61 protein-coding genes (2 of these 61 running past the window's edge) are annotated in these 54,610 nt (G+C 71.2%); 37 read left to right on the top strand and 24 right to left on the bottom strand.

The features are described 5' to 3' along the window. From dmpG to FB382_RS09680, 19 genes are all read left to right on the top strand, one after another. Positions 1–403, top strand: partial view of a 4-hydroxy-2-oxovalerate aldolase gene (gene dmpG, locus FB382_RS09770; RefSeq protein ID WP_182538750.1) — the 3' end only. It extends 656 nt beyond the left edge of the window; 403 of the gene's 1,059 nt are visible here — the last part of the coding sequence; its start codon lies beyond the left edge, outside the window; the stop codon is at positions 401–403. A 20-nt stretch (positions 404–423) separates the two neighbouring features. Then, positions 424–993, top strand: coding sequence for a DinB family protein (locus FB382_RS09765; protein WP_182538749.1), 570 nt, complete (start codon positions 424–426; stop codon positions 991–993). Between the two features lie 383 nt (positions 994–1,376). Beyond that, complete coding sequence (locus FB382_RS09760) at positions 1,377–4,079, top strand: bifunctional YncE family protein/alkaline phosphatase family protein (protein ID WP_182538747.1); 2,703 nt, start codon at positions 1,377–1,379, stop codon at positions 4,077–4,079. Between the two features lie 77 nt (positions 4,080–4,156). Beyond that, complete coding sequence (gene hsaA / locus FB382_RS09755; RefSeq protein ID WP_182538745.1) at positions 4,157–5,323, top strand: 3-hydroxy-9,10-secoandrosta-1,3,5(10)-triene-9,17-dione monooxygenase oxygenase subunit; 1,167 nt, start codon at positions 4,157–4,159, stop codon at positions 5,321–5,323. 2 nt (positions 5,324–5,325) lie between these two features. Beyond that, positions 5,326–6,210, top strand: a complete 885-nt coding sequence (hsaD, locus tag FB382_RS09750) for a 4,5:9,10-diseco-3-hydroxy-5,9,17-trioxoandrosta-1(10),2-diene-4-oate hydrolase (RefSeq protein ID WP_343055545.1) — start codon at positions 5,326–5,328, stop codon at positions 6,208–6,210. Then, positions 6,207–7,106, top strand: coding sequence for an iron-dependent extradiol dioxygenase HsaC (gene hsaC / locus FB382_RS09745; protein ID WP_220481311.1), 900 nt, complete (start codon positions 6,207–6,209; stop codon positions 7,104–7,106). The genes hsaD and hsaC overlap by 4 nt, the downstream gene beginning before the upstream one ends. A 14-nt stretch (positions 7,107–7,120) precedes the next feature. Continuing rightward, a complete protein-coding gene (locus FB382_RS09740) occupies positions 7,121–7,762 on the top strand; it encodes a flavin reductase family protein (RefSeq protein ID WP_281379853.1) in 642 nt (213 codons plus the stop codon). Further along, the gene (locus tag FB382_RS09735) at positions 7,759–8,121 is read left to right on the top strand and encodes a TetR/AcrR family transcriptional regulator (RefSeq protein WP_182538743.1); all 363 of its coding nucleotides are present in this window, start codon (positions 7,759–7,761) and stop codon (positions 8,119–8,121) included. Before FB382_RS09740 ends, FB382_RS09735 begins: the two co-directional genes overlap by 4 nt. A gap of 122 nt (positions 8,122–8,243) precedes the next feature. After that, the gene (locus tag FB382_RS09730; RefSeq protein ID WP_182538741.1) at positions 8,244–9,038 is read left to right on the top strand and encodes a histone protein; all 795 of its coding nucleotides are present in this window, start codon (positions 8,244–8,246) and stop codon (positions 9,036–9,038) included. Positions 9,039–9,052: 14 nt separating this feature from the next. Next, a complete protein-coding gene (locus FB382_RS09725; RefSeq protein WP_220481310.1) occupies positions 9,053–10,303 on the top strand; it encodes an SRPBCC family protein in 1,251 nt (416 codons plus the stop codon). Between the two features lie 4 nt (positions 10,304–10,307). Beyond that, positions 10,308–10,763, top strand: a complete 456-nt coding sequence (gene gvpJ, locus FB382_RS09720; protein WP_182538739.1) for a gas vesicle protein GvpJ — start codon at positions 10,308–10,310, stop codon at positions 10,761–10,763. Positions 10,764–10,791: 28 nt separating this feature from the next. Beyond that, a complete protein-coding gene (locus tag FB382_RS09715; protein WP_182538737.1) occupies positions 10,792–11,538 on the top strand; it encodes a GvpL/GvpF family gas vesicle protein in 747 nt (248 codons plus the stop codon). A 7-nt stretch (positions 11,539–11,545) separates the two neighbouring features. Then, entirely contained in the window at positions 11,546–11,800 is a 255-nt protein-coding gene (locus FB382_RS09710; RefSeq protein ID WP_182538734.1) for a gas vesicle protein GvpG, read from the top strand. Between the two features lie 3 nt (positions 11,801–11,803). Then, positions 11,804–12,181: a gas vesicle protein GvpO gene (locus FB382_RS09705; RefSeq protein ID WP_182538732.1), complete on the top strand. Its 378-nt coding sequence runs from the start codon at positions 11,804–11,806 to the stop codon at positions 12,179–12,181. Next, positions 12,178–12,510 (top strand): gas vesicle protein, encoded by a 333-nt coding sequence (locus FB382_RS09700; RefSeq protein ID WP_343055544.1) that lies wholly within the window; start codon positions 12,178–12,180, stop codon positions 12,508–12,510. The genes FB382_RS09705 and FB382_RS09700 overlap by 4 nt, the downstream gene beginning before the upstream one ends. Then, on the top strand, positions 12,507–13,277 hold the full coding sequence (locus FB382_RS09695; RefSeq protein ID WP_182538730.1) for a GvpL/GvpF family gas vesicle protein: 771 nt from the start codon (positions 12,507–12,509) through the stop codon (positions 13,275–13,277). Before FB382_RS09700 ends, FB382_RS09695 begins: the two co-directional genes overlap by 4 nt. Beyond that, positions 13,274–13,495, top strand: a complete 222-nt coding sequence (locus FB382_RS22855) for a gas vesicle protein (RefSeq protein ID WP_220481309.1) — start codon at positions 13,274–13,276, stop codon at positions 13,493–13,495. Before FB382_RS09695 ends, FB382_RS22855 begins: the two co-directional genes overlap by 4 nt. Further along, positions 13,492–13,779, top strand: coding sequence for a gas vesicle protein K (locus tag FB382_RS09685; RefSeq protein ID WP_182538728.1), 288 nt, complete (start codon positions 13,492–13,494; stop codon positions 13,777–13,779). The genes FB382_RS22855 and FB382_RS09685 overlap by 4 nt, the downstream gene beginning before the upstream one ends. 25 nt (positions 13,780–13,804) lie before the next feature. Continuing rightward, a complete protein-coding gene (locus FB382_RS09680) occupies positions 13,805–14,026 on the top strand; it encodes a hypothetical protein (protein ID WP_182538726.1) in 222 nt (73 codons plus the stop codon). A 336-nt stretch (positions 14,027–14,362) separates the two neighbouring features. Here FB382_RS09680 and FB382_RS09675 read toward each other — a convergent pair whose 3' ends face one another. Next, complete coding sequence (locus tag FB382_RS09675) at positions 14,363–14,725, bottom strand: cupin domain-containing protein (RefSeq protein WP_182538724.1); 363 nt, start codon at positions 14,723–14,725, stop codon at positions 14,363–14,365. Positions 14,726–14,790: 65 nt separating this feature from the next. Here FB382_RS09675 and FB382_RS09670 point away from each other — a divergent pair, with 65 nt between their 5' ends. Next, complete coding sequence (locus tag FB382_RS09670; protein WP_182538722.1) at positions 14,791–15,189, top strand: VOC family protein; 399 nt, start codon at positions 14,791–14,793, stop codon at positions 15,187–15,189. 12 nt (positions 15,190–15,201) lie between these two features. Here the strand turns inward: FB382_RS09670 and FB382_RS09665 are convergent, their stop codons facing one another. Continuing rightward, positions 15,202–16,536: a 13E12 repeat family protein gene (locus tag FB382_RS09665; protein WP_182538720.1), complete on the bottom strand. Its 1,335-nt coding sequence runs from the start codon at positions 16,534–16,536 to the stop codon at positions 15,202–15,204. Between the two features lie 135 nt (positions 16,537–16,671). Between FB382_RS09665 and FB382_RS09660 the strand changes: the two genes are divergently transcribed. Then, positions 16,672–17,046, top strand: coding sequence for a VOC family protein (locus tag FB382_RS09660; protein WP_182538718.1), 375 nt, complete (start codon positions 16,672–16,674; stop codon positions 17,044–17,046). Between the two features lie 22 nt (positions 17,047–17,068). On the opposite strand, the gene FB382_RS09655 is transcribed toward FB382_RS09660, so the two are convergent. From FB382_RS09655 to FB382_RS09635, 5 genes are all read right to left on the bottom strand, one after another. Further along, positions 17,069–18,289, bottom strand: coding sequence for a hypothetical protein (locus FB382_RS09655; protein WP_182538716.1), 1,221 nt, complete (start codon positions 18,287–18,289; stop codon positions 17,069–17,071). A 263-nt stretch (positions 18,290–18,552) separates the two neighbouring features. Continuing rightward, complete coding sequence (locus tag FB382_RS09650) at positions 18,553–19,524, bottom strand: acyl-CoA dehydrogenase family protein (RefSeq protein WP_182538714.1); 972 nt, start codon at positions 19,522–19,524, stop codon at positions 18,553–18,555. Beyond that, on the bottom strand, positions 19,524–20,396 hold the full coding sequence (locus tag FB382_RS09645; protein WP_182538712.1) for an acyl-CoA dehydrogenase family protein: 873 nt from the start codon (positions 20,394–20,396) through the stop codon (positions 19,524–19,526). The genes FB382_RS09650 and FB382_RS09645 overlap by 1 nt, the downstream gene beginning before the upstream one ends. Beyond that, positions 20,393–21,559, bottom strand: a complete 1,167-nt coding sequence (locus FB382_RS09640) for an acyl-CoA dehydrogenase family protein (RefSeq protein ID WP_182538710.1) — start codon at positions 21,557–21,559, stop codon at positions 20,393–20,395. Before FB382_RS09640 ends, FB382_RS09645 begins: the two co-directional genes overlap by 4 nt. Beyond that, a complete protein-coding gene (locus FB382_RS09635) occupies positions 21,550–23,034 on the bottom strand; it encodes a FadD3 family acyl-CoA ligase (protein WP_182538708.1) in 1,485 nt (494 codons plus the stop codon). Before FB382_RS09635 ends, FB382_RS09640 begins: the two co-directional genes overlap by 10 nt. 21 nt (positions 23,035–23,055) lie before the next feature. Between FB382_RS09635 and FB382_RS09630 the strand changes: the two genes are divergently transcribed. The 6 genes from FB382_RS09630 (at position 23,056) to FB382_RS09605 (ending at position 29,231) form a co-directional block, all read left to right on the top strand. Next, positions 23,056–24,252: an acyl-CoA dehydrogenase family protein gene (locus FB382_RS09630; RefSeq protein ID WP_182538706.1), complete on the top strand. Its 1,197-nt coding sequence runs from the start codon at positions 23,056–23,058 to the stop codon at positions 24,250–24,252. Continuing rightward, positions 24,249–25,055, top strand: a complete 807-nt coding sequence (locus FB382_RS09625; protein ID WP_182538704.1) for an SDR family oxidoreductase — start codon at positions 24,249–24,251, stop codon at positions 25,053–25,055. Before FB382_RS09630 ends, FB382_RS09625 begins: the two co-directional genes overlap by 4 nt. Continuing rightward, positions 25,048–25,647: a TetR/AcrR family transcriptional regulator gene (locus FB382_RS09620; protein ID WP_182538702.1), complete on the top strand. Its 600-nt coding sequence runs from the start codon at positions 25,048–25,050 to the stop codon at positions 25,645–25,647. Before FB382_RS09625 ends, FB382_RS09620 begins: the two co-directional genes overlap by 8 nt. Further along, positions 25,640–26,803 (top strand): acetyl-CoA C-acetyltransferase, encoded by a 1,164-nt coding sequence (locus tag FB382_RS09615; protein ID WP_182538700.1) that lies wholly within the window; start codon positions 25,640–25,642, stop codon positions 26,801–26,803. Before FB382_RS09620 ends, FB382_RS09615 begins: the two co-directional genes overlap by 8 nt. 110 nt (positions 26,804–26,913) lie before the next feature. Continuing rightward, positions 26,914–28,788, top strand: coding sequence for a glycoside hydrolase (locus FB382_RS09610; protein ID WP_182538698.1), 1,875 nt, complete (start codon positions 26,914–26,916; stop codon positions 28,786–28,788). Further along, positions 28,785–29,231: a hypothetical protein gene (locus FB382_RS09605; RefSeq protein WP_182538696.1), complete on the top strand. Its 447-nt coding sequence runs from the start codon at positions 28,785–28,787 to the stop codon at positions 29,229–29,231. The genes FB382_RS09610 and FB382_RS09605 overlap by 4 nt, the downstream gene beginning before the upstream one ends. Before the next feature lie 3 nt (positions 29,232–29,234). Here FB382_RS09605 and FB382_RS09600 read toward each other — a convergent pair whose 3' ends face one another. Continuing rightward, the gene (locus tag FB382_RS09600) at positions 29,235–30,350 is read right to left on the bottom strand and encodes a hypothetical protein (RefSeq protein WP_182538695.1); all 1,116 of its coding nucleotides are present in this window, start codon (positions 30,348–30,350) and stop codon (positions 29,235–29,237) included. Next, entirely contained in the window at positions 30,347–30,877 is a 531-nt protein-coding gene (locus FB382_RS09595) for a SigE family RNA polymerase sigma factor (RefSeq protein WP_182538693.1), read from the bottom strand. Before FB382_RS09595 ends, FB382_RS09600 begins: the two co-directional genes overlap by 4 nt. A gap of 252 nt (positions 30,878–31,129) precedes the next feature. Between FB382_RS09595 and FB382_RS09590 the strand changes: the two genes are divergently transcribed. Next, entirely contained in the window at positions 31,130–33,133 is a 2,004-nt protein-coding gene (locus FB382_RS09590; RefSeq protein ID WP_343055543.1) for a M4 family metallopeptidase, read from the top strand. 32 nt (positions 33,134–33,165) lie between these two features. Here FB382_RS09590 and FB382_RS09585 read toward each other — a convergent pair whose 3' ends face one another. Beyond that, positions 33,166–33,627, bottom strand: coding sequence for a hypothetical protein (locus tag FB382_RS09585; protein WP_182538691.1), 462 nt, complete (start codon positions 33,625–33,627; stop codon positions 33,166–33,168). Positions 33,628–33,663: 36 nt separating this feature from the next. On the opposite strand from FB382_RS09585, the gene FB382_RS09580 reads away from it, so the two are divergent. From FB382_RS09580 to FB382_RS09570, 3 genes are read left to right on the top strand one after another with little or no spacing between them, the layout of a single operon-like run. Then, positions 33,664–34,653: a GNAT family N-acetyltransferase gene (locus FB382_RS09580; RefSeq protein WP_182538689.1), complete on the top strand. Its 990-nt coding sequence runs from the start codon at positions 33,664–33,666 to the stop codon at positions 34,651–34,653. Further along, positions 34,650–35,051, top strand: coding sequence for a Rid family hydrolase (locus FB382_RS09575; protein ID WP_182538687.1), 402 nt, complete (start codon positions 34,650–34,652; stop codon positions 35,049–35,051). The genes FB382_RS09580 and FB382_RS09575 overlap by 4 nt, the downstream gene beginning before the upstream one ends. A 59-nt stretch (positions 35,052–35,110) precedes the next feature. After that, the gene (locus FB382_RS09570) at positions 35,111–35,563 is read left to right on the top strand and encodes a hypothetical protein (RefSeq protein WP_182538685.1); all 453 of its coding nucleotides are present in this window, start codon (positions 35,111–35,113) and stop codon (positions 35,561–35,563) included. A gap of 22 nt (positions 35,564–35,585) precedes the next feature. Here the strand turns inward: FB382_RS09570 and FB382_RS09565 are convergent, their stop codons facing one another. Genes FB382_RS09565 through FB382_RS09550 form a run of 4 tightly spaced genes read right to left on the bottom strand, consistent with a single transcriptional unit; the run spans position 35,586 to position 39,023 of the window. Continuing rightward, entirely contained in the window at positions 35,586–36,653 is a 1,068-nt protein-coding gene (locus FB382_RS09565) for a nitronate monooxygenase (RefSeq protein WP_182538683.1), read from the bottom strand. After that, positions 36,650–37,405: a CoA-transferase subunit beta gene (locus FB382_RS09560; RefSeq protein WP_182538681.1), complete on the bottom strand. Its 756-nt coding sequence runs from the start codon at positions 37,403–37,405 to the stop codon at positions 36,650–36,652. Before FB382_RS09560 ends, FB382_RS09565 begins: the two co-directional genes overlap by 4 nt. Then, the gene (locus FB382_RS09555) at positions 37,402–38,283 is read right to left on the bottom strand and encodes a CoA transferase subunit A (protein WP_343055542.1); all 882 of its coding nucleotides are present in this window, start codon (positions 38,281–38,283) and stop codon (positions 37,402–37,404) included. The genes FB382_RS09560 and FB382_RS09555 overlap by 4 nt, the downstream gene beginning before the upstream one ends. Further along, positions 38,280–39,023 carry an enoyl-CoA hydratase family protein gene (locus FB382_RS09550; RefSeq protein WP_182538679.1) on the bottom strand — a complete coding sequence of 248 codons (744 nt, stop codon included), beginning with the start codon at positions 39,021–39,023 and terminating at the stop codon, positions 38,280–38,282. The genes FB382_RS09555 and FB382_RS09550 overlap by 4 nt, the downstream gene beginning before the upstream one ends. Positions 39,024–39,061: 38 nt before the next feature. Between FB382_RS09550 and FB382_RS09545 the strand changes: the two genes are divergently transcribed. Both FB382_RS09545 and FB382_RS09540 read left to right on the top strand, forming a co-directional pair. Beyond that, positions 39,062–39,823: an SDR family oxidoreductase gene (locus FB382_RS09545; RefSeq protein WP_182538678.1), complete on the top strand. Its 762-nt coding sequence runs from the start codon at positions 39,062–39,064 to the stop codon at positions 39,821–39,823. After that, the gene (locus FB382_RS09540) at positions 39,820–40,701 is read left to right on the top strand and encodes an SDR family oxidoreductase (RefSeq protein ID WP_182538677.1); all 882 of its coding nucleotides are present in this window, start codon (positions 39,820–39,822) and stop codon (positions 40,699–40,701) included. The genes FB382_RS09545 and FB382_RS09540 overlap by 4 nt, the downstream gene beginning before the upstream one ends. Here FB382_RS09540 and FB382_RS09535 read toward each other — a convergent pair. Continuing rightward, positions 40,689–41,537, bottom strand: a complete 849-nt coding sequence (locus FB382_RS09535; protein ID WP_182538676.1) for a hypothetical protein — start codon at positions 41,535–41,537, stop codon at positions 40,689–40,691. The two genes, FB382_RS09540 and FB382_RS09535, sit on opposite strands and share 13 nt — an antisense overlap. A gap of 287 nt (positions 41,538–41,824) precedes the next feature. Here FB382_RS09535 and FB382_RS09530 point away from each other — a divergent pair, with 287 nt between their 5' ends. Continuing rightward, positions 41,825–43,060 carry an HNH endonuclease signature motif containing protein gene (locus FB382_RS09530; RefSeq protein WP_182538675.1) on the top strand — a complete coding sequence of 412 codons (1,236 nt, stop codon included), beginning with the start codon at positions 41,825–41,827 and terminating at the stop codon, positions 43,058–43,060. An 11-nt stretch (positions 43,061–43,071) separates the two neighbouring features. Here the strand turns inward: FB382_RS09530 and FB382_RS09525 are convergent, their stop codons facing one another. Both FB382_RS09525 and FB382_RS09520 read right to left on the bottom strand, forming a co-directional pair. After that, positions 43,072–43,509, bottom strand: coding sequence for a hypothetical protein (locus FB382_RS09525; protein ID WP_182538674.1), 438 nt, complete (start codon positions 43,507–43,509; stop codon positions 43,072–43,074). A gap of 31 nt (positions 43,510–43,540) precedes the next feature. Further along, positions 43,541–44,704 carry a steroid 3-ketoacyl-CoA thiolase gene (locus tag FB382_RS09520; protein ID WP_182538673.1) on the bottom strand — a complete coding sequence of 388 codons (1,164 nt, stop codon included), beginning with the start codon at positions 44,702–44,704 and terminating at the stop codon, positions 43,541–43,543. A 106-nt stretch (positions 44,705–44,810) separates the two neighbouring features. On the opposite strand from FB382_RS09520, the gene FB382_RS22850 reads away from it, so the two are divergent. Next, positions 44,811–46,052: a cytochrome P450 gene (locus FB382_RS22850; RefSeq protein ID WP_182538672.1), complete on the top strand. Its 1,242-nt coding sequence runs from the start codon at positions 44,811–44,813 to the stop codon at positions 46,050–46,052. A gap of 11 nt (positions 46,053–46,063) precedes the next feature. On the opposite strand, the gene map is transcribed toward FB382_RS22850, so the two are convergent. The 4 genes from map to FB382_RS09495 are packed head-to-tail and all read right to left on the bottom strand — an operon-like array spanning position 46,064 to position 50,062. Then, positions 46,064–46,831 (bottom strand): type I methionyl aminopeptidase, encoded by a 768-nt coding sequence (gene map / locus FB382_RS09510; protein ID WP_182538670.1) that lies wholly within the window; start codon positions 46,829–46,831, stop codon positions 46,064–46,066. A 33-nt stretch (positions 46,832–46,864) separates the two neighbouring features. Beyond that, on the bottom strand, positions 46,865–48,028 hold the full coding sequence (locus tag FB382_RS09505) for a thiolase domain-containing protein (protein WP_182538668.1): 1,164 nt from the start codon (positions 48,026–48,028) through the stop codon (positions 46,865–46,867). Further along, a complete protein-coding gene (locus FB382_RS09500) occupies positions 48,028–49,089 on the bottom strand; it encodes a thiolase domain-containing protein (protein WP_182538666.1) in 1,062 nt (353 codons plus the stop codon). The genes FB382_RS09505 and FB382_RS09500 overlap by 1 nt, the downstream gene beginning before the upstream one ends. A gap of 7 nt (positions 49,090–49,096) precedes the next feature. Continuing rightward, on the bottom strand, positions 49,097–50,062 hold the full coding sequence (locus FB382_RS09495) for a Zn-ribbon domain-containing OB-fold protein (protein WP_182538665.1): 966 nt from the start codon (positions 50,060–50,062) through the stop codon (positions 49,097–49,099). 58 nt (positions 50,063–50,120) lie between these two features. On the opposite strand from FB382_RS09495, the gene FB382_RS09490 reads away from it, so the two are divergent. Further along, the gene (locus tag FB382_RS09490) at positions 50,121–51,164 is read left to right on the top strand and encodes an LLM class F420-dependent oxidoreductase (RefSeq protein WP_182538663.1); all 1,044 of its coding nucleotides are present in this window, start codon (positions 50,121–50,123) and stop codon (positions 51,162–51,164) included. Then, entirely contained in the window at positions 51,161–52,762 is a 1,602-nt protein-coding gene (gene fadD8 / locus FB382_RS09485) for a fatty-acid--CoA ligase FadD8 (RefSeq protein WP_182538661.1), read from the top strand. Before FB382_RS09490 ends, fadD8 begins: the two co-directional genes overlap by 4 nt. A gap of 201 nt (positions 52,763–52,963) precedes the next feature. Here fadD8 and FB382_RS09480 read toward each other — a convergent pair whose 3' ends face one another. The 3 genes in view from FB382_RS09480 to FB382_RS09470 are tightly spaced (at most 25 nt apart) and all read right to left on the bottom strand, a layout consistent with a single transcriptional unit that may run on beyond the window. Continuing rightward, a complete protein-coding gene (locus FB382_RS09480) occupies positions 52,964–53,527 on the bottom strand; it encodes a LemA family protein (protein WP_182538658.1) in 564 nt (187 codons plus the stop codon). 14 nt (positions 53,528–53,541) lie between these two features. After that, complete coding sequence (locus tag FB382_RS09475) at positions 53,542–54,240, bottom strand: DUF3137 domain-containing protein (RefSeq protein ID WP_182538656.1); 699 nt, start codon at positions 54,238–54,240, stop codon at positions 53,542–53,544. A 25-nt stretch (positions 54,241–54,265) separates the two neighbouring features. Beyond that, positions 54,266–54,610: the 3' end of a crotonase/enoyl-CoA hydratase family protein gene (locus tag FB382_RS09470; RefSeq protein WP_220481307.1), read on the bottom strand. Its footprint extends 471 nt past the window's final position; 345 of the gene's 816 nt are visible here — the last part of the coding sequence; the start codon falls outside the window, past its right edge; the stop codon is at positions 54,266–54,268.

Raw genomic sequence — 54,610 nt, 5'->3', positions numbered from 1 at the left:
CGCCGCGCGTGCCGGCGCGACCCAGATCGACGGCTCCGTGCGGCGCTTCGGCGCCGGCGCGGGCAACACGCCCCTCGAGGCGTTCGTCGGGGTCTGCGACAAGCTCGGCTGGCGGACCGGCATCGACTTCCTGACCATCGTCGACGCGTCGGAGGACGTGATCCGCCCGGCGATGCCGGAGGAGTGCCAGCTGGACCGGATGACGCTGATGATGGGCTACGCCGGCGTCTACAGCTCCTTCCTCAAGCACGCCGGCAACGCCGCCGACCGCTACGGCGTCAGCGGCGCCAAGATCCTGCTCGAGGCCGGACGACGCAAGCTGATCGGCGGCCAGGAGGACCAGCTCATCGACATCGCCCTGATGCTGAAGGCCGAGCAGGACAAGGCGGCCGCCAACGCCTGAGCCGTGGCTAGGGTGACGCCATGACGGACGCGAAGGAGACCCTCGGCCACTACCTCCAGGGCGCGCGCGACGCGCTCGTGTGGAAGCTCGAGGGGCTGAGCGAGTACGACGTACGCCGCCCGCTCACCCCGACCGGCACCAACCTGCTCGGTCTCGTGAAGCACTCGGCCGGTGTGGAGCTCATCTACTTCGGCGAGACCTTCGGGCGACCCAGCGGGATCGACCTGCCGTGGTACACCCCGGGAGCCGACCGCAACGCCGACATGTTCGCGACTCCCGAGGAGGGCCGCGACTGGGTCGTGGACCTCTACCGCCGGGCCTGGAAGCACGCGGACGAGACCTTCGCCGCCTGCGACCTCGAGACCGTCGGGAACGTGCGCCACTGGGGCGGCGAGGCCGTGACGCTCCACCGGATGCTGGTCCACGTCGCGACCGAGACCCACCACCACGCCGGCCACGCCGACATCCTGCGCGAGACCGTCGACGGCGCGGCCGGGTTCCTGCGGACCAGCAGCAACCTGCCCGGCGACGACTACGACTGGGCGGCCCACGTCGCGCAGGTGCAGGCCTCCGCGGACGCCTTCCGCTGACCGTCGGCTCGGGGCAACTGCCGGTGGCTGGCTGGGGCGCCCGCGCGCGTGGCCGACCGTCTCCCGGCGCGCTTGTCGGCGCGGGCTTCGCCCGCGCCGCCCGCATGCGCGGGCGCGCTGGTCAACGGGAGCGGTGAGCTGTGAACCGTTTCCCTGTCCGGGTCGGTTCACGGCTCACCGCCGGGTCGGCCGGGCGGTGGGTGGTGAACCGTATCCAGGTCGGGTTCGGTTGCTGGCTCACCGCTGGAGCCGGTCGGCTACGCGGCGTACCCACCAACGCGCGACCAGGACCCGTCCCGTGGCGCCGGTCACGCGGTGGCTGAACAGTCGGTGAACACGCCCGCACACCCGTGACCTCGGGTGCGCAGGCCGGTTGGAGGGCCATGCGCACCCTCCCCACCACCGCCGCCGGCCTCGCCGCCGGCCTCGTCGCCGGCCTGCTCGTCTGGCAGGTCGCCGGCGCCGACGGCACCGAGCACGTGACCCCCTACAGCACCACGGGCCAGTACGCCGAGGGCGTCAGCCTCGTCTCCGGCCGGCTCATCACGCCGGTGGGGGAGCGCACCGAGCTGGGCGACTTCCCGGTCGCCATCGCGCTCTCGCCCGACGGCACCGTCGCCGCGATCGCCAACAGCGGTCAGGGCGAGGGGGCCCCGTCCCAGACGGACGAGGGGATCCAGATCGTCGACGTCGCGAGCGGCCGGGTGCTGCAGACGGTCCACGACCACGAGACCGACCAGCCGACGTTCTACGAGTCCGGGCTGGCGTGGAGCGCCGACGGCACGCACCTCTACGCCACCGGTGGCGGCAACGACCAGGTCTACGACTACGCCTGGGACGGCCACCAGATCATGATGGTCCAGCGCTGGAAGAGCTCCCTGCGGGCCGGTGCGCCGACGGTGGACGGCAGCCAGAACGGCGGCATCCCCGGCACGGCCCCGCTCGTCGGCGACGCCGCCGCCTACAGCCGCGGCCTCGACGTCCTGCCCGATGGCAGCGCGGTCCTGGTCACCAACGAGCAGGGCTCCACGGTCGCCGCCCTCTCCACCGAGAACGGCACCCTGCTCTGGGAGACGCCGCTCGGTGGCCCGGGCCAGCCCGGCGGCGCCTACCCCGAGGCCGTCACCGTGTCGAAGGACGGCGCCACGGCGTACGTCGCCGCCCAGGGCCTCAACGCCGTCGTCGGCCTCGACACGGCCACCGGCGCGGTCACCTCGACGACCCCCGTCGGCGACCACCCGGTCTCGATGGCGCTCGACGGCCCGGGGAAGAGCCTCTACGTCGCGAACGCCAACGACGACTCGCTCACCGTCCTCGACGTCACCGGCCCCGCTCCCAGCGAGGTCACCCAGGTCTCGACGCACCTCATCAAGGGCGAGGCCAACGGCTCCACCCCGGACGCGGTGGCCGTCGACGACGCGACCCACACCGTCTACGTCGGCAACGCCGGCGACAACGCGGTGATGGTGCTGCGCGGCGCCGGGAAGGACCTGCACACCGTCGGCGCGATCCCCACCGGCTGGTACCCCTCGGCCCTGGCGACCGCCACCCACGGCAAGCTCCTCGTCGCCTCGGCCAAGGGCCTCGGTGGGGCGCCGATCCGCAGCCACGCGCAGTACATCGCCAACCACCGGCACGGCCTGCTGACCTCCGTCGAGCGTCCCTCTGCGGCCACCCTCGCCGCGTGGACCGCGAAGGCGCAGCACAACCTGCGCTACCCGTCGACGACCTCGCGCCTGCGGCCCGCCGGCTCGCCGATCCCGACGCTGAGGAACGCGGGGCGCAGCCCGATCAAGCACGTCGTGATGATCGTGCGGGAGAACCGGACCTTCGACCAGGTCTTCGGCGACCTCACGCGGCGCGACGCGGACGTGGAGCCGTCGTACACGGAGTTCGGTCGGGTCGACGACCACGCCAGGACGGTCACGCCCAACATCCACGCGCTGGCGAAGCGGTTCGCGCTGTCGCAGAACTTCTACAGCGACGGCGAGGCGAGCATCCAGGGCCACCACTGGACCGCCGAGGGCGTCTCGAGCGACTACACCGAGATGAGCTACCTGCACTACTACTCCTCGCGCAACCACCCCTACGACCCGACCGCGCCGATCGTCTACCCCCGCTGTGGCGCGGTGTTCCAGCAGCTCGCCCGGCAGGGCAAGACCTTCCGCAACTTCGGCGAGCTGGTGGGCCTCTCGACCGCCCAGGTGCCGACGACCAAGGTCGCGCCGGGATCGCGGTGCGGCACCCCCGGAGGCGCCTACGACGAGCAGTCGGCCGCGAGCTTCGACCCCAACCTCGGCGCCAACCTCTCCCTGACGTCGGTCTCCGACGTCGACAAGGAGCAGGAGATCGAGGCGGCCCTGGACCCGCTGGTGCAGACCGACCAGCTGCCGCAGTTCATGTACGCCGTCCTCGGCAATGACCACACCGACGGGACGTCGGCGGGCAAGAAGACGCCGGCGGCGCACGTGGCCACCAACGACCTCGCGGTCGGGCGGTTCGTGGACTACCTGTCGCACACGCCGCAGTGGAAGAGCACCGCGGTGTTCATCGTGGAGGACGACAGCCAGGACGGCCTCGACCACCGCGACGGCCACCGCAACATCCTCGCCGTGGCGTCGCCGTACGCGAAGCGGGGCGCGCTCTCCTCGCTGCACATCAGCCAGGCATCGGTGCTGCACACGATCGAGCTGATCCTCGGCCTGGACCCGCTGTCGTCGTACACGCAGTACTCCGCGGTGCCCTACGACCTGTTCACCTCGAAGCCGGACTTCGCGCCCTACACCTTCCACACCCCGACCTACCCGATGGACAAGAAGAACCCGGACGCGAAGCCGGGCTCGGCCGCGTCGGTCCCCATCGACCTGAGCTCCATCGACGTCGCCGGGCCGATGCTCGAGGCGCAGATCTGGGAGTCGGTGCACCCGGGCGTCCCGATGCCCCCGGCGCTCATCGCGGAGCTGCGGGCGGCCGGCGGCCTCAAGGAGGAGGCCTTGCGGGCCTGGGCGCGTGGCGAGCCGTGCTCGTGCCGGCCGCTGCTGCCGGGTCTCGTGGTCGCCCCGGGCATGGGGGACCTCGACGACTGAGCGGTGCGTCGGGGGTTACCCAAAACAAGAACGTGTTCTAGTATTGCTGCTGTCCGACCACGACAGGAGCAACACACATGTCCCAGGCTGTGCTCGACGGCGTCCGCGACCTGCTGCCCGGCATCCGGGAGCGGGCCGACGAGGCGGAGCGTCTGCGCGTCGTGCCCGAGGCCTCGGTCAAGGAGCTCGAGGAGGTCGGCTTCTTCCGGCTGCTCCAGCCGCGGCGCTTCGACGGCCTCGAGGCGGACCCGGTCGACTTCTACACCGCGGTCCGGGACATCGCGTCGGCATGCGGCTCGACGGGGTGGGTCTCCAGCGTGGTGGGCGTGCACCCCTGGCAGGTCGCGCTCTTCGCCGACGAGGCCCAGCAGGCGGTCTGGGGCGAGGACACGTCCACCCGGCTGAGCTCGTCGTACGCCCCCACGGGCAAGGCGGTCCTCACCGACGGCGGCTACACGCTGTCGGGCAAGTGGAGCTTCTCGTCGGGCTGCGACCACTGCCAGTGGGTGCTGCTCGGTGGGCTGGTCTTCAACGCCGACGGGCAGGTCGTGGACTTCCGGACCTTCATGGTGCCGCGCGAGAAGTACCAGATCGTCGACGTGTGGCACATGGTCGGCCTCAAGGGGACCGGCTCCAACGACATCGTGGTCGACGAGGTGTTCGTGCCCGAGGCGTTCACGCTCTCGATGGGGGAGACCGGGCGGTGCAAGGGCCCGGGCCAGGCGCTGAACACCTCCGACCTCTACAAGCTGCCGTTCCACTCGATCTTCACCGGCACCATCACCACCCCGATCATCGGGATGGCGCGCGGCGCCTACGCCGAGCACGTCGAGATGCAGCAGAAGCGCACCCGCGCGGCCTACCTCGGCGAGAAGGCGTCGCTCGACCCGTTCGCCGCGGTGCGGATCGCCCGTGCCTCCTCGGAGATCGACGCCGCCTGGGCGCTGCTGGTCAGCAACATCCGCGAGGAGCAGGCGCACGTCGACAAGGGGGAGAAGATCCCGCTCGGGCTGCGGCTCAAGGTGCGGCGCGACCAGGTCATCGGCACCCAGCGCGCGATCGACGCGATCGACGACCTCTTCGAGGCGTCAGGGGGTCGTGCGCTCGCCGAGGGCACCTACCTCCAACGGGCGTGGCGCGACGCGCACGCCGGCCGGGTGCACGCCGCCAACGACCCCGAGCGGGCGTTGCAGATGTACGGCGCCCACGAGTTCGGCCACAAGGTCGACCCGGGGATGTACTGACCGTGGCCGACCTGACCCGCGAGTCCACACGCCGCTCGGCCAAGGCCGGCGACATCACGCTGAGCTACCACGAGGCCGGGGTCTCCACCGATGCCGGTGGCGGGCTGCCGCTCGTGATGCTGCACGGCGGCGGGCCGGGCGCGTCCGCCTGGTCCAACTTCGGGCCGGCGCTGTCGCGGTTCGCCGCGTCGTACCGCACCCTGCTCGTCGACCAGCCCGGCTTCGGGGCGTCCGACAAGCCGCCGGTGGTCGGCAACTACTACCGCTTCGCGGCCGACCACGTCGTCGCCCTGCTCGACGAGATCGGCGTGGATCGCGTGCACCTGCTGGGCAACAGCCTCGGCGGCGGCACCGCGATGCGACTCGCGCTGACCCACCCCGACCGGGTCGGACGGCTGGTGCTGATGGGCCCGGGCGGGCTGTCGCTCAACCTCTTCCACGCCGACCCGACCGAGGGCGTCCAGCGGCTGATGGACTTCGGCGCCAACCCGACCCGTGAGGCGCTGCGCGCCTTCATCTCGACGATGGTCGTCGACCAGTCGCTGGTGACCGATGAGTTGGTCGAGGAGCGGTTCGCCGACGCCACCGCTCCCGGGGCGCAGGATGCGATGCGCTCGATGGGGATGTCGTTCTGGAACCCCGAGACCGCCGAGGACGGCATGCTCTGGCGCGAGGCGCACCGGCTGCGCAAGCACACGCTGCTCACCTGGGGGCGTGAGGACCGGGTCAACCCGATCGACGGGGCCTTCGCGGCACTGAAGCTGATCCCGAGGGCGACCCTGCACGTGTTCCCGCACTGCGGCCACTGGGCGCAGATCGAGGCGGCGGAGGAGTTCGCCGAGGTCACGACGGCGTTCCTGGCCCGGCACACCGAGAGGGCGCGATGATCGACATCAAGAGCCTCGGCTACGTCCGCGTCGAGAGCACCGACGTCGAGCAGTGGCGCCACTTCGCCGGCAAGGTCCTGGGGCTGGCCGAGGGGCGTGGGCCGACGGAGGGGCACCTCTACTTCCGGATGGACGAGCTGTCGGCACGCATTGTCGTGGTCCCCTCCGAGCACGACCGGATGGGCTGCATGGGCTGGGAGGTGGCCGACCGGCGGGCGCTCGCGCAGGCCGTGGACCACCTCAAGGACCACGGGGTCGAGATCCACGAGGCGACGGCCGAGGAGCTCGCCGAGCGGCGGGTCGAGGGGATGATCCGGTTCGAGGACCCCTTCGAGAACGTCTTCGAGCTCTTCCACGGCGCGACGTACGAGGCGCGGCCGCTGGTCACGCCGTACGCCAACCGCTTCGTCACCGGCGAGCAGGGGCTCGGGCACATCGTGGTGCCCGTCGGCGACGACGAGGAGGCGCTGCGGTTCTACGCCGACGTGCTCGGCTTCCGGCTGCGCGACTCGATGCGGATGCCGGGGGAGTTCGTCGGCAAGGAGCCCGGTTCGACCGCCTGGCTGCGGTTCCTCGGCTGCAACCCGCGGCACCACTCGCTGGCGTTCCTGCCGATGCCCAACCCCTCGAAGTGCGTGCACATCATGGTCGAGGTCGAGAAGCTCGACGACGTCGGCCGCGCGCTGGAGCGGGTCCGCAAGCACGGCGTGCCGTTGTCCGCGACGCTCGGCCGGCACATGAACGACCAGATGGTGTCGTTCTACGTCCGCTCACCGGGCGGCTTCGACGTCGAGTACGGCACCGAGGGCCTGACCGTCGACGACCACACGTGGGTGGCTCGCGAGAGCACCGCCGTCTCGTACTGGGGGCACGACTTCTCCGTCGGTCACCAGTGACTACGGTTGAGCGCATGAGCTCGGAGGCCGGCCGCGAGATCCCGGAGGGGATGACCTCCGACGCGCGCGAGACCTGGCCGAGTCCCGAGCTGATCAGCTCCTGGCTGGGCGACGTCGACGTCGACTTCGAGTTCCGCCCCGGGGAGTACGGCGGTGTCCACGCCGACGACCCGGCCGCGATCGCCGCGGCCCGGCAGTTCCGCGACGTGCTCGGGCGGTTCGCCTCGGGTGTCACGGTGGTGACCTCGACGTCGTCGGGGGAGCCGGTCGGGCTGACCTGCCAGTCGTTCTCGAGCGTCTCGCTGGACCCGCCGCTGGTGCTGTTCGTGCCGGCGAAGACCTCGCGGGCCTGGCCACTGATCCAGCGATCGGGGAAGTTCTGCGTGAACTTCCTGGCCGCCGACCAGGCCGAGCTGTCCAACCGGATGGCCAGCCGCGGGATCGACAAGTTCGCCGAGGTGCCGTGGACGCCGTCGGCCGCCACCGGCTCCCCGCTCCTCGCCGGGGTGCTCGGCCACGTCGACTGCACGATCCACGCCGTCCACGAGGCGGGCGACCACTTCGTCGTCATCGGACGGGTCCTCGACATGGCCGTGTCCGGGGTCGAGGAGCCGCTGCTGTTCTACCGGGGTGACTACTCCACGACCGAGTCGTGACGCTGGTCCCCGTCGACCCGGTCGAGCGGGACTTCGCCGTGCGACTGCTCACCCGCTTCCTCCGGCTCTGCGAGAGCCCCCGCACGCGGGCCCGGATGGTCAAGCTGATCCAGGGCTCGACGGGCAGCGCCCGGGCGGGGCGGATGCTCTACCGGATGATCAACCGGTCGGTCCTCAACCCCGTCGCGCGCGCCACCGGTGTCCAGTCGTCCGCCATGCGAACGGAGCTGCTCGCCTCGCAGCTCATCGGGCTGGCGATGCTGCGCTACGTCATCAAGGTCGAGCCGATGGCGTCCGCGTCCGTCGACGAGGTGATCGCGCTGGCGGCACCCTCGATCCGCGCCACGTTGCGGGGCTGAGCCCTCCCGGCCCTCGTCGGCTTTGCCCACCCCGGGGTTTACATCGGGCCTCGAGGGGCACGGACCAAGGGGGAGAACGTCGCACAGACGGATGAACGTCATCCATTCGACGAGAGGGAGCTATGAGCAACGAGGCACGTGTTGCGCTGGCCGTGGCAGGCGGATACCTGCTCGGACGCAACAAGAAGATGAAGCTCGCGATATCGCTGGGCAGCATGCTGGTCGGGCAACGAGTAGCGACCAATCCGAGGGCCCTGATGAAGCAGGGACGCGAGCTGGTCGACAAGAACCCCAACCTCGCCGAGATCGAGGATCAGATCCGCGGCAAGTTCCTCGAGGCCGCGAGGGCGGCCGCGTTGGCGACGCTCAGCTCGCGCATGGAGCTGGTGAGCGACTCGCTGCGCGATCGCACCGACGCACTCCGCGGTCTGGCCGGCGAGCTCGAGGAGGCGGCCGACGAGGCCGAGGACGACGACGAGGACCAGGACGAGGCGGAGGAGCCCGAGGCCGAGGACGAGCCCGAGGGTGACGACGAGCCCGAGGCGGAGGACGAGCCCGAGGCGGAGGACGAGCCCGAGGAGGAAGCTCCGGAGCGCCCCCGTCAGCGGCGGCGCCGTCCCGCGAGGTCTGCCCGGGAGGCCACGAAGGCCCCGGCGAAGAAGACGGCCACGAGGGCTGCGAAGCAGACGCCGACCAAGAAGCCGTCCGCCGCCAGGGCACCGGCGAAGAAGGCCGCCACCAAGGCTCCGGCGAAGAAGGCTGCGGCCACCAAGGCTCCGGCCAAGAAGGCGGCCGCCAAGAAGGCCCCCGCCACGAAGGCCACCGCCGCCAAGAAGACGGCCGCCAAGAAGGCCCCCGCCAAGAGGGCCACCGCCAAGAAGTCGAGCAGCTCCGGCCGCTCGCGCAGCAACGGCTGAGGAGGGCGACCACGATGACTGAGGACAAGGGCAGCACCTCGGGGCTGAAGTCCCTGATGGGTGAGCTTCCGCTGGACCGGCTCAAGGACGAGCTCCAGGACGCCGCGAAGGCGCTCGGGGAGAAGGCCGTCGGCACCGTCACGCAGCGGCTCGGCGACGCGACCGGCTCGCTGACCGATATCGCCGCCAACGGCGGCGTGATGGGCAAGGCTGCCAAGGAGGGTTCCAAGGCTGCAGCCCAGGGGGACAACCCCGTCGGCGGCGCCCTCAAGGGTGGGCTCGGCGAGATCAAGGACAAGGTCAAGTCGGCGTTCGGGGGCGGCGGTGGCGACAAGGCCACCAAGTCCACGAACATCATCGAGTCGATCGACGTCGGTGTGCCGATCGACGTTGCCTACAACCAGTGGACCCAGTTCCAGGACTTCTCCGGGTTCATGAAGAAGGTCGAGAGCGTCGACCAGCAGGACGACGTCAAGGTCACCTTCAAGGCCCAGGTCTTCTGGTCGCACCGGACCTGGGAGGCGACGATCATCGACCAGGTGCCCAACGACCGGATCATCTGGAAGTCGAAGGGCGAGAAGGGTCACGTCGACGGCGCGGTCACCTTCCACGAGCTGGCTCCCAACTTGACCCGCGTCCTCGTGGTGCTCGAGTACTACCCGCAGGGCCTGTTCGAGAAGACCGGCAACATCTGGCGAGCCCAGGGTCGCCGCGCCCGCGCAGAGCTCCGGCACTTCCGGCGCCACGTCATGACGCGTTCGATCCTCGAGGAGGACGAGCTCGAGGGCTGGCGCGGCGAGATCCACGACGGCGAGGTCGTCCGCGACCACGACGAGGTGGTCGAGGAGGAAGAGCAGCAGCGCGAGGACGAGTACGCCGACGAGGAGTACGACGAGCCGGAGGACGAGGCCGACGAGGAGTACGACGAGGACGAGCCCGAGGACGAGGCCGACGAGGAGTACGACGACGAGCCCGAGGACGAGCCCGAGGACGAGGCCGACGAGGAGTACGAGGGCGAGACCGAGGACGAGGCCGAGGACGAGGCCGACGAGGAGTACGACGACGAGCCCGAGGACGAGGCCGACGAGGAGTACGAGGACGACGCCGAGGACGGGGTCGACGCCGAGGAACCCGAAGAGGAGTATGACGAGCCTGAGGACGAGGCCGACCTCGAGGACGAGGAGGACGTAGAAGAGGAAGAACCGGAGGAGCAGCCGCGGAAGCGGTCCTCCAGCAGACGGACCACTTCGCGGAAGAGAAGGTGAACGAATGACTGTTGCCACACAACGCCAGGGCGGCTACCTCGATCGACCCGCACCCAGCGGCCTCGCCGACGTCGTCGAGGTCATTCTCGACAAGGGTCTCGTGATCGACGCCTACGTCCGGGTCTCGCTGGTCGGCATCGAGCTGTTGACCATCGACGCCCGCATCGTGATCGCGAGCGTGGACACCTACCTCCGCTTCGCGGAGGCCACCAACCGGCTCAACCTCTATGAGTCGGGCAAGGGCGGCAAGGACCTGCCCGACATGGTCGAGGGGATGGCCGAGGGCGGCGCCAAGGGCAAGACCTCGGGCGTGCTCGGCGCGGCCAAGGACGCCCTGCTCGGCTCGTCGGACGACGAGGACGACGATGACGACGAGGACGACAAGCAGGGGAGCCGGCGACGCCAGCCCGCCAAGAAGTCGACCTCGTCCCGGCCTCGTCGCCGGACACAGGAGTCGTGACTGACGCATGACGGCATCTGCTCCAGGGGTGACCGCCGGCACGACCGAGGCGTACTACGTCTACGGCATCGTGTCGGCGGGCGCCCCCGCCGACGTGGTCCGCGAGGCCGGCATGGGACAAGCCGTCGAGGTGGTCACCGACGGCCCCGTCGCCGCCCTGGTGGAGCTCGTCGACCCGGACCGGCCGCTCGGACGCCGCCGGGACCTGGTCGCGCACAGCACGGTCCTCAACACCATGGCCCTGCACGGTCCCGTCCTTCCCATGCGGTTCGGCTCCGTGGTGCAGGACCGGCCCACCCTGGTCGACGAGCTCCTCATCCCGCAGCGCGAGCACTTCGTCGACCTGCTGGAGCAGGTGCAGGGCAAGGTGCAGTTCACGCTCCGGGCGCGCTACGTCCTGGACACGGTGCTCGCCGAGGTGGTCACGGCCGAGCCCGAGATCGCCGAGCTGCGCCGGCGTACTGCCGACCTCCCCGAGGACGCCACTCACTACGAGCGGATCCGGCTCGGGGAGCTCGTCTCCCGTGCCGTCGACCGACGCCGCAGGGACGACGCGCACGAGATCCTCGTCCGCCTGCAGCCCCAGGTGCTGGACCACGTGGTCCGCGAGGTCTCGGGCATGGACAGCCTGGCAGAGCTCGCATTCCTCGTGGATGTGGAGCGCCAGGAGGCGCTCGAGCAGGAGGCCGAGGTGCTCGCCGCCGAGCTCGACGGACGGGCCAGGCTGAGCCTGGTGGGTCCGATGGCGCTCTACGACTTCGTCCCGGAACAGTGAGGCCACGATGGGACTGATCACCGGGCTGCTGACGCTCCCGCTCGCGCCCGTCCGTGGCACCGTCTGGGTCGCCGAGCAGGTGCGCCGGGAGGCCGAGCGCCAGTACTACGACCCGGCGCGCATTCGCCGAGAGCTCGAGGACGTGGACGAGCTTCGCCGTTCGGGTGACCTCACCGAGGAAGAGGCCGAAGTGCTCGAGGACGAGCTGGTCGAACGGCTCATGGAGAGCCGCCGCCGCGACACCGCCCCGAAGGGACCATGATCGATGGCAGAGACGCAGAAGACCACCGCCACCAAGGCTCCGGCCAAGAAGGCCGCGGCGCGCAAGTCCGCGCCCAGGAAGACGGCCGCACGGCCCGCGGCACGCAAGCAGTCGGCCATGGACGTGGCGCGCGCCGCGGCCCGGCAGCTCTCGGAGCTCACCGGTCGCGAGCCCGAGTGCGTCACCGGGGTCCAGCGCACCGAGGACGGCTGGGAGGTCGAGATCGAGGTCGTCGAGAGCCGGCGGATCCCCGACTCGACCGACATCCTCGCGACGTACCGGGTGCAGGTGGACGCCGACGGCGACCTCACCGGCTACCACCGGGCCCGACGCTACGTCCGGGGCAAGGGCGGCGACGGCGACGGGGGCGGTGGCCGGTGACCGAGCAGCCGCGCTCCGTGGCCAGGATGCAGGGTCCCTACGACCGGACTCCCGAGCGGCATCAGCCTGCCGACCTGGCCGACATCCTCGAGCGGGTGCTGGACAAGGGCATCGTGATCGCCGGCGACATCAAGGTGAACCTGCTCGACATCGAGCTGCTCACCATCAAGATCAGGTTGCTCGTCGCTTCGGTCGACAAGGCCAAGGAGATGGGGATCGACTGGTGGGAGAACGATCCGATGCTCAGCAGCCGCAGCAAGGATCGCGAGCTCGAGAGCGAGAACCAGCAGCTCCGCGAGCGGCTCAAGGAGCTGGAGCAGGGCTCGTGACCACCGGTCTCTACGCCTACGCGCTGTCGCGCGGCCTGACCGACGCCGACGTCTCCGGGCAGCCGGGCATCGGCGGTGCTCCGCTGCGGCTGGTCCAGCTGGAGGGCCTCGTGGCGGTGGTCAGCGAGGTCGACCTCGAGGAGTTCGGCGAGGAGGGGCTGCGTCGCAACCTCGAGGACCTGCGCTGGCTCGAGTCGGTCGCGATCGCCCACGACGATGTCGCCCGGCACGCCGCCGGCCGCGCACCGACCGCCCCGCTGCGACTCGCGACGGTCTTCCTCGGCGAGGAGTCGCTGGCCGCGCAGCTGGCCGAGTGGCACGACAGCGCGGAGCGGGCGCTGGACCGGATCGAGGGACGCAGCGAGTGGAGCGTCAAGGCGTACGCCGACCCCGCCGTCCGTGCCGAGCCGGAGGCGCAGCAACCGCCGGCCGAGGGGGTCGGGGCCGGGCGGGCCTACCTGCTGCAGCGGCGCGCCGCGACCCAGCGACGGGCGGCCTCGGCGCAGGAGGACGCCGACCTGGCGCAGGAGCTCCACGAGGTCCTGGCCGACCACGCGACCCTGAGTCGCCGGCTCGCCCCCCAGGACCGGCAGCTCACGGGACACACGGGCGAGATGATCCTCAACGGCACGTACCTCCTCGATGACACGCAGGTCGACGACTTCCGGCAGCTCGTCGCCGAGCTGGACGGCCGGCACGGGCACGTCCGGGTCGAGCTGGGCGGCCCCTGGCCGCCGTACTCCTTCTCCTCCCTGGACGCACCGTGACCGACACCTTCACCGGCGGACTGGTCTCGCGGCCGTCGGACAACCCGGCCAACAGGGCGCTGCAGCCCGTGGCGCTGGTCGACCTGCTCGATCGGCTCCTCGGTGCCGGCGTCGTCATCTCCGGTGACCTGGTGATCTCGCTGGCCGGCGTCGACCTCGTGCAGGTGCGCCTGCACGCACTGATTGCCTCGGTGCGGGCGGAGATGATCCCGCGATGACCGAGGGCTACTCCCTGCCGCGTCGTCTCGAGACCGACTCGGAGTCGGTGCAGCGGGACCTGATGAAGCTCGTGCTGACCATCATCGAGCTGGTCCGCCAGCTCATGGAACGCCAGGCGATCCGTCGGGTCGACGAGGGGGACCTCGACGACGGCCAGGTCGAGGAGCTCGGCCTGGGCCTGATGCGCCTCGAGGAGGCGATGACCCAGCTGAAGGAACAGTTCGACCTGACCGCCGACGACCTCAACCTCGACCTGGGGCCCCTCGGGACCCTGCTCGACTGACGCACGACCGACCCTGGAGGAACCCATGCCGAACAACAACGACTACGACGTGCGCGCCGAGATGCTCGAGGCGCTCCTCGCCAAGGTCGGCGAGGAGCGTTTCCCGTCGTCCACCATGCTCAACTGGATCGAGGAGCTACTCACGCCGGAGGACGTACCCGTGTATGTCGAGCTGTTGCTCGAGCGGGTTCGATCGGAGAACTTTCCGAGCATCCCCATGATGGCGAGGATCAAGCGCCTGGCGTGACACAGGGTCGGCCCGGACATGCCGAACGCCCGGTGTCGGTCGGACATGCACGGGGGTCATGTCCGGGCCGAACACCGGGCGCTCGGGGTCTGGGTGGGCGATCAGCCCTGGGTGTTGCGGGGTTGCCCGGACCAGGTCACGCGACGTGGATTCGCGACGGAGTGCATGTCGGTTGCGGTCTTCATGGTGCTCACTTCCTGGTCCGGGCTCCAGAACCGGTGTTCCGGCCCCCACGAGAGAAGACTTGCAAGCGGGTCCCACCTCAACAAGGGACTAGGGCGAACCTTGGGGGAGGCCTGCGGGACCCTTGAGGAGAACCAGAGACAAGGGACCGAATCAGCGGTCGACGTTGACCGTGGGGATCCCGCCGCCGACGCGTGCGATCACGGCGAGCGACGGCAGGTCGGTCGGGTTGCTCTCGCGGTGGACCGTGAACGCCGGGACGTGGACGAAGTCGCCGGCGTGGGCGTCGAGGTGACCCTCGTACCCCTCGAACTCGAGCCGCAGGATGCCCGAGACGACGTAGAGGCTGGACTCGTTGACGTCGTGGTGGTGCCAGCCGGAGACCGCGCCGGGGGCGGTGACGACCTGGCCGGCCCAGAGCATCGGGAGCTCGAACGCGAGCTTGCGCTCCATCCCCGGCGTCGGGTCGGCGGCGACGAGGTCGTCGAGTCGGAACACCTGCACCGGCTGCGTCATGCGGCCAGTCTGCCCCAGTCTCGGCTGGCTAGGGTGGACAGCTCCGACTCGATGGGAGCATCCGCATGACCGCCTCCGGCCAGCACATCCCCGGTGTGGGCACCGTCTATCTCGCGGTGACGGATCAGGATCGCGCACTCGCGTTCTACCGCGACAAGCTGGGCTTCGAGGTGCGCACGGACACGGAGTTCGGCGAGGGCTTCCGGTGGGTCGAGGTGGCTCCAGCGGGCGCCTACACCGTGATAGCCCTCGTCCCGCCGATGGGCGAGGACGACCCGCAGCCCGGTGGCAGGTCGCCGTTCGGCTTCGACACGCCCGACCTCGAGGCGGCGATGGCGGAGCTGGGCTCGCGCGGGGTCGAGTTCGAGGACGTGATGGGTGGTGAAGGCCCGGTGCCGCCGATGGCGTACTTCCGCGACCCCGACGGCAACCGGATCCTCCTGGTCGAGGAGAGCGCGCGCTGACCCGTGGCGTGATCAGAGCGCGTCGAGGACGAGCAGCGCGAGTCCCTGCGTGATGTCGTCGCCGTCGAAGAGACAGTCGCCGATGTGGGTCGAGATCGTGCGGGTGCCGCGGTGGTCGGTCACGCGGTAGCGGCGGTGAGGTGTGCGCCAGACGTAGAGGCCGGGCCAGGGTTGCCGCACGCTCATCCGGCCATGGGTCTTGATGCGGTGGTGATGTCGGGTCAACGGGCCGCCGTTGCCGGTGTTGGTCTGTCCGGGAGGGCCGTGCGGGTCGAAGGGGACGGAGTGGTCGACGTCGCGGCGGCCGGTGGTGGCCACGGCGTAGGGGAAGCAGTCGGCCGGCGTGCGCAGCAGCACCGCCTCACGCAGGGAGCCGGTGAACTCGTAGGCGTCGGACGAGAGCTCCTGGGTGAGGTCGATGACCGGCTTGATGGTGACGTGCCGGTGACCCAGGATGTGGCGCGCGTGGGCCAGCGTGATCGGGCCGTCCTGCTCGAAGCGGGCGACCCCGTCCGCGTCGCGGGTGAAGTCGGTCTCGGTCAGGTGGAGGTAGAGGACGGCCGGGGCACCGTGTGGTGTCGACGGGCGGCGACCCGCGAGCAGCTCGGACGCGTGCTCGGGGTTGGCAAGGATGCCCAGCGCTCTGGAGCGACGTACGTCGATCGCCGCCTCGTCGCCCTCGGCGGCCAGCAGCTCGGCGACGCGGGAGATCGTCGCGTCGAGGGCCAGCGCGTCGGTGTCCTCGAGCCGGGCGTAGAGGTGACGGTTGCCGGCCTTCGGCTCGCGGTCGAGGGTGGCGAAGCGGGTGTCAGTGGCTCCCTCGCGCTCGCGGTCGGCCGTCTCGTTGTCGGCGGCCAGCACCATCGCCTCGACGGTGCGGAGCAGCCGTGACGGCGGCAGGGTGGCGGCGACGTCGGCCAGGGCGCGGTCGACCTCGGCGACTTGCAGCGACGTCAGGCCACGCGTGAGGGACGCGACCTTGCGGGCCACCCAGTCGGGCATCGCGAGGTGGTGGACGACGGCGGTCCAGAAGCTGGGTAGCCGATGCCGAAGGTCGAGCGCGTCCGCGATCAGGTGGCGCGCGGCGATGGGATGGATCTCCAGGCTCAGGCCGAGCTCGGCGGGGCAGAGGTCGGCGACCTCGGGCGTGCCCTCACCACCCATCCGGACCGCCTGCTCGCCGCCGCGCGGCGTGTAACCGAACTGTCCGATGGTCTCGCCCGGGTGCTGGTCGGCCCAGGCGACGGCCAGACACAGGATCTCGGCCTCGGCGGCGCGCTTGGCCCGGAGCGCGCGCTCGGCCGCAGTGAGGATGTCACCGGGAGCGTCGACGGGTCCGAGAGCCATGACTCATTGTATCGAACAGACGTTCGAACGACAAGCACTCTCGTGCGTCGAACTTCCCTGCCGGGAGTCGACTGCCGAGCGAGGCGTTGATGCGACACACTCGATTGCCAGCCTGTGCCGACGGAGGGGTCCACCGTGTTAGCAGCCAGCGACGTGATTGCTTTCGCTTCGACGACGGACCTGGCTAGGGCCCGTTCCTTCTACGAGGCCACGCTGGGGCTCCCCGTTGTCGATGAGAGCGCGTACGCATGCGTGTTCGATGCCCATGGCACGATGCTGCGCGTCACGGCCGTCGCCGAGGTCGCCCACCCGGGCTACACCGTGCTCGGCTGGCGGGTGATGGACATCAGTGAGATCGTCGCGCGACTGGAATCCCGCGGGGTCGCATTCGCTCGCTACGACGGCATGGGGCAGGACGCCCACGGCGTGTGGACAACCCCGAACGGCGATCGTGTCGCGTGGTTCGCCGATCCCGACGGGAACGTCCTGTCCCTCACCCAGTTCCGGTGAAACCCCCTGCTCGCGCGCTCATTCAGATGGGGCTGTGGAGGAGGTCGAGGAGCTCGGGCGCGAGGTCGGCGGCCGAACGCGCGAACACCTCGACCTCGTCGGGCGAGAGCCGCATCCGGTGCGTGAGCGCCGAGGTCAGGCAAGACGACCACCAACGCGACGTGCCTGAGATGACCGGTGCGCAGGCAGCGGACGTCACGGCCCAACCCATGAGCATGTCCACGACGCGCGCGTACTCAGGGTCCTCCTCGTAGGAGATGGCGTGGCGGGCTGCCACTGCGATCCTCTGGAGCGGCGCCAATCCGTCGACAAGGCGTTCGGCCGCCGCGATCACCTCACCGCTCGCCAGCCACTCGGTGCCCGGCGGTGTGCCCTCGGGCAAGGTCGCGGACAACCACGGTCCGAGGCCCGCGAGCCGCACCCTCGTCCCGGCGTCCTCGCCCAGCACTTCAGCTGCCAGGGCCGACAGGAAGGCATCGGCGAACAGCCGGGTCAGGGCATCGCTGAAGCGGTCGCGCTCCAGCTGATCTGCGGCGTCGTCGCCGAGCAACAGGTCCACGGTGCGGGCCCAGGTGTCGGTCGTGCGCCCGGGGTGCGACGCCCCGACCGTGCGGATCACGTCCTGACGAAGCTCCTCGACCGCGTCGTCGAGGCCAAGGGGGCGTCCGGCGGAGGCGGCCACGACCGCTGGCCAGATCGCCTTGCCGCCCATCTCGACGTCGAACGCGAGGGTGAGGAAGCCCGCCAGCGTCTCTTCGTCCGCGGACCAGATCTGGCCAGCTCGCGCGAGCACGAGGGGCGTGCGGGGGCCGTAGCGCTGGGAGGGGTCGAAGGATGCGCGTCCGGTCGATCGCCACACCCCGGGGATCCTTGCGGACCTCGAGCCGTCACGCAGAGGCTTGAGCTGGATTCGGAGGCGTGCCCGCTCCTCAGTCGTCAGAGCCGTGCGCGGGCCGCGCGGTGTGCGCTCGAGCGACCAGCGCACGGGCAGAACGGTCGCCCCGGCGTCCGTTCCGAACGCCTCGAGGTCTTCACGATCCTCCGGCGGGTCGAGCTGGAAGGTGACCCGGGCCAGGCCGTCGTCGTACTCATGGGTCCATGAGTCACCCACGGCAACACGACCCTCGAGCAGTCGGAAGGCGATCTCGTTGAGGATGCGACACATGTCCTGGGCGCTGAACCGCCAGTCGGGAGCGGGGTCGTCGCCCAGGCTGGGTTGGCAGCGGAGGTGCAGCTCGGCCACGCCGCGGTCGGCGAGCCCGATCGTGTAGGCGAAGTCGGTCCACGGGCGTTCGTTGCAGAACACGCTCTGGACGATCCAGGTGGGGCGCTCGTGCGGGTTGTGCTCGTGCCGGGTTGTTGCGGTCATGGTGGCTCCTGTCGGCTGGGAGCTTCGAGCACAACAGGGGGCGTCGAGAGCGCTGGCTTGATCTCCACAGGCCGGCGGCGAGGGCTTGTCCGGGGGATGCCTGTGGACGTTGCGTGGCCCTCGATGACTGCCGGAGGTCAGAGCTCCACGAGGGCCCGGTGCGAGGCCGCCGACCCGAACAGCTGCCCGAGCGCGTGCGCCCGCTTGAAGACCAGCTGGGCGTCGTGCTCCCACGTGATCGCGATCCCGCCGTGCATCTGGACCGTCTCGGCGGCGACCCGGGCGAGCGCGTCCGAGCAGTAGGCCTTGGCGACGTGGGCCAGCCGCTCGGCGTCGGGAGCATGCGTGGCCACGGCGTACGACGCGGCCCACGACGCCGACCGCGACATCTCCACGAGCACGAGCAGGTCGGCCATCCGGTGCTTGAGCGCCTGGAACGACCCGATCGGGCGCCCGAACTGCACCCGTTCCTTGCTGTAGGCCACCGTCATGTCGAGGGCGCGCGCGGCCAGTCCGGTCTGGAGGGCCGCGACCCCCACGGCGCCGACCAGGGCAGCACGCGACCGCGCGGCGCCACCGTCACCGATCGGGTTGGCGGTGGCAGGGTCGCAGTGCACCGTCGCCAGCCGGATCGTCTCGTCCATCGTCGGCGTCCACGTCCGCTCGGCGGCGGCGGGGTCGACCTCGAACAGGTCATCGCCGGAGGCCACGACCAGCACGGAGGCGAGATCGCCGTCGAGCACGTCCCGCGCGTCCGCCCCCTCGACGAACGTCCCCACCTCGCCCGCGGCGAGCCGCGGGAGGAGCCGCGCCCGGGCCTCCTCCGACCCACCCGCCAGCAGCGCCTCGGACGTCACGAGCGACGACAGCAGGGGCGACGGCACCAGCGACCGGCCGACCTCCTCGAGCGCGACGAGCGACTCGAAGAACGTGAACCCCGCTCCGCCGTACTCCTCAGGGATCCCCAGCCCGGCCACGCCGATCTGCTCGCACAAGGTCTGCCACAACGCTTCGTCGTACGTCGCCACCCGGGCGTCTCCGCGCTTGCCCAGCAACGACCGGACGGTCGTCGCGAGCTCCGCCTGCTCCGGTGTCAGCGCGAACTTCATCAGAGCCCCGCCAGCACGGCCGCGCGGTGGTGGGCCGGCGTCCCCCACGCACTCACGAGCGCGCGGACCTTGGTGATCCAGAGGCTCAGGTCGAGCTCCTGCGTGTAGCCGACGGCGCCGTGCACCTGGAGCGCCGTGCGCGAGGCGAGGTACGCCGCGTCCGCGCACGCCACCTTGGCCGCCGAGGCCGGCACCTCCCCGAGCGCGGCGCCGAAGACGAGCGGGCGGGCGAACGCCAGCGCGATGTGCACGTCGGCCAGCCGGTGCTTGATCACCTGGTAGGAGCCGATCTCGCGACCGAACTGCCGGCGCTGCTTCACGTAGACCACCGAGTCGGCGAGCAGCCGCTCGCCACAGCCCAGCAACTGCGCCGAGGTGGCCAGGACGGCGAGGTCGAACGCGTCCCGATTGGTCTCGGCAGGCTCGACCGACGAAGCGACCTCGAACAGCCGCCGGGTCCGGTCGACCGAGACCCGCATCTGGCCGACGGCCCCGGCCGGCGTGCTGCCGACGTACACCTGGTCGGCGACGTCGGCATCGAGCGCCCAGGGCAGGTGCGGCGGCACGGCGACCGTCCCGATTCCGTCGACCTCGTGGCCGAGGGCCCGGGGGAGGTACGCCGCGGACTCGACCCAGGGGCCGGGCACGGCGTGGCGGCCGAGCGCCTCGAAGGCGATCACCAGCTCGACGGGGCTCGCCTCGGTGGCCAGCGACGTCACGCCCTGCTCGGCCAGTCGGGCCCAGAGCTTGAGCCCGGGTCCGCTGTCACCGTCGGCCCAGGCGCGGGCGACCGCGACGGTGTCGGAGGAGGCGAGGAGCGCCTCCAGCGAGGCCGCGAAGTCGCGCTGGTCGTCGGTGAGCGCGAACCTCATCGACCCGCTCCCTTGGACTCGCCCCGCGGTTCCTTGGGCAGGCCGAGGATCCGCTCGGCCACGATGTTGCGCTGGATCTCGTTGGTGCCGGCGTAGATCGGGCCGGACAGGGCGAACGTGTAGCCGTCGAGCCAGGCCGACTCCACCTCGGCGTCCGGCCCGAGCAGGTCGAGTGCGGTCTCGTGCAGCGCGATGTCGAGCTCGGACCAGAAGACCTTGTTGACCGACCCGTCGGCGCCGATGTCGCCACCCTCGGCCAGCCGGGTGACCGTGCCCCACGTGTAGAGCCGGTAGGCCTGCGCCCTGATCCAGGCGTCGGCCACGCGGCTTCGAGACGGTTGCTGCGCAACCTCCTCAGCCACCGATCGATGGAGATGGACCAGCCGGTCGGCGGCGGCGCAGAACCGGCCGGGGGAGCGCAGGGAGAGTCCGCGCTCGTTGCCGGCGGTGCTCATCGCGACCCGCCAGCCGTCGCCGGGTGCCCCCAGCACGTCGCCGTCGGGGACGAAGACGTCCTCGAAGAAGATCTCGGCGAAGCCGGCCTCGCCGTCGAGCTGCGCGATCGGACGGACCGTCACGCCGTCGGCGTCCAGCGGGAAGAGGAAGTACGTCAGTCCCGCGTGCCGCTGGGCCTCGGGGTCGGAGCGGAACAGGCCGAATCCCCAGTGGGCGAAGGCCGCCCGCGACGACCACGTCTTCTGCCCGTTGAGCAGCCAGCCGTCCTCCACGCGACTGGCGGTCGAGCGCAGCGACGCCAGGTCGGAGCCGGCCTCGGGCTCGGACCACGCCTGCGCCCAGATCCGTTCTCCGGTGGCCATGGTGGGCAGGAACCGCTCCTGCTGATCCGGCGTCCCGTGCTCGAACAGGATCGGGGCGAGCAGGAAGATGCCGTTCTGCGACACCCGACCGGGCGCACCGGCGCGGTAGTACTCCTCCTCGAAGAGCACCCACTCGACGAGGGAGGCCTCGCGACCGGAGTACGCCGCGGGCCACGACACCACCGACCACCGTGCCTCGGCGAGGCGCGCCTCCCACGCCTGGTGGGCGCGGAACCCGTCGGCCGTGTCCATCGAGGGCAGCGGCTCGGGGGGCACGTTGGCCGCCAGCCAGGCGCGCGCCTCCTCGCGGAACGCGAGCTCGGCCTCGGAGAGGGTCAGGTCCATCGCTTCCTCAGCTCGGTCTTCAGCACTTTGCCGGACAGGTTGCGCGGCAGCGCGTCGACCACCTCGACGTGCCGCGGCACCTTGAAGTTGGCCAGCCGCTCCCGGGCGAACGCGAGCACGTCCGCCTCGGTGGTCGAGCCCGCCGAGGCCACCACGTACGCCGTGCCGACCTCGCCGAGCCGGTCGTCGGGCACGCCCACGACCGCGACGTCCGCCACGCCGTCCATCCGGGCCAGCACCTGCTCGACCTCGGCGGGATAGACGTTGAAGCCGCCGGAGATGTACATGTCCTTGAGCCGGTCGGTGATGGTCAGGTTGCCGGCCTCGTCGAGGGTGCCGACGTCGCCGGTGTGCAGCCAGCCGTCGGCGTCGATCGCCGCGGCGGTGGCGGCCGGGTCGTCGAGGTAGCCGAGCATCACGTGGTCGCCGCGGACCAACAGCTCGCCCTCGTCGCCGATCCGCGTCTCCATGCCGGGGATCGCACGCCCACACGTGGTCGCCACGGTCTCGGCGGAGTCGTCCTCGCGGCACATCGTCACGACCACGGCCTCGGTCATCCCGAACGCCGTGACCACGTGGTCGATGCCGAGCTCCTGTCTCATCCGTTCGATCAGGACCACGGGTACGACGGCGGCGCCCGTCACCGCCAGCCTCAGGGAGGAGAGGTCGTGGTCGGCGCGGCCCGGCGCGGCCAGCAGGGACTGGTAGATCGTGGGCGCGCCGGGCAGCAACGTGATCCGCTCGGACTCGATCAGCCGCATCGTGGCCTCGACGTCGAAGACCGGCACGGGGTAGAGGGTCGCGCCGGTCAGCAGCCCGACCACGATCCCGATCTTGTAGCCGAAGGAGTGGAAGAACGGGTTGACCACGAGGTAGCGGTCCTCGGCCGTCACGCCACCGAGCGTCGCCCACGCGTCGGCCACGCCGATCGTCTGCCGGTGGGCGCTCATCGCGCCCTTGGACCGGCCGGTCGTGCCGGAGGTGAAGAGGATGTCGGCAACGTCGTCGGGCCCGGGCTGCGGGAAGTCCCTGTCACCAGGCCGGTGATCGAGCCTGTCGAGATCGGTCACCTCGTGCAGGTCGACCACGGGGGGCTTTGTGCCCGCGTCGGCGAGCTCCCGTCGCTGGTCGCGGCCGAGGAAGCCGTCGTGGAGGACGACGAGCGCAGCATGGGTGCGGGCCACGACGTCGGCGACCTCTGGCCCGACGTAGCGGGAGTTGACCGGGACCAGCACCCCGCCGGCGTACGAGACGGCGAGCGCGGCGATCGCCCACGCGGTGCTGTTGGGTCCCCACAGAACGACGCGGTCGCCGGCGCGGACGCCGGCGTCGACGTACGCCGCGGCCGTCGCCTCGACCCGCTCGAGCAGCCCGGCGTAGGAGAGCGTGCGCCCCTCCTCGACATAGGCCGGGTGGTCGCCGAAACGCTCCGCGGCGGAGCGGAGCAGGGCGGGCAACGTGCGCGTACCAAGCATTTGCTTGGTAGGCTACCACCCGTGGACCTGACCTACTCCGAGGCGGACCAGGCTTTTCGCGCCGAGGTGCGGGCCTGGCTCGAGGAGCACCTGAGCGGGGAGTACGCCGCGCTCCGGGGCCTCGGCGGGGCCGGCCGCGACCACGAGGCGCACGACGAGCGGCTCGCCTGGAACCGGCACCTCGCCGCGCACGGCTGGACCTGCCTGGGCTGGCCGACCGAGCACGGGGGCCGTGGGCTGAGCCTGTGGCAGCAGGTGATCTTCCACGAGGAGTACGCCCGGGCCGACGCGCCCGCGCGCGTCAACCACCTCGGTGAGGAGCTGCTCGGCCCGACCCTGGTCGAGCACGGCACGCCCGCCCAGCAGGAGCGGTTCCTGCCGAGGATCCGCGCCGTCGAGGAGCTCTGGTGCCAGGGCTACTCCGAGCCCGGCGCCGGGTCGGACCTGGCCAACGTGCAGACGAAGGCGCGTCTGGTCTCGGCAAGCTCGACCACCGAAGGGCAGTGGGTCCTCGACGGCCAGAAGGTGTGGACGTCCAATGCCCACGAGTCCGACTGGATCTTCGTGCTCGCACGCACCGAGCCGGGGTCACGGCGCCACGAGGGGCTGTCGTTCCTGCTGGTGCCGATCGACCAGGAGGGCGTCGAGGTCCGGCCGATCGAGCAGCTGACCGGCGGCTCGGAGTTCAACGAGGTCTTCTTCACCGGCGCCCGCACCGGCGCCGACCTCGTCGTCGGCGAACCCGGCCGCGGCTGGGCGGTGGCGATGTCGCTGCTCGGCCACGAGCGCGGCGTGTCCGTGCTCGGCCAGATCGTGGGGTTCTCCCGCGAGCTCCGCGGGCTCGTCGAGGTCGCGCGCGGCAACGGCACCCTCGACGACCCGGTGGTCCGCGACCGTCTCGCCCGCGCCACCGTCGAGCTCGAGGTGATCCGGCTCAACGCCCTGCGCTCCCTCGGCGGCACGGATCGTCCGGCCGGAGCGGACTCGATCGCCAAGCTGGTCTGGGCGGGCTGGCACCAGCGCCTCGGCGAGCTCGCGATGGACGTCCTGGGTCCGGCCGGCCTGACCGCGCGGCCGGGGGCGACGTACGAGCTCGACGAGTGGCAGCGGCTCTATCTCTTCTCCCGCGCCGACACGATCTACGGCGGCAGCGACGAGGTCCAGCGCAACATCCTCGCCGAGCGCGTGCTCGGCCTACCCCGGGAGGCCCGCGGATGACCGCACCCCAGCACGCACCCCAGCACGCACCCCCGTACGTGCCCGGCCACGACCTGCTCGCCGGCAAGGTGGTCGTCGTGACCGCCGCGGCCGGCGCGGGCATCGGCGCCGCCGTCGTACGCCGCGCGCTCGAGGAGGGCGCCCGGGCGGTCGTCTTCAGCGACACCCACGAGCGCCGGCTGGCCGAGGCGGAGGGGACCCTGGCCGCGGAGTTCGGCGCGGACCGCGTGCGGCAGCTGGTCTGCGACGTCACCGACGAGGCCCAGGTGGGCGCGCTGCTCGACGCGGCCGACGACCTCGGCGGGGTCGACATCATGGTCAACAACGCCGGGCTCGGCGGCACGGCCAACGTTCTGGAGATGACCGACGAGGAGTGGCTGCGGGTCCTCGACATCACGCTGACCGGCACGTTCCGCTGCGTGCGGGCGGCCGGGCAGCGGATGGTCGCGGCGGGCAAGCGGGGCGTGATCGTCAACAACGCCTCGGTGATCGGCTGGCGGGCCCAGGAGGGCCAGGCGCACTACGCGGCCGCGAAGGCCGGCGTGATGGCGCTGACCCGCTGCTCGGCCCTGGACCTCGCGCCGCACGGCATCCGGGTCAACGCGGTCAGCCCGAGCCTGGCCATGCACCCGTTCCTGGCCAAGGTCACGTCCGACGAGCTGCTCGACGAGCTCATGCAGCGGGAGGCGTTCGGCCGCGCGGCCGAGCCGTGGGAGGTTGCCAACGTGATGGTGTTCCTGGCCAGTAACTATGCGTCGTACCTCACCGGTGAGGTCGTCTCCGTGAGCAGTCAGCATGCCTAGGCGGGACGAACTGCTCGGGATCGCCGCCGGGCTGTTCGCGGAGAAGGGCTTCAAGAACACGACGGTCCGCGACATCGCCGAGGCGTCGGGGATCCTGTCCGGCAGCCTCTACCACCACTTCGACTCCAAGGAGTCGATGGTCGACGAGATCCTGTCGTCCTTCCAGGAGCAGCTCTTCGCCGACTACGACGCAGTCCTCAAGAGCGACGCCGACGCGCGCACCAAGATCGAGCAGGCGGTGCGGCTGTCCTTCCGGGCGATCCACGAGCACCGGTACGAGGTCGCGATCTTCCAGAACGAGGCCGACTACCTCGGCGGCTTCGACCGGTTCGCCTACCTCGCCGAGCGCAACGCCCAGTCCCGCGACGTCTGGATCACGCTGCTCACCGAGGGCGTCAAGTCCGGTGCGCTCCGCGCGGACCTCGACATCGAGCTGACCTACCGCTTCATCCGCGACACCGTCTGGGTCGCGGTCCGGTGGTACCGCCCGGGCGGCTCGCTCTCGCACGAGGACGTCGCCGACCAGTACCTCCGCATCCTCCTGGACGGGATCTCGACAAGCTCGATCACCGAAGGGGGCACCCGTGCCTGAGGCCTACATCGTCGACGCCGTACGCACGCCGGTCGGCAAGCGCGGGGGAGCGCTGGCCGGGATGCACTCGGCCGACCTCGCGGCCCACACGATCGGCGCGCTCGTGCGCCGTACGGGCATCGACCCGGGCGCCGTCGACGACGTCGTCCTCGGGTGCTGCGACACCATCGGCTCCCAGGCCGGCGACGTCGCCCGCACGGCCTGGCTGGTCGCCGGGCTGCCCGACCACGTCCCCGGCGTCACCATCGACCGGCAGTGCGGCTCGTCGCAGCAGGCCGTGCACTTCGCCGCGCAGGGCGTCATGTCCGGCACGCAGGACCTCGTCGTCGCCGGGGGAGTGCAGAACATGTCGGCCATCCCGATCTCGGCCGCCATGCTGGCCGGCCAGTCCTACGGCTTCTCCACGCCGTTCGCGGAGTCGCCCGGCTGGCGGGCGCGGTACGGCGCCCAGGAGGTCAGCCAGTTCCGCTCGGCGGAGATGATCGCGGAGAAGTGGGACATCTCCCGCGAGGACATGGAGGCGTTCGCGCTGGCCTCCCACGACCGGGCGCGTACGGCGATCGCCGAGGGCCGGTTCGTCCGCGAGATCGAGCCCGTGCCTCTGCCCGACGGCGTCGTGTTCGCCACCGACCAGTGCCCCCGCGAGACGAGCCTGGAGAAGATGGCGATGCTCCAGCCACTGGCCGAGGGCGGCCGGATCACCGCGGCGGTGGCCAGCCAGATCTGCGACGCCTCGACCGCGATGCTGATCGCGTCCGAGCGGGCCGTCCGCGACCACGGCCTGACCCCGCGGGCGCGCATCCACCACCTCTCGGTCCGCGCCGACGACCCGGTCTGGATGCTCACCGGGCCGATCCGCGCCACCCGTCACGCCCTCGAGCGCACCGGCCTCACGGTCGACGACATCGACCTCTTCGAGTGCAACGAGGCCTTCGCGTCCGTCGTGCTCGCCTGGATGCGGGAGCTCGACGTGCCCCACGAGAAGGTCAACGTCAACGGCGGCGGCATCGCCCTGGGCCACCCGATCGGCGCCACCGGCACCCGCCTGATGACCACGCTCCTGGGCGAGCTCGAGCGGACCGGCGGTCGCTACGGACTGCAGACCATGTGCGAGGGCGGCGGCCAGGCAAACGTGACGATCATCGAGCGCCTCTGAACCACTGGTCCACGCCGGCGATAACCCCGCGGCCACGGCGTCGTTGTGCCAGCATCCAGTGGCTCACCCCATCCGTCGGTGACGTCGCCCGCCTTGCGAAGGACCTCCGCATGTCTCTTCTTCAGCGCCGCTTGCTCGTCGGGGGTGTGGCGCTCGCCGCCTCCGCAGGCTTCATGGCGATCGCCCCGTCCGCCCCGGCCTCGATCGACGCCTCCACCATCACGGTGCCGTCGTCGCCGGGACACGTCAGGACCGCGTGGCACGGCAACGCGCCGTTCAACAACGGCAACTCCGGTCTGGTGTGGGGCCAGGTCGGCATCGACGACCCGACCGGTGCCTGCGACCCCGCGAACCCCAGCCTCAACAGCCAGCACCAGGTGCACGTGTCCTTCCCGAAGAACCTGCCGCAGGGCTACGAGACGCTCGTGCGCTTCTCGGTGAAGTGGACCGATGACGCCGGCGCCAACACCACCAACGACCTCGCGATGTACCTCTACGGCCCCGACGGCAAGCTGGTCGCAGCCTCCGACGGGTCGCAGAACCTCGAGGGCATCAACGTCACCTCCCGCACTCCCGGCACCTACAACGTGCTGGTCTGCGCCTTCCAGAACCCGCCGACCGGCACCGTCTACACCGGCTCGGCGACGGCGTACACGATCAAGCCGGGCAAGGTCGCGACCTCGAAGGCCACGGCGCCGACCTACCACCAGTTCAGTGCCCCGGCCGGAGTCGCCGACAACGCGGGCGAGCCCAGCATCGGCAGCAACTGGAAGTCGGGCAACACGCTCTTCACCTCCAACACCGACGAGTACGTCGTCACGTTCGACGACAAGGCGCGCACCTCGGCCTGGGAGAACGTCAACACCGACCCGACCGACCCGTCGAACAAGATCTCGCTCGACCCGATCGGGTGGACCGACCACACCACCGGCCGCACGATCGTCAGCCAGCTCTACCTGGCCTGCTCCGCGACGGCCTACTCCGACGACGACTTCGCCACGCCCGCCACGCCCTCCGAGGGCTGCGGCACCGGCATCAACGGCTTCGACCACCAGACCATCGGCGGCGGCCCCTACCCGCAGGGCATGTCCGGGAGCTACCCGCACGCGGTCTACTACTGCAGCCAGGGCGGGGCCCTGCTGCTCGGCAAGGCCTACTGCTCGCGCAGCGACGACGGCGGTGTCAGCTTCGGCTCGCCCGTGGCGCTGTGGAGCACCGAGTGCTCGGGCATCCACGGCCACGTGCAGGTCGGCCCCGACGGCACGGCGTACGTCCCCAACGCGATCTGCGGCAACCGCCAGGGCGTCTCGGTCTCGCGCGACGGAGGACAGACGTGGAAGGTCCGCACCATCCCGGGCAGCATCGCGGGTCAGTCCGACCCCTACGTCGGCATCGGCAAGGACAACACGCTCTACGTCTCCTACGCCGACGGCACGGGTGAGGCGCGCGTCGCAATCTCGCGTGACCACGGCAAGACCTGGACGCGCAACCTCAACATCGGCAGCCTCGCCGGCATCCGCAACACCGAGTTCGCGATGGTGGTGGCCGGCGACGGCAACCGCGCGTCGGTCGCGTTCCTCGGCACGAAGACCCCGGGCTCGACCCAGGCGGCGTCCTTCGGCAAGTCCGCCGACGGCAAGACCTTCACCGGCGGCGCCTGGCACCTCTACGTCGCCACGACCTACGACCGCGGCGCGACGTGGACGATGGTCAACGCGACGCCCCACGACCCGGTGCAGCGCGGCTGCGTCTGGAACTCCGGCGGCAGCAACCCCTGCCGCAACCTGCTCGACTTCGAGGGCATCACCATCGACCGGACCGGCCACGTGATGGTCGGATTCGCCGACGGCTGCGTGAGCCCGGCCCTGGACAAGGCCAGCGACTGCGTCGCGAGCGACAAGGTGTCGGACAACGGGCTGGTCAACCACGGCGCGATCCTGCGGCAGCTGTCGGGCAGGACGCTGTTCGCGAAGTACGACCGATGACGGGGACCGTCAGGCCCGGCGTCGCCGGGGTCCTGGTGACGCTGGGCCTGACGCTCCTGTCCGCGTGCGGTGGCGACTCGGAGGGGGCGGCCGACCCGGGACCCGCGTGCATGCAGAGCCTGTCTCCGGCGTCCGTCCCCAGTGACGGCACCTTCCCGACGGACTGGCCCTTCCCGCCGGGCACGGTGGTCACCGCGACCGAGGAGGTGCCGGGTGGTGGCCTGGCCGTGACCGCCCAGGTGGGCTCGGACTTCGAGGAGGTGCTGCCCTTCATGCAGCACGATCTCGAGGACGCCGGGTTCGTGGCGACGCAGGGTGAGGCCGAGCACGACGACGCCGAGGCCACCTGGTCCGGCAACGGTTACGCGGGCACGTGGGCCATCAGGAGCTCCGAGACGTGCTCGGGCACCACGCTGCTGCAGGTCGCCGCCGCCAAGCAGTGACGGTCATCGAGCCACCAGGGTGACGTCGCGCTGGGCCACCCGGCAGTCCCCGTCGGGGAGGTGGCACACGAGCATGTCGCCACGCGTGGGCGGGACGTCGCCGGCGCTGTCGCCGGCCGTGACCACGACCGTGTCGTCGTCGAGCCAGTAGGACACCTGGTTGAGCTCCGGTACGTCGCCGGGCACCCGGTAGCCCGGCGGCACCCGCAGCCGGAGACGCACGCCGTCGGCCACGAGTCGTCGGCCATGCTGCGCGAGCTGTGGGCTGTCGTCGAGCACGACCGCCCCGTCCCGCGTGCGCGCGGTGAAGATCCGGCCCCCGGCGACGAGCTCGGCGTCCATCGCCGACCGGGTGATCTCCGTGGTCCGCCCCGCCGCGACGTCGTGGCGGAAGAGGTGCGGGTCGGCGCACGGGTGGAGGTCCTGGAGGTCCACGACCCAGCAACCCGGTCGGCCCGGGTCGGGGTTGAAGTAGACGTGGTCCGTGTCGACGTGCAGGAACACGTCGTGCCGGCCGACGAACGGGATCCTGGCCACGACCTCGCGGCGTGAGGAGTCGTAGACGACGAAGCGCGTCTGGTCGCCCACCGACCCCGTGGTCGCGTCCGGCCACACCACGAGCGAGCCGGACCCCGCGGTGTGGAGGTCGTACCGGCTGTAGTGCTCCGTGGGGATCCGGCCGATCTCGACCGGCGTCGAGCCGTCGCTGAACCACACGGGGTCGCTCCACGGGTCGTCGTCGCTGTCCTCGGTCACCCAGACGGCCCCGTCGTCGGTGACGTCGAGCGTCCACACGGTCGCGCCGGCGTCGACCGATCTGTCGCCCACGTGGACCGTCGAGCCCTCGGCGTACACGAGCGGGCGGACGTGGCCGGGCGACGGGTCCACCACGGTGGGAGAGGGGGAGGGGGCGGGCGACGGGTGCCCGGCGGAGTCGTCCCCGAGGACGAACGGGGTCGAGGCGACCACCGCGACCAGGGCGGCCGTGCCGGCGAGCACCGCGACCCGACGACGGCGGCGGTGGAGATGGGCCCGGGCCACCAGCTCGCCCACGTCCACCCGGGGGTCGGACGCGGCGTCGGCGGCACGACGCAGCAGGTCACCCAGCGGCTGGTTCATGCCGTCGCCTCACTTTCCGTGGTCCCGGCCGCCTCGAAGGTCGGACCGAGCGAGGCCCGGAGCCGGGTCAGGCCCACCGAGACCTGGCTCTTGACCGCGCCGATCGAGCAGCCCATGGCCTCGGCGGTCTGGGCCTCGGTGAGGTCCTGGTAGTAGCGGAGCACGATCGCCGCACGCTGCCGCGGCGCCAGGGCGCGCAGTGCCGCGATGACGGCCTCGTGGTCGACCAGAGCCTGGGTCGGGTCGGTTCCGGGACGTTCGGGGAGCGCCTCTGTGGGGCGCTCGTGGAAGGAGCGGCGACGACGCCACGAGATCGAGGTGGTGACGATGATCCGCCGGGTGTAGGCCTCGAGGTTGTCCCGGTCGTGCAGCCGTGGCCACGCGAGCAGCGTCTTCACGAGCGCCTCCTGGAGGAGGTCCTGGGCGAGCTGGTGGTCGCCCGCCACGAGGTAGGCCGTGCGCAGCAGCGACGGGGCGCAGGCGTGGGCGAACTCGCTGAACTCGGTCACCTCGCCGTCGTTGCGCATCTCGCCTCCCGACCTGATGGTCCTCCCGCCCACAACACGCCGCGATACGGCCGAAAGGTTCGGGCGCGACTTCTGCAGGTTCCTGCAGTGCACTTTCGTGCACGTCGAATCCGTTGACCATGCCCACCGCGCGGCGCAAGAGTTCGCGCGGTTCACGTTCTCGGGTTGAAGTTCTGTGTGTGTTTCCGAGCCGAGCCAAATCTCATCCATTGAAGGTGGGCTCGTTCGTGAGCCCTGAACTGAGGAGATCGAGTGAAGAGACGCGTCGCTGGGGGCTTTACAGCAGCCCTCATCTCGGCGGTGGCGGTGGTGTCGGCACCAACCGGTGGCCAGGCAGCAACCCTCAACCAGGCAGCACACCAGGACTCCAAGGCCCTGGCCGCACAGTCGGCGAGCAGCTTCGTCAAGGGCACCCCGCCCGCGCTGCACGCCAGCAAGTACGACACCTTCCGGGCCCTGCCCGTGCAGTCCTCCAGCGGGCTGCAGTACGTCCCCTACGAGCGCTCCTACCGCGGCCTCCCGGTCGTCGGCGGCGACTTCGTGGTCCGGACGGACTCGGCCGGCAAGGTGCTGGGCACCAGCGTCGCCCAGACGCACGCCACCCAGCTCTCCTCCGTGACCCCCACCATCGGCAAGGGCGCCGCCCGCGCCACCTCGGCCCACCAGGTCAAGGACGCCACCCTCGAGGCCACCCGCCTCGTCGTCCTCCAGCGGGACACCTCCCGCCTTGCCTGGGAGACCACCGTCAACGGCACCCGCAACGGCGAGGTCTCGCGCCTCACGGTGTACGTCGACGCCCTCACCGGCACGGTGCTCGCGACCAAGGAGCACGTCGCCGAGGGGACGGGCACGTCGGCCTACGCCGGCACCGTCACGATCCCGACGACGCTGTCGGGATCGACGTACTCGATGAAGAACAGCAACGCCGCCACCCTGGTCTGCCAGGACGCCGCCACCAACGTGACGTTCTCCGGCACCGACGACCTGTGGGGCAACGGCAACGCGACCAGCCGCGAGACCGGCTGCGTCGACGCGTTCTACGCCGCCGAGCAGGAGCGCCAGATGCTGTCGGCCTGGGACGGCCGCAGCGGCATGAACGGCTCCGGCGGCTGGGTCCCGATCCGCGTTGGCCTCGCCGACGTCAACGCCTACTACGACGGCACGCAGGTCCAGGTCGGTCACACCCAGACCGGCGGCAAGTGGATCGGCTCGATCGACGTGGTCGCCCACGAGTTCGGCCACGGCGTAGATGACACCACCCCCGGTGGCATCTCCGGCAACGGCACCCAGGAGTTCGTGGCCGACACGTTCGGCGCCGCCACCGAGTGGTACGCCAACAACGCGACCGACCGGCCCGACTACACCGTCGGCGAGCAGGTCAACCTGGTCGGCTCCGGCCCGATCCGCTACATGTACAACCCGTCGCTGGCCGGCGACAAGAACTGCTACGACTCCACGATCCCGACCGCCGAGGTGCACGCCGCGGCCGGCCCGGGAAACCACTGGTTCTACCTGCTCGCCGAGGGCACCAGTCCCACCGACGGCCAGCCGACCAGCCCGACCTGCAACAGCAGCTCGATCACGGGTCTGGGCATCCAGAAGGCCGCCAAGATCATGTACAACGCGATGCTGATGAAGACGTCGACGTCGTCGTACCTGAAGTACCGCACCTGGACGCTCACCGCGGCCAAGAACCTCTACCCGGGCTCCTGCACCGAGTTCAACACCGTCAAGGCGGCGTGGGACGCGGTCAGCGTGCCGGCGCAGGCCGGCGACCCGACCTGCTCCACCGGTGGCGGCGGCGGCTGCACGGGCCAGCTCATCGGCAACCCCGGCTTCGAGACCGGCGTGGCCACCCCGTGGACCGCTTCGGCCGGCGTCGTGGACAGCAGCACCGGTGAGGCCGCCCACGCGGGCAGCTGGAAGGCCTGGATGAACGGCTACGGCGCGACCCACACGGACACGCTGTCCCAGTCGGTCACCATCCCGGCCGGGTGCCGGGGGACGTACTCGTTCTACCTGCACATCGACACCGCCGAGTCCGGCTCGACGGCCTACGACAAGCTGACCGTCAAGGCCGGCTCGACCACGCTGGCGACGTATTCCAACGCCAACGCGGCCGCGGGCTACCAGCTCCGCTCGTTCGACGTCTCGTCGCTCGCCGGCACCACGTTCACGCTGAGCTTCTCCGGAGTCGAGGACGCCTCGCTCCAGACCAGCTTCGTCGTGGACGACGCCGCGCTCAACCTGAGCTGAGCACCTGCACCACCCCCGACGGCCGTCGTCCCCTACGCGGGGACGGCGGCCGTCGCCTTGCGCCGTGCCGCGGTCAGCGAGACCAGCAGCACGACGTAGGCGACGACGGTGACCAGGGCCGCGACGAGCGCGATGGTGTAGCTGAGGCTGAGCATCGCGTCGTCGTGGCCGAAGGCCTGGGTGAGCAGCGAGATGTGGCTGTCCTCGGTGTCGCCGAAGTCGGGCAGGAACGTGCCGAAGACGAGCATGCCGAGCCAGGTGACGACCTGGGCGCCGGCCTGGAAGCCGGTGAGCGCCCGCGGGCGGCCCTCCTGGGTGAAGGCCAGGATCGTGGTGACGAGCAGCGCGATCAGGAGCACCAGGGCGACCGGGGCGAGCACGAGGCCGAACCAGCCGAACACCCCGAAGACGAGGCGGCCGATCCAGACCCACACCGTCAGCAGGAGGTTGAGCGGGATCATCAGCAGCAGCGCCTTGCGCCCCAAAGAACTCACGTGCCGAGACGATAGGTGCGGTGCCATGCTCGCGTCATGGAGATCGTGGAGTTCGGCTCGGACGACAGTGGCCTGGTGGCGCGCTTCGTCGACGTGAGCAACGCCGTACGCCGCCACGACGCGCCCTGGCAGCACCTCCAGACGGTGCACGCGGCGACCGGGATGCTGCGCCACGGCTGGGACGGCGAGCCGGCCGTTCCGTTCCTCGCCACGCACGGCGGTGACGACGTGGCCGCGGGGGAGTGGCACGTCGGCAACTACGACAACCTGCACATCGCGTGGCTGACGGTGGACGTCCATCCGGCGTTCCGCCGGCGCGGACACGGGACGGAGCTGCTCGAGGCGCTCGTCGACCGGACCCGGTCGGCCGGCCGGACGTCGGTGGGCGGCGACGGTTGGGACAACGAGCTGTCTCGGTCGTTCGCGGCCCGGCACGGCTTCGAGCAGAAGGCCGTCGAGGTCAACCGGCGCCAGCTGCTGGCGGAGGTGGACCCCGCGCTGGTCGACCGGCTGCACGCGGAGGCGGCGGCCGTGGCGGCGTCGTACGAGCTGGTGCGGTGCCCGGCACGCACACCCGACGACCAGCTGCCCGTGATGGCCGAGATGGTCTCCGCGATCAACGACGCCCCCATCGACGACCTCGACATCGAGGACGAGGTGTTCAACGCCGAGCGGGTGCGGGCCTACGAGGAGGCGCACGCCGGGCGCGGCATCACCCTGCACCGCCTCGTCGCGCGGCATCGCGAGACCGGCGAGCTGGCCGGTCAGACCGTCATCGGCGTCGACCGGGAGCGGCCGCACCTCGGCAACCAGCACGACACCTCGGTCGTCCGCGCCCACCGCGGCCACCGCCTCGGCCTGCTGCTCAAGACCGGGATGCTGCAGTGGCTGCGCGAGGTGGAGCCCCAGATCGAGGAGATCGACACCTGGAACGCCGAGTCGAACAACTTCATGATCGACGTCAACGAGATGCTCGGCTACCGGATCGTCGGCCGGGCGCTGGCGTTCCAGAAGTCGCTCGCGTGAGCCCCGTCGAGCTGGTCCGGGCACCGGCGTTGGCCGACGAGGTGCCCTACGCCTACGCGGCGGTCGCCTCGGACGTACGCCGACTCGTCTTCACCGCCGGCGCCTGCCCGCTCGACCAGCACGGCTCGGTCGTCGCGGTCGGGGACGTGGCCGGGCAGGCCGAGCAGGTGATGGTCAACCTCCGCGCCGCCCTCGCCGCGGCCGGTGCCGGACTCACCGACGTCGTGAAGTCGACCGTCTACGTTGCCTCCCACGACCGGGCCGACCTGGTCGCGGCCTGGGACGTCGTACGTCGCCACTTCGGTGAGCACGACGCCCCCAGCACCCTGCTCGGCGTCGCGGTCCTGGGCTACCCCGACCAGCTGGTGGAGGTCGAGGCGATCGCGGCGCCGGCGTGACGGACCGCATTGTCGGCGGGAAGACGGTGCGACGGCTCCTGGCCGAGGAGGATGTCGCCATGATCACGAGGCCGAGGATGATGGTGACGATCGGGGTCGTCCTGCTCATCACGGTCGGCGCCGCCGTGCTGGGCGGGTGGTGGCTCGGCAGCAGGGGAGAGGCGGCGCCACCGGACCCGGTGATCGCCCTGGCCGAGGACTGGCCGGGGATCCCGTACGCCCGGATCCAGGGGTCGGTCACGATCACCGACGACTGCGTGACGGTCGATGGTCATCTCTCCGTGTGGCCCAGGGGCGCCCACCTGGCGGCCCAGGACGACTCGTCCGGGATCGCCCTGCCCGGCGGGATGTTCGTGCCCATCGGGGGCGCGCTCGACTCGGCCGGGGGCAGCTACGACGTGGCCTTCTCCGGGCTGGCCGGGATGATCGGCGCCGACCAGGCCGCTGCCGTCCGGGCGTGCGCGACGCGGCTGGGCCAGACGTCGTTCGTGGTCGTCTTCCCCGAGGCCTGACCGGCAGTTGCGCCGACTCGGCTCAGACGACGCAGGAGGACGCGCGGCGGAGCTCGGCGGCGGCGCGGGTGACGACCCGGTCGATGAGCTCCTCGCAGGTGGGGAGGTCGTCGATCACGCCGACGACCTGGCCGCTGGCGAGGACCCCGGCTGACGTGTCGCCCTCGACCAGGCCGGCGCGGAGCATGACGGGGGTGTTGGCGGCGAGGGTCATCTGGGCGAGCGTGCGGCCCTGTGCCTTCCGCATGGCCCGGCCGTCGCGGGCAAGCTGGGCCCACGACATCCCGCTGGTGCGCTTGAACTCGAGAGTCCGGCGGACGGTCGGGGCGACGCGGCGTACTGCGCCGGTCTCCTCGAGCTCGGCGACGAGGTCCGTGCGCAGCATCCGGTGCGGCATCCCGTCGACCTTGGCGGTGACAACGGTGCCGGTCAGGTCGTGGGAGAGGTAGAGGTCCTTGACGGCCTGGGGGACGGCGCTGTCCTGCGTGAGCAGGAAGCGGGTGCCCATGCCGACGCCGGCGGCGCCGTAGGACAGCGCGGCCGCGAGACCGCGCCCGTCGAAGAAGCCGCCGGCCGCGACGACGGGGATGTCGACGGCGTCGAGGACGGTCGGCAGCAACAGGGTGGTCGGCACCGGGCCGGTGTGGCCGCCGCCCTCGCCGCCCTGCACCATCACGGCGTCCGCGCCCCACGCCGCGACCTTCTCGGCGTGCCGGGCCGCGCCGACCGACGGCATCACGACGATGCCGTGGTCCTTGAGCCGCTTGATCAGGTCGGGCTTGGGCGCCAGCGCGAACGACGCCACCTTCACGCCGTGCCGGACCAGCAGGTCGCAACGGTCGACGGCGTCGCCGGCATCGGCCCGCAGGTTGACGCCGAACGGCTGGTCGGTGCGGCCCTTGACCTCGACGATCGCGCGCTCGAGCTCCTCGAGCGACATGGTGGCGCTGGCGAGGATGCCGAGGCCACCGGCGTTCGCCGTCCCCGTCACGAGGCGGGGCCCCGACACCCACCCCATGCCCGTCTGTACGACGGGGTGCCGGACGCCGACCAGGTCGGTCAGCGGGGTGCGCAGGAGCTGCTCGATCACTGGGGAACCTCCTTGAAGCGCAGGCCCTTCGGGTCCAGCACCTCGCGGATCAGCACGAGCTCCTCGAGGGTGGGCTCCCGCGTGGTCGCGGTGTCCGCGTCGACGTGGATCGCGCAGCCGGAGGCCTCGAGCACCTCGTCGACGGTGACGCCCGGGTGCACCGACAGCAGCCGGAGCGTGTCGTCGGGCCCTCGGACGTCGAAGACCCCGAGGTTGCTGACGATCCGGTGGATGTCGTTGAAGCGCGCCGCGGCCGGGCCGGCCTCGCGAGCCCGGGCGGGACCGACGCCGGAGACCACGTCGACCCGCTCGACGAAGACGCGGGGGGAGTGGCGCGGCACCCAATAGGACGTGCGGTTGTTGACCGTGTTGCCCGGCGCACCGCGGGAGCCGAGCAGCTGGCGCGTGGGCTTGGCGAAGTCGCCGATCGCGGAGATGTTCTGGTTGCCGTGCCGGTCGACCTGGGTGGCGCCCATCATCACGTGCCGCGGCCCGTTGGCGACCACGTCGAAGACCCTGCGGAAGGGGATCCACCCCTCGACCACGTCGGCCTTGGCGAACAGCGGCGGCACCCCCGCGAGGAAGAGCGACTCACCGTCGGAGATGACGAGGTCGGGGTTGGCGGTCAGCTTGGCCAGGCGCACGCCGAGCATCGGCAGCAGCCCCATCGGACTGGCGAAGATCTCGCCGTCGTCGGCGAACGCGTCGGCGATGGCGGCGGCGCAGACGTCCGCGCGCGTGCACTCGCTCATCGGGCCTCCTCGGCGAAGGTCCGGACCGCGGCCTGGTAGGCGTCCTCGTCCCCGGCCAGGAAACGTTGCTCGAACGCGGCCCAGTCCTCGTCGCTGCCGGATGCCGCTGCGGCGTACGCCTTCTGGAACTTCTCATCCCGCTCGTAGTCCGGCGTGCACGTCGTGAAGTGCGCGCCGTTCGGTGTCTCCACGACGCCGTCGACCAGCATCCGGCTGAGCAGCAGGCGCTGCACGGGGGTGTCGACGGTCAGCCCCGCGGTGTCGACGACCTGCTCGACGGAGAGGTAGGTGCGGTCGGCGGCCATCGCGAAGAGGTCGTCGAAGTAGGGGTCGGGGCCGAGGTAGGTCGCGTTGCCGTGGCAGTCCGCTCGGTTGAGGTGGACGAGTGCGACGTCGAGCCGCAGCGCCGGGACGGCCACGAAGGTCTCGCCGTCCTCGTAGGGCGAGGTGACGGTCTCGATCCACGGGTTGTTGACGAGTACGTCGGAGCCGAGGCCGGCCCGCATCGGCAGGAAGGGCAGCCGCTGGGCCGCCGCGCGCAGCCCGGTCTGGAACATCCCCTCATCGAGCTCGACCACCTCGGGGATGGTGCCGGCCTGGCGGGCACGCTGGAAGTTGGGCTCGAGCGGGATCGAGTCGAGGGAGACGAACGCGTAGACGAGGCGACGTACCTTGCCGGCCCGGACGAGCAGGCCGACGTCGGCGCCGCCCCAGCTGACGATCGTCAGGTCCGTGAGGTCGGAGCGGAGGATCGCCCGGACCAGCGCCATCGGCTTGCGGCGCGGGCCCCAGCCGCCGATGCCGATGGTCATGCCGCTCGCCAGGGAGCCGACCACCTCGTCGATGGACATCCGCTTGTCGCGGGGCGTGCCGTTCACTGCTTCCTCACGAAGTCGTCGCGCAGCTCGTCGGCGACGCCGGCGAGGTTGAGCTCGAAGGTGAAGCCCTGCTCGAAGCGGTAGCTCTTGTTGACGTCGACGGGGTCGATCCCGTTGAGCGCCTCCTTGGCGGCCCGGATGACGCGGGTGTCCTTGGCGGCGATCTCGGCGGCGATCGCGAGCGCGGTCTCGTCGAGCCGGTCGCCGGGGACCACCTCGAGGACCGAGCCGTGCGGGACGAGGTCGGCGGCGGTGATGGTGCGGCCGGTGAAGTAGAGGGTGCGCATCAGGTGCGGCGGCACCATCCGGGCGAGGTGGGTGGCCGCGCCGAGCGCGCCGCGGTCGACCTCCGGGACGCCGAAGTAGGCGTCGTCGCTGGCCACGATGCAGTCGGCGTTGCCGACGAGCCCGATCCCGCCGCCGAGGCAGAAGCCGTGCACGGCCGCGATCACCGGGACCGCGCACTCGTAGACCGCGCGGAACGCCGCGAAGCAGCCCTTGTTGGCGCCGATCAGCGCGTCGAACCCGCTGGTCTGCTGCATCTCCTTGATGTCGACCCCGGCATTGAAGCCGCGACCCTCCGCCCTCAGGACGACCACGTGCGTGTCGTGATCGCGACCGGCCTCGTCGAGGGCGGCGGCCACGTCGAACCAGCCCTGGACCGTCAGCGCGTTGACCGGCGGGTGCTCCATCGTGACGACCCGGATGCCGTCGGGACGGAGCTCGGAGGTGATGCCCATGCGTGCCAACCTAACACTTGCTTGGTAGGGTCGTCAGCATGTCCCTGACCCTGGACCTCGCCGGTCGCGTCGTGCTCGTCACCGGCGGCACGCGCGGGATCGGCCTCGGGATCACCGAGGTGTTCCTGGCCGCCGGCGCCACGGTCATCACCTGCTCGCGCACCCCGGTCGAGCCGCCCCCCGGGACCACCCACCACGTCTGCGACGTCCGCGATGCCGAGTCGGTGCGCGGGCTGGTCGACGCCGTGGTGGCTGCCCACGGACGGCTCGACGTGCTGGTGAACAACGCCGGGGGAGCGCCGTACGCGCTGGCGGCCGTGGCCTCGGCGCGCTTCCACGAGAAGGTCGTCGGGCTCAACCTGCTCGGGCCGCTGCTGGTCGCGCAGGCCGCCAACGCGGTCATGCAGCGCCAGGAGTCCGGGGGCTCGATCGTGAACATCTCCTCGATCTCGGCCACGCGGCCCTCGCCCGGCACCGCGGCGTACGGCGCAGCGAAGGCCGGCCTCGACGCGTTGACCACCTCGCTCGCGATCGAGTGGGCGCCGAGGGTCCGGATGAACGCCGTCGACGTCGGGCTGTGCCGCACCGACGACACCGACGACCACTATGGCGGCGACGACGGCGTCGCCGCCATCGAGCGCACGATTCCGCTCGGCCGGATGGCCCGGCCCGAGGAGGTCGGCCACGTCGCGGCGTTCCTGGCCAGCGACCTCGCGTCGTACGTCTCGGGCGCGCGGATCGCGTGCCACGGCGGAGGAGAGCCGCCGGCATTCCTGACGGCAGTGAAGGAGACCCGGTGAGCAGGCTTCTCGAGGGGCGCGTCGCGATCGTGACCGGCGCCGGCCGCGGCATCGGACGGGCCCACGCGCTGGAACTCGCCCGGCACGGGGCGGCGGTGGTCGTCAACGACTACGGCGTCTCGCTGGCGGGCGAGGGGACGGGGGAGTCGCCCGCGGACGAGGTCGTCGCGGAGATCGAGGCTGCCGGCGGACGGGCCGTCGCCAACGCTGTGGACGTCGCCGACTTCGACCAGGCGGAGGCGATGGTGCGGCAGGCGATCGAGGCGTACGGCGGTCTCGACATCCTCGTCAACAACGCCGGTTTCGTCCGGGACCGGATGCTCGTCAACACCTCCGAGGAGGAGTGGGACGCCGTCATCCGCGTGCACCTCAAGGGCCACTTCGCGCCGCTCCGGCACGCCGGGGCCTGGTGGCGGAACGAGGCCAAGGAGGGCCGTCAGCGTGCGGCCCGGGTCATCAACACCTCGTCGGGTGCCGGGCTGCAGGGCTCGGTCGGCCAGGCGACGTACTCCGCCGCGAAGGCGGGGATCGCCGGGCTCACGCTGGTCGCGGCCCAGGAGCTCGGGCGGTACGGCGTCACCGTCAACGCGATCGCTCCGGTCGCCCGGACACGGATGACCGAGGGTGCCTTCGACACCTCCGCCATGGCGCTCCCCGAGGACAACTCACCTGTCGTTGCGTGGCTCGCCTCGGAGGAGGCCGGCGACGTCACCGGCCGGGTCATCGAGATCGACGGCACCCGGATCACGCTGGAGACGGGCTGGCGGCACGGGCCGTCGGCCGACGCCGGGGCCCGCTGGGACGCCGGCTCCGTGGGGCCAGCGGTGCGCGGGCTGATCGCGGAGGGCCCCGAGCCCGAGCCCGTCTACGGGGCCTGACGCGGCGGGAGGGGCCGCCCGTCGGTGCGGTGCACGAAGCAGACCCCGGCGAGGATGCCGCCGGTGAAGCCTTTCGGGCTGTCCCAGGCGGCGATGGCCTCGATCCCGCGGCGGCGCTGGCGCGCGGGGAGGCCATGGAGGCACTGGCTCTCCTCGCGCTCGAGCCGGGCAGGTGACGGGTAGCGGGGGAGCTCGAAGAGCAGCGCCAGCCGTCCCGTCGCCTCGAACCGGTGCGGCCGCGTGCACGGGAGGTACGAGAGCGTGCCGGTGCGGGGGTCGCTGTCGGTGCAGGCCCACAGCGCCTCGGCGTGGCGGTGCGCAGCGTCCCGCGCCGTCCACGTCGTACGGCGAACGCGCAGCGGGCGGTCGCTGAGCGGGAAGGCGATGTCACACCGCACGGTGGCGGTGCCACCCGCGACCACCTGCGCGCGGCTCGGCAGGAACACCAGCGGCTGCCAGGGGATCCAGTGCGTCTCGTCGATGCCGACGTAGCGCAACGCGAGCTCCCAGCAGACGGACCGCGCGTGCTTGGCCTCGCTGACCGATGGGGCCGCGGCGTCCAGCACGGCCACGGTCTCGACGTTGTGCGGCTGCGAGCACGGTACGACGGGGGAGTCGTCGAACCAGTAGTCCGGATCGGCGATGTCCCGGGGCGCCACCCGTCGGCAGACGTGACCCTGTGCCTTCCCCGGGTCGGCGAGGTCCGCGTCGGGGCCGGTGACGTTGATGGGCCCGGGTCGTGGCTCGCTGCCGGTCTGGACGGAGGCGCTGCAGGCCGCGAGCAACCCGCCGGCCAGCACGGCAGCCAGCACGACCGCGATCCAGCGCCTGACCACAGGATCAGGGTGGCAGTGGGGTGGGGTGCCGACAATGGTCGCTCGTGACTAGATCTGTGCGGCCCTACGCGCCGATGTCGGCTGCGGGGGCTCGCGCCTTCCGGGCGTATTTACAGAATTTCCTTGGTCGCCGCAGGGTTCGCACGAGGTGCCTCCGGACCCTGCTTCCCTGCTTGCGGTCACCTTGCTCGACCGTTGTGATCGAGGTTCAAAGCTTTACTTTCCAACGCTGTGGATAGGTGGCTTTCAGGCCCGAAATTGTCGGTGGTCACGTGTTGAGTTGACCCATGACAGCGATGGTCCAGCAGCCGCCTCGACACCAGGTGTCGCGCGCTGTCGAGGCCATGCAGTCGCAGCTTGCGGGCCTGACCGATGTGTCGTTGTGGTCGATGTCGCCGGAGGAGTCCGCCGCGACCCTCACGGCGGTGACCCGGCTGTCCGCCCAGCTCGCTGAGCTGGAGATGCGGGTCGCCGAGCACGCCAAGACCGTCGGCGTCGGGGACTCGGTCGGAGCGACCTCGACGACCAACTTCTGGGCGTATGCCACCCACCAGACCCGGACCTCCGCGCACGGGAAGATGCGGCTCGCGGTCGTGCTCGCGGCCCGGCCGGCCCTGCGTACGGCGGTGGCCGCGGGCGACGTCCTGGTCGAGCAGGCCCGGGTGATCGTCGATGCGGTCGAGGTCCTCCCGGCCGAGCATCGCGACGAGGCCGAGGCGATGCTGATCAAGTTCGCCGCCGAGCACGACGCGCAGGCGTTGAAGAGGCTGGGTCGGCGGATCCTGGAGTTCCTGGACCCCGAGGCCGCCGAGGCCCACGAGGCCAAGCAGCTCGAGGACGAGGAGCGTGACGCGGCCCGGTCCACGAAACTCACCATGACCGACGACGGGCACGGCAAGGTGCACGGCCGGTTCACGCTGCCGTCGGCGCAGGCCGCGATGTTGAAGAAGGCGCTGCTGGCTTTCGCGGCGCCGAAGCACCGCGCCGCCGTCGACGGCGGCCTCGGCGAGCGCCGACCCAGTGCGGAGCGGATGGGGCAGGCGTTCGTCGAGCTGATCGAGCGCTACCCGACCAAGAAGCTCCCCAAGGCCGGCGGCGTCAACGCAACCGTCGTGGTGACGATGGACATCTCCACCCTGATGGGCGGCCTCAAAGCAGCCTCCCTGGACACCGGTGAGCGGATCACCGCCGGCCAGGCGCGGCGGCTGGCCTGTGAGGCCGGGATCATCCCCGCCGTGCTCGGCGGCAAGTCTCAGGTGTTGGACCTGGGTCGCAAGCGCCGGTTCCACAGCGAGTCCCAGCGGATTGCGATGGCGATCGAGCAGGGCGGCTGCAACGCGGAGGGGTGTGATTGGCCGCCGGGGCTCTGTCACGGACACCACCCGATCCCCTGGAGCGAGGGCGGGGAGACCAACACCGACGGCATGCTCCTGTGCCCGCACCACCACGCCCGGGCGCATGATCCGAAGTTCACGATGACCAAACAGGCCGGCGGGAAGGTCGCCTTCACCAGGCGGACATAGGCCGGCCGGACCTAGTGAGGATCCGGCGTGTAGGCCACCGCCGGCAATCCGCGGCAGGACGAGGGGATCTGCTTGCCCAGATCACCGAAGTGCGACAGCGGCTCGGGGGCGCCTGAGCGCGAGCCGCCGGTGAAGTGTTCACCAAGCCGCAGGTCCGTGCCCTGGACGTGGATGACGACGTCGGCGCCCGAGCCGGAGACCGAGGTGTGGGGTGGGAAGACGAGGAGCGCTGTCTCCAGCCCCATCACGAAGCCCACGCAGCGCTCGCCGACCAGGCGCAGGTCTCCGAAGATGCCCACACCCGCGCTGCCGCCTTCGCCCAGCTCCTTGAGCACGAGGACGCTCGTGCCCCCGGCGTCCACGACCTCCGTGTCCGGGTGGGCGCCGTTGCTGCAGGCCCCGGTGAACGCCAACGCGAGCAGCGGCACGAGGAAGCGGTGGCGGACCATGCCCGATCGTACGGCGCAGGCGCCGGTCTGATCAGATCCGCTCGATGACGGTGCCGGTGGCCATCGCGCCGCCCGCGCACATCGAGATCAGGGCGGTGGAGGCGTCGCGGCGCTCGAGCTCGTGCAGCGCCGTGGTGATGAGTCGCGTGCCGGTCGACCCGACGGGGTGGCCGAGCGCGATGGCGCCGCCGTTGACGTTGACCCGGTCGAGGTCGACGCCGTGCACCCCGGCCCAGGACAGCACGACGGAGGCGAACGCCTCGTTGACCTCGAACAGGTCGAGGTCGGAGATCGCCATGCCCGTGCGGGCGAGCAGGCGGCGGGTGGCGTCGATCGGCCCGTCGAGGTGGAAGTACGGGTCGGAGCCGACCAGGCAGTGGGTGACGATCCGGGCGCGTGGCGTGAGGCCCAGGGCGCGGGCCCTGCCCTCGTCCATGATCAGGACCGCGGACGCCCCGTCGGAGATCTGGCTCGACGTGCCGGCCGTGTGCAGGCCGTCGGGGAGCACGGGCTTGAGGGACGCGAGACCCTCGAGCGTGGTCGCGCGGAGCCCTTGGTCGGTGTCGACGAGGTGGGTCTCGCCGGTCGGGTTGCCCTCGTCGTCGAGGACGGGCGCCTCGAGCGGGGCGATCTCCCGCTTGAAGCGGCCCTCGTCGACGGCGGTCCGCGCCTTCTGCTGGGAGGCGAGCCCGAACGCCTCGAGGTCGGCGCGGGTCAGGCCGCGGTGCCGGGCGATCCGGTCGGCCGCCTCGAACTGGTTGGGCAGGTCGATGTCCCAGTCGGCCGGCCGCGGGTCGCCCAGCCCGGCGGGCACGTTGGCACCCAGGGGGATGCGCGACATCGACTCGACGCCACAGGCGACACCCACGTCGATCGTCCCGGCCGCGACCATGTCGTGGACGAGGTGCGCCGACTGCTGGCCCGAGCCGCACTGGGCGTCGATCGCGGTGGCGCCGGTGTGCCGCGGCAGGCCGGCGTACAGCCAGGCACGACGCACCATGTCGTTGGACTGCTCGCCCGCTTGCGTCACGCAGCCGCCGACGACCTGCTCGACCTCGTCGGGGTCGAGCCCGGCCCGGCGCAGCACCTCCGCCTGCGCGAAGCCGAGCAGCGCGGCGGGGTGGACGCCCGCCAGCCAGCCGCGGCGCTTGCCGAGAGGGGTGCGGACGGCGTCGACGATGACCGGGGTGCCCATGGTGCAAAAGTAGAACACGTTCTTGTTCTGGACAACTCTTCCCTACATTCCGGGAGTATGTAACGATCGCCACTAGAACGTGTTACAGAACCGAGGAGCAGGCATCGTGACCGCTAGCGACGTAGTCCCCGCCGGATTCGACTTCACCGACCCCGGCACCAACGAGCGGAGCATCCCGCACGAGGAGTTCCTGGCGCTGCGCCTCAAGGCGCCGGTCTTCTGGGTCGAGCAGGCGGCGGGCTCCTTCGACGGCATGTCGGAGGAGTCCGGCAACGGCTACTGGGCGGTCTCCCGGCACGCCGACGTCGCGGCGATCTCCAAGGACAGCAAGCGGTGGTCCAACGCGGAGAACGGCGCGATCATCCGCTTCCAGGAGGGGATGCTCCGCGACATGGTGGAGCTCCAGCGGGTGATGATCATCAACCAGGACGCCCCCGAGCACACCCTGATGCGGCACATCGTGTCGCGCGGCTTCACGCCCCGCGCGATCAACGCGCTCGAGGAGCTGATGAAGGAGCGCGCCGAGAAGATCGTCAAGGACGCCGTGTCCCGGGGCGAGGGCAACTTCGTCGAGGAGGTCGCCGCCGAGCTGCCGCTCCAGGCGATCGCGGACTTCATCGGCGTGCCGCAGGAGGACCGCCGCAAGCTCTTCGAGTGGTCCAACCAGATGCTGTCCTACGACGACCCGGACGTCGAGGGGGACCCGGACGTCGCGGCCGCCGAGATCCTCGGCTACGCCATGGAGCTGGCCGCGGACCGCAAGGCCAACCCGCGCGACGACATCGTCACCAAGCTCATCAACGCCGACCACGAGGGCCGCGGCCTCACCGACGACGAGTTCGGCTACTTCGTGATCATGCTGACCGTCGCCGGCAACGAGACCACCCGCAACGCGATCACCCACGGGATGAACGCGTTCCTCGACAACCCCGACCAGTGGGAGCTCTGGAAGCGCGAGCGGCCCGAGACGATGGTCGACGAGGTGATCCGCTGGGCCACGCCCGTGACGTCCTTCCAGCGCACCGCCCTCGCGGACGTCGAGATCGGCGGCGTGACGATCAGGAAGGGCCAGCGGGCCGGCCTGTTCTACGCGTCGGCCAACCACGACGACGACGTGTTCGCCGACCCCTTCCGCTTCGACATCACCCGCAGCCCCAACCCCCACGTCGCCTTCGGGGGCCACGGTGCGCACTACTGCATCGGCGCCAACCTGGCCCGCCAGGAGGTGCGGCTGATGTTCGACGCCCTCGCCGACCTCGCGCCGGACATGACCAAGGTGTCCGAGCCCACGCGGTTGCGGTCCGGCTGGATCAACGGGATCAAGGACCTGCAGGTCAAGTACGCCTGACCCCCGCCTGATCAGTCGCGGGCGGTGAGGACGAGCGGGCCGTCGGCCGTCACGGCCACGGTATGCTCCATGTGCGCGCCGCGCGACCCGTCGGCGCTGCGCAGCGTCCAGCCGTCGGCGTCGGTGTAGATCTCGTCGGTCGTGTGCAGGAACCACGGCTCGATCGCGATCACCAGGCCCGGCCGCAGCTGGAAGCCACGGCCCGGTCGCCCGTCGTTGGGGATGTGCGGGTCGCCGTGCATGGTGCGGCCCACGCCGTGTCCGCCGAACTGGACGTTGATCTTGAGGTCGGCCTCGCGGGCCACCGTGGCGATGGCGTGCGAGATGTCGCCGATCCGGTTGCCGTCGACGGCCGCGGCGATGCCCGCGGCCAGCGCCCGGTCGGTGACCTCGATCAGGTCGAGGTCCTCCTGGCGCGGGGTGCCGACGACCATGCTGTACGCCGAGTCCGAGACCCAGCCGTCCACGCTGGCCGCGAAGTCGACGCTGAGCAGGTCGCCGTCCTGGAGCACGTAGTCGTGGGGGAGCCCGTGCAGGACCGCGTCGTTGACCGACGTGCACAGCACCTTGCCGAAGGGCGAGGCGCCGAAGCTCGGGTGGTAGTCGAGGTAGCACGACTCGGCGCCGCGCTCGGTGATCATCCGGTGCGCCAGGGCGTCGAGCTCGAGCAGGTTCACGCCCACGTCCGCGGCCTCGGAGAGCGCGGTGATGACGTCCGCGACGAAGCGCCCGGCGGGACGCATCTGCTCGATCTGGGTGGGGGTGCGGAGCTCGATCATGGGGCGAGCGTACGGAGCCCCCACGAGGACGACCTAGTTGGCGGGCGGTTCCGCCCCGACGACCCACATGGCGAAGAATTGCGAGCCGCCGCCGTAGGCGTGGCCCAGCGCCCGTCGTACGCCGTCGACCTGGTGCTCGCCGGCGTGGCCGCGCACCTGGAGGGCGGCCTCGGCGAAGCGCAGCATGCCGGAGGCACCGATCGGGTTGGAGGACAGCACGCCGCCCGAGCAGTTGACGGGGAGCACGCCGTCCATGGCCGTGCCGCCGGACTCGGTGAGCTTCCAGCCCTCGCCCTCGGGCGTGAAGCCGAGGTTCTCCAGCCACATCGGCTCGAACCACGAGAACGGCACGTAGATCTCGGCCGCGTCGATCTCCTCGAGCGGGTTGGTGATGCCGGCCTGCTTCCAGAGGTGGGCCGCCGCCTCGCGGCCGGCCTGCGGGTTGACCTGGTCGCGCTGCGCGGCGGTGGTGGCCTCGGAGCGCATGACGGTGCCGTGGATCCAGGCCGGGTCAAGGGCGTCGCGGGCGGCGTCCTCGTCGGCGATCACCATCGCGCAGGCGCCGTCGCTGGAGGGGCAGGTCTCGTCGTAGCGGATCGGGTCCCACAGCATCTGCGAGGCCAGCACCGACTCGACGGTCGTGCCCTCGTTCTGGAGGTGGGCGTAGGGGTTGAGGAGGGCGTTCTGCCGGTCCTTGGCCGCCACGATCGCGCCGACGTGGGTGGGTGCGTTGGAGCGGCGGATGTAGGAGCGCACGTGCGGGGCGAAGTAGCCGCCCGCGCCAGCGTGCACCGGCATGTTGAACGGCACCGGCACCGAGAGCGCCCACATCGCGTTGGACTCCGACTGCTTCTCGAACGCCACCGTCAGCACGCGGCGGTGCACGCCGGCCTGGACGAGGGAGGCGGCCACGATCGCGGTCGAGCCGCCGACCGAGCCGGCCGTGTGCACGCGCAGCAGCGGCTTGCCGGCCGCTCCGAGCGACTCGGCGAGGAAGAGCTCGGGCATCATCACGCCCTCGAAGAGGTCCGGCGCCTTGCCGACCACGATCGCGTCGATGTCGTCGAGGGTGAGCCCGGCGTCCTCGAGTGCCCGGTCCATGGCCTCGCGGCACAGGCCCGCCATCGAGACGTCCTCGCGCTTGGCCCGGTGGTGGGTCTGGCCGATCCCGATCACGGCCGCCGGCATCTTGCCCATCAGTTCGCTCCCTGCTCGGCGGACATGGTGCACACGAGGTTCTGCTGGAGGGCCGGGCCGCTGGTGGCGTGCCCCAGGACCCGGCCGTGGTCGCCGGACCAGACCCGCCTCGCGGCCTCGCCGATCCGGTTGAGGCCGCCGGTGAACATCGGGTTCCCGGCCAGCGCGCCACCCGACGGATTGACCCGTACGTCGCTCTCGAGGCCCAGCTCGCGGGCCAGCACGAGCTCCTGGTGGCTGAACGGCGCGTGCAGCTCGGCCACCTCGACGCCGGCCGTGCCGGCGGCGACCGCGGCGGCCGCGGCCGAGGGGGAGCGGGTCAGGTCGCGCACGCCGAGGTGCAGCGGGTCGACGTTGTGGGCGATGCCGGTGATCCAGGCGGGCCGGTCGACGGCGTCGCGGGCGCGGTCGCCCGCCGCCAGCACCAGCGCCGAGGCGCCGTCGGTGACCGGCGCGCAGTCGTGCTTGCGCAGCGGGTCGGCGTACATCGGCCGCGCCAGCAGCTCCTCGACCGAGGAGCCGCCGCGCCGGACGGCGTACTCGTTCTTCTCGGCGTCGGTCAGCGACCGGTTGACGACCTCGGCCATCGCGCGCTCGTCCCAGGCACCGGCGTCGATGCCGGCGCGGGCCTGGAGGCCGGCGAGGGAGACCGTGTCGGGCCAGAGGGGAGTGAGTGTGTAGGGGTCGAGCTGGAGCGCGAGGGTGCGCCGCAGGACGCCCGCAGAGGACTTGCCGAAGCCGTAGACGAGTGCGGTGTCGACCTCGCCGGTCTGGATCTTGACCCAGGCCTCGTAGAGCGCCCACGCGGCGTCCATCTCGACGTGCGACTCGTTGACCGGCGGGATCACGCCGATCGCGTCGACGGCGCTCACGAAGCTGAAGGACCGGCCGGCGAGGTAGTCCGAGGAGCCCGAGCACCAGAAGCCGATGTCCTTGCGGGTGAAGCCGGTCTGCTCGTAGCACTCGGCGAACAGCGGCACGAGCAGCTCCACGCAGGTCGGCGACCCGTCGAACTCCTCCATCTGTCGCTGGGCGAACCCGACGACGGCGACGTCTCTCATCGTTCCCCTACAGGTGGTTTCGGTACGTGTCGTAGTCCGCGTCGGGCTCGCCGGTCGGGCGGAAGTGGCTGATGTTCTCGATCGTGGTGCCCCACTCCTCGCGCGGCTTCCACACCGCCTCGACCCGCATCCCCATCCGGACCTCCTCGGCCGGGACGTCGAGGATCAGGTGCAGGAAGGCGATGTCGGCGCCGTCGAGGAGGACGTACGCCGAGACGTACGGCGGCGTGATCCGCTGGCCCAGGAACGGCACGTTGACGATGCAGAACGTCGTGACCGTGCCCCGGTCCGCGAGCTCGACCTCGTCGGTGGTCGCCACGCCGTCGACCGGGCAGGCCGAGCGCGGCGGCACGTAGACCTGGTGGCAGACCGGGCAGCGCTGGCCGAGGATCCGGCCCTCCGCCAGGCCCCGGTAGAACGCCGACTCCTCCGGCGACGCGGCGTACTGGTAGTCGAGGGAGACGGGCGTGATCACTCCGGTGACCATCTCGCCCGCCTCGGTGGTCGAGGAGCGAGCGCCAGCGAGCGTCTCGAAACCATCGTCGGGTTCGAAGCAGGCGATGTCCGTGATCGCCCCGACCCGCTCGGCCGCCCACCGCACCCGGACCCGCATCCCGGTGGACACGTCGGCGGGGGAGGAGACGTCGAGCGCGTGCAGGAGTGGCACGTCGGCGCCGTCGAGGGTCACGAGCGCGAACGCGAACGGCCGGTCGAACGGCTGCGCGGCGACCGGCTCGGGCACCCAGGTCCAGGACGTGACGGTGCCGGTGTCGGCGACCTCGACGAAGTCGTCGGTGGCGCGGTGGGTCACCGGGTCGAACTCCGGCGGCGGGACCACCACGCGCCCGTCCGACGTCCGGGCGCCGACCACCTGGCCGTCGCGGAGGCCGGTGAGGAACCGGCCGAGGACCGGCCCGACGGAGCGGGTGTAGTCGAAGGCGACCGTGACCGGCGCTGACAAGGTGCGGGACATGGTCCGAAAGTAGAACACGTTCTAGCCAAAGGGCAAGCGCGGTGAGAAGGTGTGAGACATGAAATTGGGACTGCAGCTGGGCTACTGGGGTGCGCAACCGCCGGCGGGCGTCGGCGAGCTGGTGAGGGCCGCGGAGGAGTCGGGCTTCGACGCGATCTTCACCGCCGAGGCGTGGGGCTCCGACGCGTTCACGCCGCTGGCGTGGTGGGGCCGCGAGACCTCACGCGTGCGGCTCGGCACCTCGATCGTTCAGATGTCGGGGCGCACGCCCACCTCGATCGCGATGCACGCGCTGACGCTCGACCACCTCAGTGGCGGCCGGGTCGTGCTCGGCATGGGCGTGAGCGGTCCGCAGGTCGTCGAGGGCTGGTACGGCCAGCCGTTCGCCAAGCCGCTCGCCCGCACCCGCGAGGTCGTCGACATCATCCGCCAGGTGCTGGCCCGCGAGGACAAGGTCACCAACGACGGGCCCCACTACCCGCTGCCGTACGCCGGCGAGGGCGCGACCGGCCTCGGCAAGCCGCTCAAGTCGATCGTGCACCCGCTGCGCGCCGACATCCCGATCTGGCTCGGCGCGGAGGGACCGAAGAACGTCGCGCAGACCGCCGAGATCGCCGACGGCTGGATCCCGATCTTCTACACGCCGAGGTCGGCCGGGATGTACCAGCCGTGGCTCGACGAGGGCTTCGCGCGACCCGGTGCCCGTCGTACGCGTGCGGACTTCGAGATCGCCGCGACCTGCCACCTCCAGATCGTGAAGGACGCAACGGAGAAGCAGGGCGTGCTGGACTTCCTCAAGCCGGTCGTGGCGCTCTACATGGGCGGCATGGGCGCCAAGGACCAGAACTTCCACAAGCAGGTCTTCGAGCGGATGGGCCACGCGGACCTCGCCGACGAGGTGCAGAAGCTCTACCTGTCCGGTGAGAAGGAGCGCGCGGCCGCCCTCATCCCCGACGAGCTCGTCGACGACATGCACATCATCGGCACCGAGGGAGAGGTGAGGGAGCGGGTCGCCGCCTGGGAGGAGACCGGCGTGACGACATTGCTGCTCAGCTCACACTCCGCCGACGAGATCCGCCGGATCGCGGAGGTGCTGGCATGAACGACCTCCACGCCGGCACGCACAACGGCCACCTCATGGTCGCCGCGCTCAAGCGACACCGCGACAGGCCGGTGATGTTCCTCGGCGACACGACGCTGACGGGTGGCGAGACCGCCGAGCGGATCAGCCAGTACGTCCAGGCGTTCGAGGCGCTCGGCTCCGGCACGGGCACGCACGCGGCGTTGCTGGCGCTGAACCGGCCCGAGGTGCTCTTCATCCTCGGCGCGGGGCAGACGCAGGGGTTCCGGCGTACGTCGTTGCACCCGCTCGGCTCGGCCGACGACCACGCCTACGTCATCAACGACGCCGGCATCACCTCGCTGATCGTCGACCCGGTCTTCGCCGAGCGGGCCGTGGCGCTGCTCGAGAAGTGCCCCGGCCTCACGCGGGTCCTGACCATCGGGCCGGTCCCGGAGACGCTGGCGTCGGCCTCCGGTGGTCGAGCCTGCCGAGACCTGGTCGCCGAGGCGGCGTCGTACGCGCCGGTCCCGCTCGCCGCCAGGACCCTCGACCCCGACCACATCGTCTCGATCACCTACACCGGCGGCACCACCGGCAAGCCCAAGGGCGTCGTCGGCACCGCCCGCGCGATGAACACGATGACCCAGGTGCAGATGTCGGAGTGGGAGTGGCCGGAGGCGCCGAAGTTCCTGATGTGCACGCCGCTGTCGCACGCGGGCGCCGCCTTCTTCGTGCCGACCGTGCTCAAGGGCGGCTGCCTCTACGTGCTGTCGAGGTTCGACCCGGCCGAGGTGCTGCGCACCATCGAGGAGCAGCGGATCACCGCCACGATGCTGGTGCCGTCGATGCTCTACGCCCTCATGGACCACCCCGACTCCCGGACCCGGGACCTGTCGTCGCTGGAGACCGTCTACTACGGCGCCTCGGCGATCAACCCGGTGCGCCTGCAGGAGGCGATCGAGCGGTTCGGCCCGATCTTCGCGCAGTACTACGGCCAGTCCGAGGCGCCGATGGTGATCTCCTACCTGGCCAAGGGCGACCACGACAAGGCCCGGCTGGCGTCGTGCGGGCGCCCCTCCGCCTTCCTGCGCACGGCGCTGCTGGGCGAGGACGGCGAGCCGGTGCCCGTGGGGGAGCCGGGGGAGATCTGCGTAGCCGGTCCGCTGCTGGCCGCCGGCTACTGGAACCTGCCGGACGAGACCGCGGCGACGTTCCGCGACGGCTGGATGCACACCGGCGACGTGGCGCGCGAGGACGAGGACGGCTTCTGGTTCATCGTCGACCGGACCAAGGACATGATCGTGACCGGCGGCTTCAACGTCTTCCCCCGCGAGGTCGAGGACGTCGTCGCCGAGCACCCGAGCGTCGCCCAGGTCGGCGTCATCGGCACCCCCGACGAGAAGTGGGGCGAGGCCGTCACCGCGATCGTCGTGCTGCGTGAGGGGGCGGGCACCGACGAGGAGTCCGTGGCTGCGATGACCGCCGAGATCCAGCAGATGGTCAAGGAGCGCAAGGGCGCCGTCCAGGCTCCCAAGCAGGTGATCGTCGCCGACGCGCTGCCGCTGACCGCCCTCGGCAAGCCGGACAAGAAGGCGCTGCGGGCGACGTACTGGACCGGCGAGCGGGCTGTGGGCTGAGGGTTGCCCTCGGTGGTGGCTGTGGCGCCCGCGCGCGGGCGCCCCTGGCGGCGGGAGCGGTGAGCTGTGAACCCTTTCCCTAACCGCTTCGGTTGATGGCTCACCGTCGGGTTGGCCGGGCGGTGGGTGGTGAACCGTTTCCGGGTCGGGTTCGGTTGATGGCTCACCGCTTGGGCCGCTACGCGGCGCGCCCCCCCAGGGCTAGCCGAGGTCGACCGAGGGCGCGGTCCGCGCCGCCTGGTCGCGCAGCTCGAAGAACTCCCGCGCCTCGAAGTGGAACATCCCGGCGATGACGTTGCTCGGGAAGGTCTGGACGCGGGTGTTGTAGGCGCGCACGTTGCCGTTGTAGAAGCGGCGCGCGGCGGCGATCCGGTCCTCGGTGTTGGTCAGCTCGTCCTGGAGCTGGAGGAAGTTCTGGCTGGCCTTGAGGTCGGGGTAGGCCTCGGCCCGGACGAGTACGTCGGCGACGGCTCCGCCGAGGGCGTCCTCGTAGCCCTGCCGCGACTTGGGGTCCTCACCCTGGTGGGCCCGGGCCGCCTCGCGGGCGGCGGTCAGCGTCTCGAGGACGGTGCGCTCGTGGGCGGCGTACCCCTGCACGGTCGCGACCAGGTTAGGGATCAGCTCGTGGCGGCGGGTGAGCTCGACGTCGGTCTGGCCCCACGACTCGTCGACCAGCACCCGCTGGCGCACGAAGCGGTTGTACATCACCAGCACGCTCACGAGGACCAGGACGATGAGGGCCGCGGCGACCAGCAGGAGAGGCATCACGAGGGAGGAACCTACCCGCCCCTGACCTCGCGCCAGACGAACTCCGGCACGTTGTCGAGCACGCCGTCGATGACCTTGAGCCGCGGCTCGACCAGCTCGATGGGGGACTGGCCATTGTCGACGGAGAGCAGCCAGGTCCGGTCGAAGCGGAAGTCGGAGTCGCGGTGCTGGAGGAGGTACTCCATCATCCGCGGGTGCAGGACGTCGGAGGCGAACTTCCGGTCCGGGCAGGTGACGGTGAAGGCGCGGTTGAAGTCCTCGGACTCCAGCTCGATGTCGCGGTTGGTGAGCCGGCCGACCATCCGGCTGAACATCCCCTCGGGCGTGACCTGGAGCGGCGGCACGGTCGCCCCGACGTCGAGCGCGACCACGCCGTAGCGGTGGCTCTCCTCATGGGTGTGGCTGTGGCCCTGGGAGTCGGTGCTCGTCTCGGTCGTGTAGTAGACGTAGTCGAACGCGACGAAGGGGCGGCCGTCGTACTGGCCCGTGAGGATGTTGGCGGCCTGCCGGTTGTGGCCGTTGCCGAAGGGCGAGCCCTGGAAGGTGTCGCACCAGCGGTCGTCGCGCTCGGTGTAGCTCCAGCCGCGCGCCGCGGCGAGGGCCGCGAAGCCCTCGCGCCGCTTCTTCGCCGCCCGGTAGCCGAGGGCGGCGACCAGGACCACGAAGGCGAAGAACCCGCCGAAGACGAGGAAGACGAAGCCCGAGTCCATGGCGTGGAGTGTAGGTGGTGGGCGCCTACTTCCCGGTGAAGTTCGGCGTGCGCTTCTCGGCGAAGGCGCGCGGTCCCTCCTTGGCGTCGTCCGACGCGAAGACCGCGGCGCCGACCCGGGCGTCGTCGGCCCAGCAGTCGTCCTCGTGCTTGCCCTCGGAGTCGCGGATCGTCTTCAGGACAGCCTGCACGGCGAGCGGGCCGTTGGCCGCGATCAGGTCGGCGATCTCGTGCGCCTTCGCCAGCGCCGTGCCGTCCTGGACGACGTGCCCGATGAGCCCGATCTCCTTCGCCTCCGGCGCCTTGATGTGGCGTCCGGTCAGCAGCAGGTCGGCCGCGACGGTGTAGGGGAGCTGGCGCACGAGGCGTAC

The sequence above is a fragment of the Nocardioides ginsengisegetis genome (assembly GCF_014138045.1).
Classification (GTDB): Bacteria; Actinomycetota; Actinomycetes; order Propionibacteriales; family Nocardioidaceae; genus Nocardioides; species Nocardioides ginsengisegetis.
This window is presented reverse-complemented; position numbering and strand designations above follow the sequence as displayed.

Excerpts from the sequence above, each read along its gene's own strand:
- FB382_RS09765 (WP_182538749.1), top strand. The coding sequence starts at position 424 with ATGACGGACGCGAAGGAGACCCTCGGCCACTACCTCCAGGGCGCGCGC.
- FB382_RS09760 (WP_182538747.1), top strand. The coding sequence starts at position 1,377 with ATGCGCACCCTCCCCACCACCGCCGCCGGCCTCGCCGCCGGCCTCGTC.
- hsaA (WP_182538745.1), top strand. The coding sequence starts at position 4,157 with ATGTCCCAGGCTGTGCTCGACGGCGTCCGCGACCTGCTGCCCGGCATC.
- hsaC (WP_220481311.1), top strand. The coding sequence starts at position 6,207 with ATGATCGACATCAAGAGCCTCGGCTACGTCCGCGTCGAGAGCACCGAC.
- FB382_RS09740 (WP_281379853.1), top strand. The coding sequence starts at position 7,121 with ATGAGCTCGGAGGCCGGCCGCGAGATCCCGGAGGGGATGACCTCCGAC.
- FB382_RS09730 (WP_182538741.1), top strand. The coding sequence starts at position 8,244 with ATGAGCAACGAGGCACGTGTTGCGCTGGCCGTGGCAGGCGGATACCTG.
- FB382_RS09725 (WP_220481310.1), top strand. The coding sequence starts at position 9,053 with ATGACTGAGGACAAGGGCAGCACCTCGGGGCTGAAGTCCCTGATGGGT.
- gvpJ (WP_182538739.1), top strand. The coding sequence starts at position 10,308 with ATGACTGTTGCCACACAACGCCAGGGCGGCTACCTCGATCGACCCGCA.
- FB382_RS09710 (WP_182538734.1), top strand. The coding sequence starts at position 11,546 with ATGGGACTGATCACCGGGCTGCTGACGCTCCCGCTCGCGCCCGTCCGT.
- FB382_RS09705 (WP_182538732.1), top strand. The coding sequence starts at position 11,804 with ATGGCAGAGACGCAGAAGACCACCGCCACCAAGGCTCCGGCCAAGAAG.
- FB382_RS09685 (WP_182538728.1), top strand. The coding sequence starts at position 13,492 with ATGACCGAGGGCTACTCCCTGCCGCGTCGTCTCGAGACCGACTCGGAG.
- FB382_RS09680 (WP_182538726.1), top strand. The coding sequence starts at position 13,805 with ATGCCGAACAACAACGACTACGACGTGCGCGCCGAGATGCTCGAGGCG.
- FB382_RS09675 (WP_182538724.1), bottom strand. The coding sequence starts at position 14,725 with ATGACGCAGCCGGTGCAGGTGTTCCGACTCGACGACCTCGTCGCCGCC.
- FB382_RS09670 (WP_182538722.1), top strand. The coding sequence starts at position 14,791 with ATGACCGCCTCCGGCCAGCACATCCCCGGTGTGGGCACCGTCTATCTC.
- FB382_RS09665 (WP_182538720.1), bottom strand. The coding sequence starts at position 16,536 with ATGGCTCTCGGACCCGTCGACGCTCCCGGTGACATCCTCACTGCGGCC.
- FB382_RS09650 (WP_182538714.1), bottom strand. The coding sequence starts at position 19,524 with ATGAAGTTCGCGCTGACACCGGAGCAGGCGGAGCTCGCGACGACCGTC.
- FB382_RS09645 (WP_182538712.1), bottom strand. The coding sequence starts at position 20,396 with ATGAGGTTCGCGCTCACCGACGACCAGCGCGACTTCGCGGCCTCGCTG.
- FB382_RS09640 (WP_182538710.1), bottom strand. The coding sequence starts at position 21,559 with ATGGACCTGACCCTCTCCGAGGCCGAGCTCGCGTTCCGCGAGGAGGCG.
- FB382_RS09635 (WP_182538708.1), bottom strand. The coding sequence starts at position 23,034 with ATGCTTGGTACGCGCACGTTGCCCGCCCTGCTCCGCTCCGCCGCGGAG.
- FB382_RS09625 (WP_182538704.1), top strand. The coding sequence starts at position 24,249 with ATGACCGCACCCCAGCACGCACCCCAGCACGCACCCCCGTACGTGCCC.
- FB382_RS09620 (WP_182538702.1), top strand. The coding sequence starts at position 25,048 with ATGCCTAGGCGGGACGAACTGCTCGGGATCGCCGCCGGGCTGTTCGCG.
- FB382_RS09610 (WP_182538698.1), top strand. The coding sequence starts at position 26,914 with ATGTCTCTTCTTCAGCGCCGCTTGCTCGTCGGGGGTGTGGCGCTCGCC.
- FB382_RS09605 (WP_182538696.1), top strand. The coding sequence starts at position 28,785 with ATGACGGGGACCGTCAGGCCCGGCGTCGCCGGGGTCCTGGTGACGCTG.
- FB382_RS09600 (WP_182538695.1), bottom strand. The coding sequence starts at position 30,350 with ATGAACCAGCCGCTGGGTGACCTGCTGCGTCGTGCCGCCGACGCCGCG.
- FB382_RS09595 (WP_182538693.1), bottom strand. The coding sequence starts at position 30,877 with ATGCGCAACGACGGCGAGGTGACCGAGTTCAGCGAGTTCGCCCACGCC.
- FB382_RS09580 (WP_182538689.1), top strand. The coding sequence starts at position 33,664 with ATGGAGATCGTGGAGTTCGGCTCGGACGACAGTGGCCTGGTGGCGCGC.
- FB382_RS09570 (WP_182538685.1), top strand. The coding sequence starts at position 35,111 with ATGATCACGAGGCCGAGGATGATGGTGACGATCGGGGTCGTCCTGCTC.
- FB382_RS09560 (WP_182538681.1), bottom strand. The coding sequence starts at position 37,405 with ATGAGCGAGTGCACGCGCGCGGACGTCTGCGCCGCCGCCATCGCCGAC.
- FB382_RS09550 (WP_182538679.1), bottom strand. The coding sequence starts at position 39,023 with ATGGGCATCACCTCCGAGCTCCGTCCCGACGGCATCCGGGTCGTCACG.
- FB382_RS09545 (WP_182538678.1), top strand. The coding sequence starts at position 39,062 with ATGTCCCTGACCCTGGACCTCGCCGGTCGCGTCGTGCTCGTCACCGGC.
- FB382_RS09530 (WP_182538675.1), top strand. The coding sequence starts at position 41,825 with ATGACAGCGATGGTCCAGCAGCCGCCTCGACACCAGGTGTCGCGCGCT.
- FB382_RS09525 (WP_182538674.1), bottom strand. The coding sequence starts at position 43,509 with ATGGTCCGCCACCGCTTCCTCGTGCCGCTGCTCGCGTTGGCGTTCACC.
- FB382_RS09520 (WP_182538673.1), bottom strand. The coding sequence starts at position 44,704 with ATGGGCACCCCGGTCATCGTCGACGCCGTCCGCACCCCTCTCGGCAAG.
- map (WP_182538670.1), bottom strand. The coding sequence starts at position 46,831 with ATGATCGAGCTCCGCACCCCCACCCAGATCGAGCAGATGCGTCCCGCC.
- FB382_RS09505 (WP_182538668.1), bottom strand. The coding sequence starts at position 48,028 with ATGGGCAAGATGCCGGCGGCCGTGATCGGGATCGGCCAGACCCACCAC.
- FB382_RS09500 (WP_182538666.1), bottom strand. The coding sequence starts at position 49,089 with ATGAGAGACGTCGCCGTCGTCGGGTTCGCCCAGCGACAGATGGAGGAG.
- FB382_RS09495 (WP_182538665.1), bottom strand. The coding sequence starts at position 50,062 with ATGTCCCGCACCTTGTCAGCGCCGGTCACGGTCGCCTTCGACTACACC.
- FB382_RS09490 (WP_182538663.1), top strand. The coding sequence starts at position 50,121 with ATGAAATTGGGACTGCAGCTGGGCTACTGGGGTGCGCAACCGCCGGCG.
- fadD8 (WP_182538661.1), top strand. The coding sequence starts at position 51,161 with ATGAACGACCTCCACGCCGGCACGCACAACGGCCACCTCATGGTCGCC.
- FB382_RS09480 (WP_182538658.1), bottom strand. The coding sequence starts at position 53,527 with ATGCCTCTCCTGCTGGTCGCCGCGGCCCTCATCGTCCTGGTCCTCGTG.
- FB382_RS09475 (WP_182538656.1), bottom strand. The coding sequence starts at position 54,240 with ATGGACTCGGGCTTCGTCTTCCTCGTCTTCGGCGGGTTCTTCGCCTTC.